Annotated in this window: 53 protein-coding genes and 2 pseudogenes (1 of these 55 running past the window's edge); 48 read left to right on the top strand and 7 right to left on the bottom strand. The window is 27.0% G+C overall.

Annotated elements, in window-relative coordinates; all coding sequences use genetic code 11:
• The 4 genes from ACYUEX_RS13220 to ACYUEX_RS13235 form a co-directional block, all read left to right on the top strand.
• A partial coding sequence (locus ACYUEX_RS13220; protein ID WP_460288608.1) for a class II fructose-bisphosphate aldolase occupies positions 1 to 200 on the top strand: 200 nt, incomplete at its 5' end.
• Positions 201 to 220: 20 nt separating this feature from the next.
• Positions 221 to 1,141, top strand: a complete 921-nt coding sequence (pfkB, locus tag ACYUEX_RS13225) for a 1-phosphofructokinase (protein WP_460288609.1) — start codon at positions 221 to 223, stop codon at positions 1,139 to 1,141.
• Positions 1,142 to 2,551, top strand: a complete 1,410-nt coding sequence (locus ACYUEX_RS13230; protein ID WP_460288610.1) for a PTS fructose transporter subunit IIC — start codon at positions 1,142 to 1,144, stop codon at positions 2,549 to 2,551.
• A gap of 28 nt (positions 2,552 to 2,579) precedes the next feature.
• Positions 2,580 to 3,020, top strand: coding sequence for a PTS sugar transporter subunit IIA (locus ACYUEX_RS13235; RefSeq protein ID WP_460288611.1), 441 nt, complete (start codon positions 2,580 to 2,582; stop codon positions 3,018 to 3,020).
• 105 nt (positions 3,021 to 3,125) lie between these two features.
• Here the strand turns inward: ACYUEX_RS13235 and aspD are convergent, their stop codons facing one another.
• Complete coding sequence (gene aspD, locus ACYUEX_RS13240; RefSeq protein WP_460288612.1) at positions 3,126 to 4,754, bottom strand: aspartate 4-decarboxylase; 1,629 nt, start codon at positions 4,752 to 4,754, stop codon at positions 3,126 to 3,128.
• 377 nt (positions 4,755 to 5,131) lie between these two features.
• Here aspD and ACYUEX_RS13245 point away from each other — a divergent pair, with 377 nt between their 5' ends.
• From ACYUEX_RS13245 to ACYUEX_RS13265, 5 genes are all read left to right on the top strand, one after another.
• Positions 5,132 to 6,151 carry a homocysteine S-methyltransferase family protein gene (locus ACYUEX_RS13245; protein WP_460288613.1) on the top strand — a complete coding sequence of 340 codons (1,020 nt, stop codon included), beginning with the start codon at positions 5,132 to 5,134 and terminating at the stop codon, positions 6,149 to 6,151.
• A gap of 194 nt (positions 6,152 to 6,345) precedes the next feature.
• Positions 6,346 to 7,545: an acetate/propionate family kinase gene (locus ACYUEX_RS13250; protein WP_460288614.1), complete on the top strand. Its 1,200-nt coding sequence runs from the start codon at positions 6,346 to 6,348 to the stop codon at positions 7,543 to 7,545.
• A gap of 411 nt (positions 7,546 to 7,956) precedes the next feature.
• A complete protein-coding gene (locus ACYUEX_RS13255; RefSeq protein WP_411167693.1) occupies positions 7,957 to 8,148 on the top strand; it encodes a YuzB family protein in 192 nt (63 codons plus the stop codon).
• An 85-nt stretch (positions 8,149 to 8,233) separates the two neighbouring features.
• On the top strand, positions 8,234 to 9,115 hold the full coding sequence (locus ACYUEX_RS13260) for a DMT family transporter (protein WP_411170691.1): 882 nt from the start codon (positions 8,234 to 8,236) through the stop codon (positions 9,113 to 9,115).
• 91 nt (positions 9,116 to 9,206) lie between these two features.
• Positions 9,207 to 9,620, top strand: a complete 414-nt coding sequence (locus tag ACYUEX_RS13265) for a PTS sugar transporter subunit IIA domain-containing protein (protein WP_460288615.1) — start codon at positions 9,207 to 9,209, stop codon at positions 9,618 to 9,620.
• A 29-nt stretch (positions 9,621 to 9,649) separates the two neighbouring features.
• Here ACYUEX_RS13265 and ACYUEX_RS13270 read toward each other — a convergent pair whose 3' ends face one another.
• Together ACYUEX_RS13270 and ACYUEX_RS13275 are read right to left on the bottom strand one after the other, a co-directional pair.
• Positions 9,650 to 10,087, bottom strand: coding sequence for a GatB/YqeY domain-containing protein (locus ACYUEX_RS13270; RefSeq protein WP_460288616.1), 438 nt, complete (start codon positions 10,085 to 10,087; stop codon positions 9,650 to 9,652).
• Between the two features lie 109 nt (positions 10,088 to 10,196).
• Entirely contained in the window at positions 10,197 to 11,060 is an 864-nt protein-coding gene (locus ACYUEX_RS13275) for a S66 family peptidase (RefSeq protein WP_460288617.1), read from the bottom strand.
• Positions 11,061 to 11,237: 177 nt separating this feature from the next.
• On the opposite strand from ACYUEX_RS13275, the gene ACYUEX_RS13280 reads away from it, so the two are divergent.
• The 8 genes from ACYUEX_RS13280 (at position 11,238) to ACYUEX_RS13315 (ending at position 19,157) form a co-directional block, all read left to right on the top strand.
• Entirely contained in the window at positions 11,238 to 11,645 is a 408-nt protein-coding gene (locus ACYUEX_RS13280) for a hypothetical protein (RefSeq protein WP_460288618.1), read from the top strand.
• A 76-nt stretch (positions 11,646 to 11,721) separates the two neighbouring features.
• The gene (locus ACYUEX_RS13285; RefSeq protein ID WP_411167688.1) at positions 11,722 to 12,102 is read left to right on the top strand and encodes a desulfoferrodoxin; all 381 of its coding nucleotides are present in this window, start codon (positions 11,722 to 11,724) and stop codon (positions 12,100 to 12,102) included.
• Between the two features lie 256 nt (positions 12,103 to 12,358).
• Positions 12,359 to 13,519 carry an MFS transporter gene (locus ACYUEX_RS13290; RefSeq protein WP_460288619.1) on the top strand — a complete coding sequence of 387 codons (1,161 nt, stop codon included), beginning with the start codon at positions 12,359 to 12,361 and terminating at the stop codon, positions 13,517 to 13,519.
• 17 nt (positions 13,520 to 13,536) lie between these two features.
• Complete coding sequence (locus tag ACYUEX_RS13295; RefSeq protein WP_460288620.1) at positions 13,537 to 14,226, top strand: M48 family metallopeptidase; 690 nt, start codon at positions 13,537 to 13,539, stop codon at positions 14,224 to 14,226.
• Between the two features lie 543 nt (positions 14,227 to 14,769).
• On the top strand, positions 14,770 to 15,315 hold the full coding sequence (locus ACYUEX_RS13300) for a hypothetical protein (RefSeq protein ID WP_460288621.1): 546 nt from the start codon (positions 14,770 to 14,772) through the stop codon (positions 15,313 to 15,315).
• Positions 15,316 to 15,338: 23 nt separating this feature from the next.
• Entirely contained in the window at positions 15,339 to 17,066 is a 1,728-nt protein-coding gene (locus ACYUEX_RS13305; RefSeq protein ID WP_460288622.1) for an ABC transporter ATP-binding protein, read from the top strand.
• A 1-nt stretch (position 17,067) separates the two neighbouring features.
• Entirely contained in the window at positions 17,068 to 18,834 is a 1,767-nt protein-coding gene (locus tag ACYUEX_RS13310) for an ABC transporter ATP-binding protein (protein WP_460288623.1), read from the top strand.
• A gap of 95 nt (positions 18,835 to 18,929) precedes the next feature.
• Entirely contained in the window at positions 18,930 to 19,157 is a 228-nt protein-coding gene (locus ACYUEX_RS13315; RefSeq protein ID WP_411167682.1) for a TIGR04540 family protein, read from the top strand.
• Positions 19,158 to 19,208: 51 nt separating this feature from the next.
• Here ACYUEX_RS13315 and ACYUEX_RS13320 read toward each other — a convergent pair whose 3' ends face one another.
• Complete coding sequence (locus tag ACYUEX_RS13320) at positions 19,209 to 19,427, bottom strand: hypothetical protein (protein WP_460288624.1); 219 nt, start codon at positions 19,425 to 19,427, stop codon at positions 19,209 to 19,211.
• A gap of 174 nt (positions 19,428 to 19,601) precedes the next feature.
• On the opposite strand from ACYUEX_RS13320, the gene ACYUEX_RS13325 reads away from it, so the two are divergent.
• On the top strand, positions 19,602 to 20,219 hold the full coding sequence (locus ACYUEX_RS13325) for an NUDIX hydrolase (protein WP_460288625.1): 618 nt from the start codon (positions 19,602 to 19,604) through the stop codon (positions 20,217 to 20,219).
• 22 nt (positions 20,220 to 20,241) lie between these two features.
• Here ACYUEX_RS13325 and ACYUEX_RS13330 read toward each other — a convergent pair whose 3' ends face one another.
• On the bottom strand, positions 20,242 to 21,528 hold the full coding sequence (locus ACYUEX_RS13330) for an NCS2 family permease (protein ID WP_460288626.1): 1,287 nt from the start codon (positions 21,526 to 21,528) through the stop codon (positions 20,242 to 20,244).
• A 279-nt stretch (positions 21,529 to 21,807) separates the two neighbouring features.
• Here ACYUEX_RS13330 and ACYUEX_RS13335 point away from each other — a divergent pair, with 279 nt between their 5' ends.
• Complete coding sequence (locus ACYUEX_RS13335; RefSeq protein ID WP_411167679.1) at positions 21,808 to 22,074, top strand: metal-sensing transcriptional repressor; 267 nt, start codon at positions 21,808 to 21,810, stop codon at positions 22,072 to 22,074.
• 25 nt (positions 22,075 to 22,099) lie between these two features.
• The gene (locus ACYUEX_RS13340) at positions 22,100 to 22,309 is read left to right on the top strand and encodes a heavy-metal-associated domain-containing protein (protein WP_411167678.1); all 210 of its coding nucleotides are present in this window, start codon (positions 22,100 to 22,102) and stop codon (positions 22,307 to 22,309) included.
• Between the two features lie 52 nt (positions 22,310 to 22,361).
• On the opposite strand, the gene ACYUEX_RS13345 is transcribed toward ACYUEX_RS13340, so the two are convergent.
• A complete protein-coding gene (locus tag ACYUEX_RS13345; RefSeq protein WP_411167677.1) occupies positions 22,362 to 22,814 on the bottom strand; it encodes a MarR family winged helix-turn-helix transcriptional regulator in 453 nt (150 codons plus the stop codon).
• Positions 22,815 to 22,971: 157 nt separating this feature from the next.
• On the opposite strand from ACYUEX_RS13345, the gene ACYUEX_RS13350 reads away from it, so the two are divergent.
• The 28 genes and pseudogenes from ACYUEX_RS13350 to ACYUEX_RS13485 all read left to right on the top strand — a co-directional run bounded on the left by ACYUEX_RS13350 (position 22,972) and on the right by ACYUEX_RS13485 (position 57,447).
• Complete coding sequence (locus ACYUEX_RS13350; protein WP_460288627.1) at positions 22,972 to 25,209, top strand: ABC transporter ATP-binding protein; 2,238 nt, start codon at positions 22,972 to 22,974, stop codon at positions 25,207 to 25,209.
• Positions 25,206 to 27,062 (top strand): ABC transporter ATP-binding protein, encoded by a 1,857-nt coding sequence (locus ACYUEX_RS13355; protein ID WP_460288628.1) that lies wholly within the window; start codon positions 25,206 to 25,208, stop codon positions 27,060 to 27,062. Before ACYUEX_RS13350 ends, ACYUEX_RS13355 begins: the two co-directional genes overlap by 4 nt.
• 207 nt (positions 27,063 to 27,269) lie before the next feature.
• The gene (locus ACYUEX_RS13360; protein WP_460288629.1) at positions 27,270 to 27,599 is read left to right on the top strand and encodes a PadR family transcriptional regulator; all 330 of its coding nucleotides are present in this window, start codon (positions 27,270 to 27,272) and stop codon (positions 27,597 to 27,599) included.
• Positions 27,586 to 28,899, top strand: a complete 1,314-nt coding sequence (locus tag ACYUEX_RS13365) for a DUF2812 domain-containing protein (RefSeq protein ID WP_460288630.1) — start codon at positions 27,586 to 27,588, stop codon at positions 28,897 to 28,899. The genes ACYUEX_RS13360 and ACYUEX_RS13365 overlap by 14 nt, the downstream gene beginning before the upstream one ends.
• Positions 28,900 to 29,084: 185 nt before the next feature.
• A complete protein-coding gene (locus tag ACYUEX_RS13370) occupies positions 29,085 to 30,248 on the top strand; it encodes a galactokinase (protein WP_460288631.1) in 1,164 nt (387 codons plus the stop codon).
• 13 nt (positions 30,249 to 30,261) lie between these two features.
• A complete protein-coding gene (gene galE, locus ACYUEX_RS13375) occupies positions 30,262 to 31,248 on the top strand; it encodes a UDP-glucose 4-epimerase GalE (RefSeq protein ID WP_460288632.1) in 987 nt (328 codons plus the stop codon).
• Positions 31,249 to 31,256: 8 nt separating this feature from the next.
• Entirely contained in the window at positions 31,257 to 32,774 is a 1,518-nt protein-coding gene (galT, locus tag ACYUEX_RS13380) for a UDP-glucose--hexose-1-phosphate uridylyltransferase (protein WP_460288633.1), read from the top strand.
• Positions 32,775 to 32,850: 76 nt separating this feature from the next.
• Complete coding sequence (locus tag ACYUEX_RS13385) at positions 32,851 to 33,864, top strand: LacI family DNA-binding transcriptional regulator (protein WP_460288634.1); 1,014 nt, start codon at positions 32,851 to 32,853, stop codon at positions 33,862 to 33,864.
• Between the two features lie 66 nt (positions 33,865 to 33,930).
• Positions 33,931 to 36,849, top strand: a complete 2,919-nt coding sequence (locus ACYUEX_RS13390) for an acyl-CoA dehydratase activase-related protein (protein ID WP_460288635.1) — start codon at positions 33,931 to 33,933, stop codon at positions 36,847 to 36,849.
• 6 nt (positions 36,850 to 36,855) lie between these two features.
• Entirely contained in the window at positions 36,856 to 38,097 is a 1,242-nt protein-coding gene (locus ACYUEX_RS13395; RefSeq protein ID WP_460288636.1) for a 2-hydroxyglutaryl-CoA dehydratase, read from the top strand.
• A gap of 183 nt (positions 38,098 to 38,280) precedes the next feature.
• Positions 38,281 to 39,210, top strand: a complete 930-nt coding sequence (locus ACYUEX_RS13400; RefSeq protein WP_460288637.1) for a diacylglycerol/lipid kinase family protein — start codon at positions 38,281 to 38,283, stop codon at positions 39,208 to 39,210.
• 20 nt (positions 39,211 to 39,230) lie between these two features.
• Positions 39,231 to 39,737 (top strand): annotated as a pseudogene (locus ACYUEX_RS13405) (ABC transporter ATP-binding protein); the annotation flags it as partial.
• Between the two features lie 161 nt (positions 39,738 to 39,898).
• Positions 39,899 to 40,687, top strand: coding sequence for a class I SAM-dependent methyltransferase (locus ACYUEX_RS13410; RefSeq protein ID WP_411167665.1), 789 nt, complete (start codon positions 39,899 to 39,901; stop codon positions 40,685 to 40,687).
• Positions 40,688 to 40,883: 196 nt separating this feature from the next.
• Positions 40,884 to 41,360, top strand: coding sequence for a hypothetical protein (locus tag ACYUEX_RS13415; RefSeq protein WP_460288638.1), 477 nt, complete (start codon positions 40,884 to 40,886; stop codon positions 41,358 to 41,360).
• A gap of 65 nt (positions 41,361 to 41,425) precedes the next feature.
• Positions 41,426 to 44,680: a DEAD/DEAH box helicase gene (locus ACYUEX_RS13420; protein ID WP_460288639.1), complete on the top strand. Its 3,255-nt coding sequence runs from the start codon at positions 41,426 to 41,428 to the stop codon at positions 44,678 to 44,680.
• A gap of 280 nt (positions 44,681 to 44,960) precedes the next feature.
• Positions 44,961 to 45,158, top strand: a complete 198-nt coding sequence (locus tag ACYUEX_RS13425) for a small, acid-soluble spore protein, alpha/beta type (RefSeq protein ID WP_411167662.1) — start codon at positions 44,961 to 44,963, stop codon at positions 45,156 to 45,158.
• A 363-nt stretch (positions 45,159 to 45,521) separates the two neighbouring features.
• Positions 45,522 to 45,698, top strand: coding sequence for a hypothetical protein (locus ACYUEX_RS13430; RefSeq protein ID WP_411167661.1), 177 nt, complete (start codon positions 45,522 to 45,524; stop codon positions 45,696 to 45,698).
• A gap of 93 nt (positions 45,699 to 45,791) precedes the next feature.
• Complete coding sequence (locus ACYUEX_RS13435; RefSeq protein WP_460288640.1) at positions 45,792 to 45,971, top strand: hypothetical protein; 180 nt, start codon at positions 45,792 to 45,794, stop codon at positions 45,969 to 45,971.
• The gene (locus ACYUEX_RS13440; protein ID WP_460288641.1) at positions 45,941 to 46,477 is read left to right on the top strand and encodes a hypothetical protein; all 537 of its coding nucleotides are present in this window, start codon (positions 45,941 to 45,943) and stop codon (positions 46,475 to 46,477) included. The genes ACYUEX_RS13435 and ACYUEX_RS13440 overlap by 31 nt, the downstream gene beginning before the upstream one ends.
• Positions 46,478 to 46,515: 38 nt before the next feature.
• Positions 46,516 to 46,707 (top strand): hypothetical protein, encoded by a 192-nt coding sequence (locus tag ACYUEX_RS13445; protein ID WP_460288642.1) that lies wholly within the window; start codon positions 46,516 to 46,518, stop codon positions 46,705 to 46,707.
• 262 nt (positions 46,708 to 46,969) lie between these two features.
• Positions 46,970 to 47,850 (top strand): annotated as a pseudogene (locus ACYUEX_RS13450) (GMC family oxidoreductase N-terminal domain-containing protein); the annotation flags it as partial.
• 180 nt (positions 47,851 to 48,030) lie between these two features.
• A complete protein-coding gene (locus ACYUEX_RS13455; RefSeq protein WP_460288782.1) occupies positions 48,031 to 48,567 on the top strand; it encodes a GMC family oxidoreductase in 537 nt (178 codons plus the stop codon).
• A 159-nt stretch (positions 48,568 to 48,726) separates the two neighbouring features.
• Positions 48,727 to 49,884, top strand: coding sequence for a flagellin lysine-N-methylase (gene fliB, locus ACYUEX_RS13460; protein WP_460288643.1), 1,158 nt, complete (start codon positions 48,727 to 48,729; stop codon positions 49,882 to 49,884).
• A gap of 121 nt (positions 49,885 to 50,005) precedes the next feature.
• The gene (mutS, locus tag ACYUEX_RS13465) at positions 50,006 to 52,780 is read left to right on the top strand and encodes a DNA mismatch repair protein MutS (RefSeq protein WP_460288644.1); all 2,775 of its coding nucleotides are present in this window, start codon (positions 50,006 to 50,008) and stop codon (positions 52,778 to 52,780) included.
• Positions 52,781 to 52,793: 13 nt separating this feature from the next.
• Entirely contained in the window at positions 52,794 to 54,809 is a 2,016-nt protein-coding gene (gene mutL / locus ACYUEX_RS13470; RefSeq protein WP_460288645.1) for a DNA mismatch repair endonuclease MutL, read from the top strand.
• A gap of 11 nt (positions 54,810 to 54,820) precedes the next feature.
• On the top strand, positions 54,821 to 55,747 hold the full coding sequence (gene miaA, locus ACYUEX_RS13475; protein ID WP_460288646.1) for a tRNA (adenosine(37)-N6)-dimethylallyltransferase MiaA: 927 nt from the start codon (positions 54,821 to 54,823) through the stop codon (positions 55,745 to 55,747).
• A 44-nt stretch (positions 55,748 to 55,791) separates the two neighbouring features.
• Entirely contained in the window at positions 55,792 to 56,025 is a 234-nt protein-coding gene (hfq, locus tag ACYUEX_RS13480) for an RNA chaperone Hfq (RefSeq protein ID WP_411167654.1), read from the top strand.
• Between the two features lie 144 nt (positions 56,026 to 56,169).
• A complete protein-coding gene (locus tag ACYUEX_RS13485) occupies positions 56,170 to 57,447 on the top strand; it encodes a methionine gamma-lyase family protein (protein WP_460288647.1) in 1,278 nt (425 codons plus the stop codon).
• Between the two features lie 70 nt (positions 57,448 to 57,517).
• On the opposite strand, the gene ACYUEX_RS13490 is transcribed toward ACYUEX_RS13485, so the two are convergent.
• Positions 57,518 to 57,671: the final stretch of a DUF3267 domain-containing protein gene (locus tag ACYUEX_RS13490; RefSeq protein WP_460288648.1), read on the bottom strand. Its footprint extends 608 nt past the window's final position; 154 of the gene's 762 nt are visible here — the last part of the coding sequence; the start codon falls outside the window, past its right edge — the gene reads right to left on this strand; the stop codon is at positions 57,518 to 57,520.

Here is a 57,671-nt window from a genome sequence, read left to right on the forward strand (position 1 = left end):
AAAAGGCTATTTCACTTGGAATATGCAAAGTTAATGTAGCAACAGATTTAAAAATACCATTTTCTGATGCAGTAAAGAAATACTTTATTGAAAATCCAGATGCTAATGATCCAAGAAAATATATGGCTCCTGGTAAAGAAGCTATGAAAAAAATAGTTGCTCACAAAATAATGGTTTGTGGAAGTAATGGACGAGCTTAATAGGAAAGGGGGAGAGTTTAATGATATATACACTAACAACTAATCCAGCAATAGATATGAATTTTACAGCAGAAAGTTACGAATCATTTAAGGTTAATAGAACAACTAACTTAAATTACTCTCCAAATGGTAAAGGAGTAAATGTATCTCTTGTATTAAATCATTATGGAGTAGAAAGTAAAGCTTTAGGATTCTTTGGGGGATTTACAGGTAAGTTCATAGTAGATGAACTTGAGAAATTAGATATACAAGTAGGATCATTTTGGATTGATGAAGCAACTAGAATTAATGTTTTTATAGATACAGTAGATAGTAAAGAATTTAAATATGTTAATAAAGGGCCCTTTGTACCAAGAGAGACTCAAGAGAATCTATTAAGCTATTTAGAAAAATCTGAGGATTGTAGTTATTTGATTATAAGCGGAAGCTTGCCTTTGAGTATAAATGAAGATTATTATGATGAGTTGTTACAGATATGTAGCAAAAGAAAAATTGATGTGATTTTAGATATAAGTTCAAAAAAATTAAAAGATTTACTAAAATATAATCCTTTATTAATTAAGCCAAATGATGAGGAAGTTAAAGATATATTTGGATTAGATATAAATAATGAAAAAGATGCTTTAGATGTATTAAAGTATTTAAAAAATGAAGGAGCTCAAAATATTCTTTTAACTTTAGGAGAAAAGGGAATGTATTTTTATAATGGTGAGAAAGCATATTATTGTACAGCACCTAAAATAAAACTTTTAAGCTCTGCTTGTGCAGGTGACTCATCATTAGCAGCATTTCTAAGTGAGTGGCTAAAAGGTAATAACATCGAATATGCATTAAAGAAATCTTCAGCAACAGGAGCAAATGTTGCTGAATCAAGTGGACTTGGGACTTTAAGCAAAGTTAATGAATATATAAATTTATTAGAGGTTAGGGAGGTAATTTAAATGAAAAAAATTATTGCTGTTACAGGATGTCCAACTGGTATTGCTCATACTTTTATGGCAGAGGAATCATTAAAAAAAGCAGCTAGAGAAATGGGTGTTGAAATTAAAGTTGAAACTAATGGTGCCATTGGTGTTGAAAATGAGTTAACCAAAAAAGATATAAAAGAAGCTGATGGTGTAATAATAGCTTCAGATAAAGATGCTAGAGTTGATAGATTTGTAGGGAAACCAATTATAGAAACTTCAGTGCAAGATGGAATACGTAAACCAAAAGAGCTTATTCAGGCTATATTAGATGGAAAGGCTCCTATAAAAAAGTCAATGATAGATGAAAATAAAAATAGTAATCAAAAAATAGAAAAGAAAGATGAAGTTATAGGGAAAGAATCATTTGGTAGAAGTATATATAAGCACTTAATGAATGGCGTTTCTCATATGTTACCATTTGTTGTTGCTGGTGGAGTATTAATTGCAATCTCTTTTTTATGGGGGATATATTCAGCAGATCCAGCTTCAGATCAATATAATAAAATTGCAGCAATGCTTAAAGGAATAGGTGGAACAGCATTTTCCATGATAGTTCCAATATTTACTGCCTTTATAGCATCATCAATAGCAGGTAGACCAGGTATGGTTGCAGGTTTTGTAGGTGGATTGATAGCAGCTTCAACAGGAGCTGGATTCTTAGGGGGAATAATTGCTGGTTTCTTTGCAGGATACTTAATGCTTGGATTAATTAAATTGTTAAAGGGACTTCCAAGACAATTCGAAGGTTTAAAATCAATTTTCTTATTACCTATACTTGGAATACTTGCAACAGGTATTCTAATGACTTTACTTGGTGAACCAGTAGCATATTTAAATAACTCAGTTATGAGTTGGCTTGCATCATTAGAATCTGCGAATCCAATACTCTTAGGACTAGTTATTGGTTGTATGGCAGCGTTTGATTTTGGTGGACCTGTAAATAAAGCAGCATATATTACTGGAACAATGCTTTTAGCACAAGGAAATTATTACTTTATGGCTGGTGTTTCAGCAGCGTGTATAACTCCTCCATTAGTAATAGCATTAGCGACAACAATATTTAAAAAACAATTTAATGAAGAAGATAGAGCAGCAGGTTTAGTTAACTATATCTTAGGGTTCACACATATAACAGAAGGAGCAATACCTTTTGCAGCTAAGGATCCATTGAGAGTTATTCCTATATTAATGGCAGGATCATCTGTATCAGCTATATTAACTTATTTAATGAAAGTTCAAGTTCCTGCACCACATGGTGGATTCTTAATACTTCCAATAGTAGAAAAACCATTTGTTTGGGTAGGATGTATATTAATTGGTTCATTAGTTGGAGCTATATTATATGGATTATATAAAACAAACTTAAATAAAAAATTATCATAAACAAAAAGCTTTAAAGGAGATTTTTACTATGGAATTAAAAGATTTAATTAAAGAAAGTACAATAAAACTAGAACTTGTTTCTACAGATAAAAATTCAGTTTTAGATGAAATGATTGAACTATTAGAAGATGATAAAGTAGTTACTGATAAGAATAAGTTTAAAGAAGATATATTGGCAAGGGAAGAATTAAGTAATACAGGAATTGGTTTTGAAATAGCTATTCCTCACGCAAAATCAAAAGCAGTAAAAGAACCAAGAATAGCAATTGGATTAGCTAAAAATGGGATAGATTATGGTTCAATAGATGGACAAGATATAAAAATGATTTTTATGATTGCAGTTAATGAAGAACAAAGTGATTTACATTTAAGGGCTTTAGCAAATCTCTCAAGAAAGTTAATGCATACGGAATTTAGAGAAGGTATATTAAATTGTAAATCTAAAAAAGAAATAATTGATATGTTATAGAGTGAAAAGGGGCTATTTTAAATAGTCCCTTTTCATAATAAATTATATAAAGATAATTTATTATAGATATGTTTTATTTAGGTTACTTTATTTATTTAATCTTTTTTAGATAGTACTTGCTTCCCATTTAAATACAAATTCATCAAGTATCTTACGAATTGTTTTGCCTATAATAGAATAGTCTTCATCTCTTAAATTTGCTAATGAAATTCTTATAGACCATTCTGGTCCGTCAAATCCAGCTCCGCTTAATAGTACTATTGATGATTCTTGTGCTAATCTATAGAGTATTTCAACAGGCTTATAATTATCTTCAAGATATTTTGCAAATTTTTTACCGTAATTAGAATTTGCCCATTCTAATAAATCAAATTCTGTGTAGTATGATGCATCATAGATGTCTTTTCTTAAATCTAAACCAAGGCCATCAAATAATAATTTTTGACGCCTATGACAAATTTCTATAGTTTGATTTTTATATTTATTTTTATCATCTAACAAGGAAAAAGCACAAAAAAATGCCATTTGAACTTGTTGAGGTGTAGAAAGTCCAGCTGTATGATTTAAAGCAACTTGCCTACTATCAGCAACAATTCTATCTATAAAAAGAATATTTTCTGGATTTAATTGCATGGCACTATATCTTCTATTTAAGATCTCCTTGTTATCTTTAGATAGATTATTAAGAAGTTTATCAAATACATTTTCTTCATGAATTGCTATTGTACCTAACCTCCACCCAGTAACTCCAAAATATTTAGAAAATGAATAGACCCCTATAGTATTATAAGGTAAATCTGCCATTAGTGATCTAAATTGAGGAAGAAAGGTTCCATAAACATCATCAGATATTATCATTAGCTCCTTATTATATTCTGTTACAATAGAAACTAAATTTTTTCTACATTCATCACTTAAAGAAACAGAAGGTGGATTACTTGGATTAACTATAAATAATGCTTTTATAGAAGTATCCTTAAGTTTTTCAAGCTCTGATAAAGGATATTGCCAAGTATGTGTTCCATTAGCTGTTATCTCAGAGGCTTTTATTGGAATTATTTCTAAATCATATCTAGGTAAATGAGGTATTTCTAAATATGGAGTAAAAATAGGCACCATTATAGCTATTTTATCTTTAGGATTTAATAGCATATTTGAATTTAAAGTGTCAAATATATAGCACATTGCAGCAGTAGCACCCTCTACCGCAAAGATATTAAATCTACCTGATGGAGGTTTATTGTAGCACATTTCCTGAACTAAGTAGTCATGGACTATTTGTTCTATATGAAATAGCATTCTATCTGGAAATGGGTAGTTATCTCCAATAATGGCATCTGTTAATTCATATAAATAATTATCAGCATCAAACTTTTTTTCTTTTATACCATATTCAATTATACTTTGTAGTAATTCAATTCCAGGTAAGCTTTTATTTTTAATTGCGAATTTATTGAATCTATCATAAATTCCCTGTTTTTTAGGTGTCCCTGCTAAATCATTAGAGCTAAAAACTCTTTTTGTTTCTTCGACGGCAAAAAGTCCAAAGGTAAAAAATGCTTCTCTAGGAGTAGAAGCAGTCCAATTTGGATTCCCCCTACCAGCATCTAAAAGTGCACGAGTTGTTTTTTTATTTTCACCCTTAGCTAACTCTATTAATTTATTTTTAAACTCAAATGGACTTATTTTACCATAGATTTTTTCAATTTCTTTACGTTGTAAATTTTTGTCCATATATTTTCTCCTTAATAAAAAATTTTATTTTAGTTTTTGTAGATAAGATAAATATTATTCCTTAAATATAATAATTTAGTGAAAAATATTTACAATAAATAATAAAAAATATATATAGGTTCTATTAAAGTTTCTACATTTAATATAGTATTTCAATTTTTGTAAGTTATATAGTTATAAGATGATTTTAAAGAACCTATATATGTAAAATTTAAAAATATATATGATTCTAATTCGCTATTAAACTTGCATTTTGACTTTTAACTATTGATTTTAATTTAAACATAGATAATGTAGAATATTAATTAGAACATATATATAATAGCTTAAACTTTATTTTAAGTAAGAAAAATAGCAGAGTAAAAGGGGAGTATATAATGAATCTGAATTTTGAAATAGTTAAGGATTTAGAAAAAAGAATATTAGTTATTGATGGGGCAATGGGAACTAATATTCAAAAATTTATGTTAAAAGAAGAAGATTATAGAGGAGAACTTTTAAAGAACTTTAAATTTAATCAAAGGGGTAATAATGATTTATTAAGTATAACTAATCCTAAGATTATTGATTCAATACATAGAAAATTTTTAGATGTTGGTGCAGATATAATTGAAACTAATACACTAAATTCCAATAAAATATCACAAAAGGACTTTGGTCTTCAACACTTAGTTTATGATCTGAATTATAAGAGTGCTAAACTAGCAAAAAAAGCTTGTGATGATTACCTAAAAAAGGACGGTAAGAAAAGATATGTTGCAGGTGCAGTAGGACCAACAAATAAGATAGTTTCTTTATCTTTAGATATTGAAAATTCTAAGTGTGGTAATATTTCTTTTAATGAATTGAAAGATGCTTATAAAGAACAAATAGCCGCTTTAATGGATGGAGGAGTAGATTTAATTTTAATAGAAACTATTTTTTCCTCATTAAATGCTAAAGCTGCCATTATGGCCTCCAATGAAGTTTTTAGATTTAAAAATAGAAATCTTCCTATAATGATATCAGGAACAATATCAAATGAATCTGGAAAACTCTTCTCTGGAGAAAATTTTTCAGACTTTGCTAAGTCTATAAAAGATGAAAATGTAATTTCAGTGGGATTAAATTGTTCATTTGGATCAAAAAATTTAAATCCATTTATAAAGGAATTATCAGAAATACAAGATTTCTTTGTATCTGTATATCCAAATGCAGGATTACCAGACAAATTAGGACTTTATGAGGAATCTCCAGAGATAACATTAAAATATATTGAAGAAATGCTAAAGGAGTGCTACTTGAATATTGTAGGTGGTTGCTGTGGTACTACTTATGAACATATAAGATTAATTTCAAATGTATCTAAAAAATACAAGCCAAGAATTATAAGAAAATTTTCAAGTTCAAATATATAATAAATTAAAACGATTAAATTTAAAAATAAGAGGGATAAAAATTTCAGTAAAATAGAGCAAAGTGCTAAATACATAACCTTGTTTAGTTTTATTATAAATTTTTATAGAAAAAAGGATAATCAATGAATTTGAATATATAGATTTTTAGTGTATTATATAATTAATGAAACAAATGAATGTGAGGGAGATTATTTATGAAAACTTTAGTAATCAATTGTGGAAGTTCATCTTTAAAGTATCAATTAATTGATATGAGTACAGAAGAATCATTAGTTCAAGGACTTGTAGAGAGAATTGGAATTGATGGCTCTATATTAACTCAAAAAGTAGAAGGAAAAGATAAATACATAATTAAAGAATCAATGCCAAATCATAAAGCAGCTATTAAATTAGTTTTAGAAGCTTTAGTAAATAAAGAACATGGTGTTATTGAATCTATGGATGAGATATCTTCTGTTGGACATAGAGTTGTTCATGGTGGAGAAAAATATTCAGAATCTGTAGTTATAGATGATAAAGTTTTAGATTCAATTAGAGACTGCATATCTCTTGCACCACTTCATAATCCACCAAATATAGTTGGGATTGAAGCTTGTAGAGAGCTTATGCCAAATACTCCTATGGTAGCAGTATTTGATACGGCTTTCCATCAAACTATGCCGAAGGAAGCATATATTTGTCCATTACCATATGAACTTTATGAAAAATACGGAATAAGAAAGTATGGTTTCCATGGTACATCCCATAAATACGTTTCTGAAAAAGTTGCAGAGGTTATGGGGAAAGACATAAAGGATTTAAAAATAATAACATGTCATTTAGGAAATGGTTGTTCTTTAGCAGCTGTAAAGGGAGGAAAATCAATAGATACGTCTATGGGATTCACACCTTTAGCTGGAGTTATGATGGGAACTAGATCAGGAAACATAGATCCATCCGTAATCAGTTTTCTTGTTGAAAATCAAGGATATAATATTAAGGAGATAGGTGACTTATTAAATAAAAAGTCAGGTGTTTTAGGAATATCAGGAGTATCATCAGATTTTAGAGATGTTATCTCAGCAGCTGAAAATGGTAATGAAAGAGCAAAACTTGCTTTAGATATATTCCATTATAAAGTGAGAGCACAAATTGCTTCTTACGCTGGAATAATGGGTGGGGTTGATGTTATAGTATTTACAGCTGGTATAGGTGAAAATTCATCATTAACAAGAAAAGAATGTTTAAGAGGATTAGAATTCCTAGGATTTACTATAAATGATGAAAAAAATTCAATTAGAGGTGAAATTCAAGAAATTTCAAATGAAGAATCAAAAGTTAAGGTTTATGAAATTCCTACAAATGAAGAATTAATGATTGCAAGAGATACTTTTAAATTAGTAAATAATAAATAATATAAAAAATAGTCTATATGTAGCAAAAGCATATAGACTATTTTTATACTTATATTAGCTATAAATATGCTTTATATAGAAGAAATATTAATTGTACTTAGATTTTTCTTTTAAAAACAATTTATACTTTAGAAAAATTTATTGTATATTGAGACTAGGAAAATGACTTTGGATTAGATGTATATACTAATAGACTACAGGATACAATTACATATAAAATTCATATAAGTTCTTATTAAAAACGATTGATGAAAATTTAATTTTATAAAACCATAAAAATTCATATATTATTTAGAAATTTGAAGATTTTAAAAGATAAATAAATCTTATTTAAATAATTAGAAGTTGTAAATAATAATCATTATTTGTATAATTACATTATAAGAAATTTAAATATAAAGGAGAAAAGTTATGATATCAGTTTGTCCAACATGTTCAGGAATAGAAATAGAAAAGTTAGAAGAAAAGTTTGGAAAAGATAATATAGAAGTAAGTTGTATTGGAGAATGTGGAGGTAGAGATGGGTTAATCATTGCTTATGCAAATGGAAAATATATCGAAGCTGAAACAGAAGAAGAGTTTATAAAACAAATAGAAGAATAGAATGCTTAACACCTTAGGGTAATATAACTCTAGGGTGTTAAATTTTTATAATTAAAATAGTATATAATGTATTAATAAAGGAGTGATAATAGTGAATAACTTAAGTAACAGGAATAAGGGGATAATATTTTTAATATTCTCAGCCTTTGGATTTGCAGCAATGTCTGCCTTTGTAAAGCTATCAGGAGATTTACCATCCTTTCAGAAGACTTTCTTTAGAAATATAGTATCCTGTGTTATAGCATTAGTGTTTATTATAAAAAATAAAGAAAGTTTTTTTGGAAAGAAAGAAAGTCAAAAGTTATTAATATTAAGATCTGTATTAGGAACTATCGGTATAGTTTTAAACTTTTATTCAATAGATAAGCTTGTTTTATCAGATGCAAATATGTTGAATAAGTTAAGTCCTTTTTTTATAATAATATTTTCAGCTTTATTTTTAAAAGAAAAAATTAACTTAAAGCAAATTTTGGCTATAATTATAGCTTTTATAGGAGCTCTTTTTATAATAAAGCCAAGCTTCAATTTAGATATGATTCCATCAATTATGGGATTTTTAGGAGCAATTTTTGCAGCTGGTGCATATACTTGTCTTAGAGTTTTGGGGGGAAAGGAAAAACATTATACAGTAGTATTCTATTTTTCATTATTTTCATCAATAGTAATTCTTCCATTTATGATGGCTGTATATACTCCTATGACTATAGAGCAACTAGCTTATTTAATAATGGCAGGGGTTTTTGCAAGTATAGGACAATTTGGAATAACTATTGCATATAAATATGCTCCAGCAAGGGAGATATCAATATTTGATTATTCAAATATAATATTCTCAGCTATAATAAGCTTTTTTGTTTTTGGAACATTACCAGATTATTTAAGCTTTATTGGTTATTTCATAATTTTTTTAGCCTCTTACTATATTTTTAGTTATAATAAAAGATTAGACAAGCTTGAGAGAAAATAATTTGCAAAAAGTTAAATTATTTTAATTATATTATATATATAAACATAGAATAGTATTATATATTATAATTAAGAGGGTTGGTGATTAATAATTGATAGGTTTTATTATTGTTGGTCATGGAAAATTTGCAACAGGGCTATATAGTGCTTGTAAGCTTTTTGATAAAACTTATTCAAATGTTAAAGCAGTTGATTTCCTTGATGGTGATACTTTGTATGAATTAGATAATAAAATTAAAGTAGCATTAAATGATTTAGAAGTATATGAGGATATAATAGTGTTTTGTGATTTGTTTGCAGGAAGTCCATTTAAGATGGCTTTAATGAATTCTATATATGATTATAATAGATTCACTGTTTTATCTGGTGTAAACTTACCAATAGTTTTAGAGGGGATTATGATAGGACAGAACTCCACTTGTGATCCAATAAAACTTATTAAAACACTAAAAAATGAATTCCCAAGTACATTGGTTCATACAGTAGATGAAAAGAAGGTAAAATAACCCCTCCCATTAGTTGAGAGGGGTTTTATTTAGCCTAATATTTTCTTTACCATAGGATTTATTTTTGATCTATCGAACTTTCCATTAACTTTTGGCATAATTTCTTTCATTATTTTTCCCATATCTGAAACTCCATAGTTGCCATTTGTAATTATATCTTTAAGCATAGACTCAACTTCTTCTTCACTTAATTGTGCTGGAAGATATGGTGTTAATAAATTAATTGCGAAATTTCCTTCAGCAATTTTATCATTGTCATTTAATTGAATAGCGTATTGAAGAGCTTCTTTAAGTTGTTTAATTTGTTTTTCTATGATTCTTACAACATCTTCATCAGAAATATCTTTTCTTTCATTAACTTCAAAAGCTTTGATTTCTGAATTTACTAATCTTAAAACACTAACTGTTTGCTTATCTCTAGCTTTCATTGCAGCTATTTCGTTCTTTTTTAATTCTTCTTTTAACATATTTACTCACCTCACTGGTAATACTTACAATAAACCATATAGTTTATTCCTGTTAAAATTATATACTTTAAGGAATATTATTGCAAGGAATCTAACTAAGAGTAGTTTATTAATCTAAATTTATATATCTGCCAATAGGTAAACATTTTGAATTTGCTCCATGACCAATATCACTGGTTTTAGCTATTGGAATATTAGTATCTTTAAGTTTTTTAATTATAATATCCTCAACTCTAATAGAGTTTTGAGATTTTTCTAATTCTGTAAAGCTACCTAATAAAATACCATTAAGGTTATTAAATGCACCAATTTGTTGATATTGCGTTATAAATGTAGAAATTTTATTAATATCTCCACTTAGAGCTTCAAGAAAAAGTATCTTATTATTAAAATCTGGCATATATTCTGTTCCAGCCAATTTTAAGAAACATCTGATATTACCACCAATAACTACTCCATTCATAGAATTTCCTTGAATCCATTTATAATTAAAGTCATATAAATTATTTTCTCCATCTATGATACTATTTTTAAAATTAGAAATTTGGTTTATGCTATCTTCTCTTATAAGATTTCTAAGTTGGTAGTTGTAATTTATAGTTTTAGACTTTTTATATAGTGAATTTAAAATCACTGTTAAGTCACTATACCCAAAAAAAGGTTTGTTAGCTTCAGATATATTATCGTAGTCTAAGTAATCTAAAATTTCATTACACAAGTCTCCACCAGATAAATCAAAAATAGCTTTTATATCTTTATTTAGATAAAAGTTCATAAGCTCTTTTGCTCTAATCTCAGCATCATAAGAAATACCTTTATCATTTTTATATAGTACATTGGAACATATAACATTTATTCCAATGGAAGATAAAATATTAATTAAATTTTCTATATTAATTTTCATATTCTTATCTAGTCCATTTGAACAAGAAATTAACCCTAGTGTGTCATTAACATTCAATATATTTTCCATAAAAATCCTCCATAAATATTTATTAATTTAATTTTAAGTATAAGAAAGAAGAAGAAAAAAATCAAATAAACTAAAAATTTAGCTTGTTAAAGTTTTATATTATGTATATTTAATAAAGAATATTAACATTATAGGATGAATATTTTTATAGTATAGAAGTTTATAAGTGGAGGATATATGAAGTATAGACTTTATGTAAATGGGAGATGTAAAAATTCAAGAAACTTTCAAAGTGATATTGGTATTGGTGGAGTAATTTTAAGTGATGAAGGGAAAGAAATATCATTTTCAAGAAACATAGGGATTGGAACTTGCTGTGAAGCTCAAATTTATGCTATATTTTATGGAATCGATGAAATATTAAAGCAAAATAATGTAACTAGTATAACAGTTTATTTATCTAATTTGATGGTTGTTGATTATTTAAACGGTAATAAATTATATCTAAACCCAAGTACAGAAATTTTAGTAAACAAATTAATTAACTTTATAGAAACGTTAGAGATTTGCATATATTTTAAGTATTTTGAAGTAAATGAGTATAATTATGTTAGAACATTGGCTGAAGATGCAATAAATTTATAGAGAGCCTTTGTAAATAATACCAATGTATAGTAAGATATAATTGTAATGTAGTAAATAAATAAAAGGGAGTGATTTTATGGTTAAGAAATTACAAGTTTATAAATGTGAAATATGTGGCTCTATGGTTGAAGTTTTAAATGAAGCAAAAGGAACTTTAGTATGTTGTGGTAAACCAATGACACTTTTAAATGAAAATACTGTAGATGCAGCTGTAGAAAAACATATTCCAGTAGCAGAAGAAAAAGATGGACAACTTTTGGTAAAAGTTGGAGAAGTTGAACATCCTATGATAAATGAGCACTTCATTCAATGGATAGAAGTTATAACTAAGGATGGAGAAGTTGTAAGAAAAGATTTAAATCCAAATGAAAAACCAGAGGCTAAATTTACAATAAATGGAGAAGTGGATAGAATTAGAGAATATTGTAATTTACATGGATTATGGAGTACTAAATAATATAAAAATAAAATGCTATCTTAGAAATCTAGGATAGCATTATTTTTTATTCTTTAGGAAATTATAAAAAGTTTACCCAGTGAATAACTTTTTATAATTCCTTCCTTCAGCTTTGAAGTTCACCTATGTAATTTTGCGATGACTTGGAGCGAAGTGACGGAATAAGCGAAACTTACATAGGTGAACTTTTTTATTTACTTTATTATATACAGGTGATAGAATTACACATGGTAATAAAAAAATGGAGGTAATACAGATGAAAAAGTATTATAGTATCACTACTTTTTTGACTTTTGGTATTTTTAGTATATTGACTACATTCTATTTTCCTTATTTAAACCAACAAATTGGTTTGAATTTATCAGAAGTTGGACGAGTAGTATCTATAGGAGCGTTATTTACATTAATTGCGCAACCTATATTATCAAATAAATTTTCAAAGGCAAAAAATAAAAATAGATTTATATTAATTTACTTAGCCATTGTATTTATAGCTATAGTAGGATTAATGTTTATAAATAAGGATTTGTCTATAATATTTGCTCCAATATATGGTTCAGTTTTAGGCTCTGTAGCTGGAATATTTGAAATATATATAGAGGAGTTATCAATAAAAAATGGATATGAATTTTCAGATATAAGAAAATGGGGATCTATTGGATATGCATGCATAGTATTTATAGCAGGAGGAATTATTACTACCTTTGGTTATAGAATATTACATTTGCTTGCACTAGCTATGATTATTGCTATGATGCTTACTATTGTATTTAAACTTAATGATAATGTAGAAATTAAAGAAGTTGCGAACAATACAAAAATAACAGATTTATTTAAGAATAGAAATATTATTTTGCTTGTAATAGTAGTTTTCTTAGGTATGGGTAGCTACATGGGGCTAGATTTTGCTTATTCATCATATTTAGTTGATATAGTTGGAGATGTAGATAAAGCAAATAAAATTTATAGTACATCAATAAGCTTTAGAGTAGTAATTGAGTTTTTCTCATTTATGCTAGTTGCTAAGTATATAAGTAACGCAAATAGTAAAAAATGTCTTACTATAGCATTATCAATAGCAGCAATTAAGGTACTAATGTTTTCAAGTGGCAGCGTAGTACTTATAGTCCTTGGAGATCAGCTTCATGGAATAATGTATGGATTATATTTAAGCTTTTTATTTAAATATTTAAGAGAAATATTAGATGAAAGTTTAGTTGCAACTTCCTTTGCAGTTCTTTCTGTTTTAAGCACAGGAGGCTCTAACTTTATATATCCGTCTATATATAGTTTAGTCCAAGGGAAATTTGGATATAGTGGAATGTATATAGTTGGATTTATATTATTAGTTTTATCTGTAATAATATTTTTTACTTTCCTACCTAATTCAAAAAGTAAGATTAAATTGAATGCATAAACTATTTTGAGGTATTTATGAAAAGAAAAGTAAATATTAATAATTTAGAAATTGAATATAATTTAATATTTAAAAATAAGAAAAATATTTCAATAAAAATAGATGGTGAAGGAGAGATACACGTATTTTCACCAAAGGGCATTAGCCATGAATATATTAATAAAGTTATTATAGAAAAAAGTAATTGGATATTAAAAACCCTAAAAAAAATAAATAAAACTAATCTAATAAAAGAAAATAAGAGATTATTTTTAGGTGAATACTATAATTTGGTTATAAAAGAATCAAAGCTTAATAATATCTATATAGATAATAAAAATTTAGTAATAAATAGTTTATGCTTAGAGGATGAATATATAAAAAATGAAATAATGAATTGGTATAGAAAATTAGCAACAGATATTATTGGTAATAGAGTAATGGAAATTTCTAATAAAATTTTGTTAAAACCATCTAAAATTATTATTAAAAATCAAAAAAGTTTATGGGGGAGTTGTAACTCTAAAAAAGAAATTAGGTTAAATTGGAGATTAGTGTTAATGCCTTATTTCGTAATTGATTATATTATAATCCACGAGTTATGTCATATTATACATATGAATCACTCAAAAGATTTCTGGGACTTAGTTAAACAGTATTGTCCTAATTACAAAGAAAGCAAAAATTGGCTAAAAGAAAATGGAGCTATGCTAATGAATTTAGTATAGCTCTATTTATATTATTTAAAATTATAAATAGTTATTTTATAACATTTATAACATTATTTTTATAAAATTAGTATTTCATATTTTTTAATATAATTATATAATGGTAATTAATCATCTAAATCTGTGTCATAACAAAAGGATAAAATCAGTTATTTAAAGTTTATTTTTATCTTTCTTTATTTTAATATATAATTTCCTTAAAAATTAGTATTTAAAATTTATTAATTCATTTATCATAAGATTCACTTTGAAAATTATCATTTCAATAATTATCAAAATATTTCTTATATTTATTTAAAGTCTTAATAATTTTCTTTTTAAAATTCAATTGTTTATTAAATTTTATAGATAAAAAAGTTATTATGTATTTAAAATAATATTTAATATATAGTGATTTTTGGAAAATAGTTTAAAGTTTATCTTAGAAATATAGATTTTGAATTTGTTTTAGTAATTTAAATTATAATTTTTATATACTTTATAAGTTTTTTATAATGAAGATTTGGAATACTAATTTTATCAATAAAACTTAGGAGAAAACATATGAAAAAAGTTATTATTTTATTACTACCAGCAATTTTAATTCTTTATGCTTGTACAAATACAAGTAAAACAGATATTAATGAAGAAGAAACTAAGAAACAAGAACAAAGTGATTCAAATGAAAGAAGGATAGAGAATAAAGATGATACTATTATTTTTAGAGCCACATCTAAAGAAAGAGATGTAGATATAAAGTCTCTTATAAAAAAGGTAGAGAAGGATCTTAATTCTAAAGGATTTTCATCAAAAGTAATTAATAGAGATGGAAACTCATTATATATAATGACTACTGGCTTGGAAGTAAAAGATATAAGAGTTCATAAACTTAATATAGAAAATAAAAATAAATTTAATATTCATGAATATATAACTAAATATAGAAATGAAAATTATGAAGCTTTATCTAAATCATTAGAAAATGAAGAATATTTAATTATTCCAATTAATATAAAAAAGGATTTTGAGGAAGAAGCAATATCATGGATTACTAGTGATGGAACTATTAAAGTATATGAAATAACTGAAATCGAAACTTATGAAGAATAAATATTTTAATTAGGAGGGGTGTTATGAAGAGAATTATAAAATATTTATTAAAAGAAAAAAAAGCCTTAGCTATTGGTACAATTTCTATGATATTAATTATATCTATAGATCAAATAACACCTATGTTGCAAAAAATAATAGTTGATAATGGAATAATAAATAAAAATTATTCTATTATTTTACCAATATTATTTGGATTTTTAATATTAACATTGATAAAGGCAATATTAGGTTATTTAAAAGAATATTTATACGATTATATAGGTGTAAAAGTTCATTTTGATTTGAGAACAGAATTGTTTTCGCATATACAAAGCTTTGAATTTAATTACTTTGATAATACTAATACAGGAGAATTAATGTCTAGAATAGGCGAAGATATTGAGAATATATGGCAAACTATTGGATTTGGACTTAGGCTTTTTGTTGAAAATATATTATACTTTATATTTAGTACAATAATATTATTTTATTTAAACTGGAAACTAACATTGATTTGTTTAATTATATTAGCACCTATAGGAATTATAGCTTATAATTTAGAGAAAAAATTAAATAAAGGATACGAAGAAATTAGTGATAAAACGGCAGAAATAAATACAATGGCACAAGAAAATATAGCTGGAGTTAGATTAGTTAAAGCATTTAGTAGAGAAAAGCATGAAATAAAGAGATTTTTATCCTTAAATAAGGATTATTATGATCTTAATATGAAGCAAGCGAAAACAATTTCTAAAAACTTTCCTTTCGTGGAGTTTTTGACAAATATAAGTCTAGTTGTAATGATAATATTAGGGGGATATTTTGTATTAATAAATGAAATATCATTAGGAACTCTTATTGCATTTTCAGGATATATATGGAATCTTATTTGGCCTATGAGAATGATAGGATGGCTTATGGATATACTATCAAAAAATAAAGCATCTGCCTTTAAAATATTCAATATACTAGATAGGAATACTAAAATAGATACTGAAATAGGTGAAAAAGTTCAAGATATAAAAGGTGATATTGAATTTAAAAATGTATCTTTTAAATATAATGATGATCTAGTATTAAAAGATATAAACTTAAGTATAAAGTCAGGAAGTACAGTTGCTATTATGGGAGCTACAGGATCAGGAAAGTCTACTCTATTATCTCTTATAGGAAGGTATTATGATGCAACTAATGGAGAAATAAAGATAGATGGAATAAATGTAAAAGATATTAACTTAGGTGCTCTTAGAAATAACATGGCAGTTGTACAACAAGATACATTCTTATTTTCAGATACAATTAAAAATAATTTAACATTTGGAAATAGTAGTGCATCAATTGATGAAATAAGGGATGGAGCAAAAAAAGCTTGTGCTTTAAATTTTATTGAAGATTTAGAAAGTAATTTTAAAACTGAGGTTGGCGAAAGAGGAGTTGGACTTTCAGGAGGGCAAAAACAGAGACTATCAATTGCAAGAGCAATAATTAGACAAGCTCCAATATTAATATTAGATGACTCAACTTCGGCATTAGATATGGATACCGAGCATGAGTTATTAAAGAACCTTAATTATATTAAGAAAAATAAAACAACTTTATTAGTTGCTCATAGGATATCAGCTGTTAAAAATGCAGATTTAATAATATTTATGAAAGATGGTTGCATAATAGAAAAGGGAAATCATAATGAGCTTTTAAAGAAAAAAGGACACTATTATAAAGTATATCAAGAGCAATTTAAAGATTTCAATAATTTGGAGGTTATTTAAAATGCCTAAAGATAATGAAATGATTAGAAGCAAAAAAGAAGTTATTTTCAGGCTATTTTCATATTTAAAAAGGTATAAGCGAGAAACTATAATCTCGATAATACTTATGGGCTTGATTACTATTTCAAATAATTTAAATCCTTATTTAATGAAAATAGCTATAGATGATAACATAAAAAATAAAGATATAAAAGGATTAGTTCTAATTGGAATATTTTTAATTATAATAAATATATTCACTCTTATTTTTTCTAAAATAAAATGGAAAATAGTTAGTTATGTGACCAATAATATATTAGTTAATATAAGGATGGAATTATATACTCATATTCAAAAGTTACCATTTACCTTTTTTGATAGTAGACCTGTTGGAAAAATATTAGCTAGAGTAATGGGAGATGTTAATTCATTAAAAAATTTATTTGATCAAAGCATACAATCAGTTATACCAGAATTGATTAATTTGTTATCAGTAATTATTTTCATGTTAATGTTAGATGTAAAGCTTGCAATAGCATGTATTTTATTGCTTCCTATTTTAGGTCTAGGAATGTTTTTCATAGAAATAAACTCAAGAAAAAGATGGAGTGAATATAGAAGTAAAAGATCTATATTAAATGGTTTTACACATGAAGATATCTCTGGAATTAAAGTAGTTCAATCATATGCCAAAGAAAATTCTACGGATTTAAAATTTAAAGATTTAGTTTGGGATCACTTAGAAAGTTTTTTAAAGGCTGTAAAGATAAATGATTTTATTTGGCCATTAGTAGAACTTTCATGGGGAGCAGGAACTATTGTAGTTTTTTTTGTAGGTTATAGGTTAATAAAAACCGGTAGTATAGAAGTAGGAACATTAATTGCCTTTACAATGTATATAGGTATGTTTTGGAGGCCTATAATGAATTTATCTAACTTTTATAATACATTAATAACAAATTTATCGGCAGGAGATAGAATTTTTGAAATTTTAGATATAGAACCATTTATAAAGGATGATTTAAATAAACCTGATATTGGATCTATTAATGGTGAAGTAAAATTCAGAAATGTATCTTTTGGATATGAAGATAGCTTAGTTTTAAAAAATATATCTTTTAATGTTAAGAAAGGGGAAAAGATAGCACTAGTAGGTGAAACTGGCGCAGGTAAAACAACAATAGTGTCATTATTAAGCAGATTTTATAATCCCAATGATGGAGAAATATTAATAGATGATAAAAATGTAATGGATTATAATTTACACTCATTGAGAAGTCAAATGGGAATTATGCTTCAAGATACCTTCTTGTTTTCTACTACAATAAAAGAAAATATTAGATATGGAAAGTTAGACGCTACAGATGAGGAAATAATTGAGGCAGCAAAAGCTGTGAATGCTCATGAATTTATATTATCTTTAGAAAATGGATATGATACAGAAGTAAATGAAAGAGGTTCAAGGCTTTCATTAGGCCAAAGGCAACTTATATCTTTTGCTAGAGCATTATTAGCAAATCCAAGGATATTAATATTAGATGAAGCTACATCTAATATAGATACTCAAACTGAAATAATAGTTCAAAAAGGTATAGAGAAACTTTTAGATAATAGAACATCTTTTGTTATAGCTCATAGACTTTCTACAATTAGAGATTGTGATAGGATAATTGTAATAGAAAATGGTGAAATTCAAGAAGTTGGTTCTCACGATGATTTAATTAAAATTAAAGGAATATATTATAATTTATTTAAAGCACAATATAGTTTTTTAAATGAAGGTGCATAAAACAAGGTATATTTTTAAAATAATACTAGAAAAATATCAATATAGTATTTATAATAGATTTATAAAACTTTTAGAAAAGTAATAAGGAGAAAAACATGAGAGCTGTATATAGAAACCCAAAGGAGTTAGCAACTTGCTTAAAAGATTTAGTTGATAATTATTTAGAAGATTTATTAACTTATGATGATTTAGAAAGTAAAGTAAAAAAAATAGTTTCTGCAAATGGAGATAGAGTTTATAAGGAAGGTAAAATTTCATTGAAAATCTATCCTTACCTTGGTGATGAAAGAGTTGAAATAATTGATAAAATAATTAAAAGCTAAAACAAATAAAAGCCTCCATAGTTAACTATGGAGGCTTAATTTTAAATATAATTATATATTAAGAATATTGAGTTTCTTTTCTTCGTATTGAATTTTATCAAGCGAATGCTTTAGCGTTAAAAATTCCATTTCAACTTTATCAATTTTTTTAGATATAATTTCTCTATATTTTTCTGAAGTAGAGTTTTGATTTTGATCTAATAATAGGCTTAGCTCTTCAGAAAGCTCAAACATTCTTAGCGCTGCTTCATAGCAACTATTTATTTTCATTGAATCACCTCAAAACAATAATAACAATATTATACAATAAATGTAAGAAATAGTCAAATGTTATAAATGTTTTAATATTATATATTTAAAAAATTTAATATTATTAAGGATAATATATTAAAATATATTTAAATGCTTATAGTATAAATGTGTTAAATTATGAGGAGTATGCTTATGATAAATAAAATTATTAAAGACTTTAAAGAATATAGACCTTATATAAATGGTTGGAAGGAGATGAAAAGGGCGTCTGTTGTTATTTTGCTTGCAGAAATAAATAATAAATTAAATATAGTTTTTGAGGTAAGAGCTAAACACATGAGAAGTCAACCAGGAGATATAGCATTTCCTGGAGGAAAAATAGATGATAATGAAAATGAAAAGGAAGCAGCTATAAGAGAAGTATGTGAAGAGCTAGGGTTAAATAAAGAAGATTTTGAGATAGTATCTCCACTTAACTTATTAATAACACATTATGATCTATTAATACATCCATTTTTAGGATATATAAAAAATTTTGAAAATATTGAAATTAATAAAGATGAAGTAGACCATATATTTCTAGTTCCACTAGAGTACTTAATAAATACAGAACCTCGTGAAGAGATTAATAAAATATTAGTTGATAGAACCAGTGATTTTCCATTCCACTTAATTAATGGTGGCGAAAGATATAAATTTAAAGAAGGTAAATATAAATCTTTATTCTATGTATATAATGATTATGTTATTTGGGGAATTACCGCTAGAATTCTTGAAGACTTTTTATATTGTCTAAAAAATAAAGGCTAGAAAAATTTTTCTAGCCTTTTATTTAAATACTATGAAGTATAAAATACACTATAAATATAAATGAAATTATGTACATAGTAATTGAAAGTTGATCTTTCTTTTTAGTTATAAATTTCATTATTGTATATGAAATAAAACCAAATGCTATACCGTCTACTATGCTAAAAGTTAATGGAATTAATACTATAATTAAAAATGCAGGTATAGCCTCTGAAATATCATTAAAATCAATATGAACTATTCCTTTAATCATTAAGCTTCCTATGATTATTAAAATTGGTGCAATTACTTCATTAGGAATTAAGCTAATAAATGGAATAAATAATAATGAAATTAAAAGAAGTAGTCCTGATATAAATGATGTTAATCCAGTTTTTCCGCCAGCAGCAATTCCAGCAGAGCCTTCGACTGTAGAAACTGAGGGACTAGTTCCAAGCAAACCACAAGCTATTGTAGAAATAGCTATAGCATTTAAAGCTTTATTTTGTTTTTCAGGAGATTTCAGCAATCCATTAATTTGCCCATGTAGTAATCCTATATTTTCAAAAACTAATACTAATGTTAAAGAAAATGTAGCAATCCAAAATGGAATAGTGAAAAAGGCGCTTAAATCTATATTAAAGAAAATCCCTTTATATTCACTAAAATTAGGAAGAGTAAACCTTAATCCAGTTGTATCAATAAAATTCAATGCTATAGCTGCTATTGTTCCTATAACTATACTTATTAAAAAACCTCCAGGAATATCTTTTGCAAATAGTATTACTGTTATTAAAAACATAACTATAAAAAATATTACTCTAGGATCTGAAAGAGATCCTATTTTAACCATAGTAGAAGGATCAGAAATTATTAGGCCTCCTTTTTGCAAACCTAAAAATGTAATAAATAAACCTATTCCTATGGTTATTGCTTCCTTTAAGGAGTTTGGTATAGATGTATCTAATATTTTGGCTAGTGGAGTAACAGCGACAATTAAAAATAATACTCCTGCAACAACTACACTTGCTAATGCTTGATTAAATGAGAGTCCCATACTTAAAACTATTGTATAAGTAAATAATGCATTAATTCCCATACCAGGCATAATTACAAGAGGAGCATTGCTCATTAAAGATACTAATAAACATCCAATAAATGAAGCAAGTACTGTTGCTATTATGAGTGGCTCTTGTGATATTCCTCCAGCGCTTAAAATACTAGCATTAACTACAATAATATATACTGCAGCAAAAAAAGAAGTTAACCCAGCAACTAGCTCGGTTTTAAAATTTGTTTTGTGTTCCTTAAGTTTAAATAGTTTGTTCATCCTTTCGTTAAAAACCTCTTCTCTTTATCCCTCGCCCGCCCACATCCATCGATGCCTAGATAATTATACCATTTAATTTTTAATATTAAAGAGTTTAAGCAAATTAAAGTCAAATTTTATACATAAAAAGACAAAATTTTACCTTTAAATATACTTTTATAAAATTACAGTAAATTTATTCATTAAAGCATATTATATAAAATCAAACATGTTGACAAATATCTTTTTAATATTATAATTAAATTATAGTACACCCCTAGAGGGTGGGGGAGGTATAACATGAACGATGAAAGAAAAAAATCATTACAATCTTTAAAAACTGCTAAGGGACAAATTGAAGGAATTATTAAAATGATTGAAGAGGATAGGTATTGTATTGATATTTCTAACCAGATTTTTGCAGCACAATCATTATTAAAAAAGGCTAATTTAATAATATTAGAAAACCATTTGTCTCACTGTGTTAAAGATGCATGTATAAATGGTCAAGGTGATGAAAAAATTGATGAGATAATGAAAATTTTAGATAAGATTATAACAAGATAAAATATATTATTAGGAGGACAATGATATGAAAAAGAAAATAAATATTGAAGGAATGAGCTGTGGTCATTGTGTCGCTCACGTAAAAGAAGCTTTACAGGAATTAAAAGGAGTTTCTTCAGTTGAGGTAAGCTTAGAAGAAAAAAATGCTACAATAGAAACAACATTAGATAATAATACATTAATTTCAGCTATAGATGAGGCTGGATATGATGCTATCTCTATAGAAGAAATATAGTATTAATATAAAAAGATAAATGTTTACATAGAAACATTTATCTTTTTATATTTTATTTTAATTTAGATATTATCTCATTCATATCTTTAATTGATAGATTTAAATTTTCTAAATCGTCTACATCCAATGAGGATATTTTATTATATAAGTTTGCCTTAATATTTTTTTCTCTTTCCTTTATAAAATCATATGCTTTATCTGTTAGTTTTACTTTTATTTTTCTTCTGTCATCAGGATCAGTATACCTGCAAACGAAATCTTCAACGATAAGTTTATCAATTATAGGTGTCATATTCGGCTTTGAAATACACAAATGTTCTGCTATTTCAGAAACAGATGAGGATTCTTTTCTAGAAAGAAAATAAATAACTTTAGCATGGGAAGGGGGGATATGAAGCCCTTTAACCATTTGATTTGCATTAAAAAGTTTATTATGTATGTGCATTAATAAACCAAATAAATTATTTGATACCTCCTCAATATTATTATTAGTATTATTACTCATGGATATCCTCCTTTATTATTACTTATTATAAGTATAAACTATTTTTTTTAGTTATACAATAATAAAAGTTATTGACATATAATAGTTATGAAAATATAATTAATATATATTCATAATTAACCATACATACAATGAAATTTGAAAGGAGAAAAATTAAATGATAAAACTGACAAAATACTTAAAACCATTTATCGGTTCTATCCTTGTTGTGATAGCTTTATTATTCATTCAAGCTGTTTGTGAATTATCACTTCCAGATTATATGTCTAATATAGTAAATGTAGGTATTCAACAAGGTGGGGTAGATAATGCAGCCCCTAATATAATACGTAAAAGTGAATTAGATAAGCTTTCTATCTTTATAAATGGGGATGACCTTAAATATATAGAAGAAAACTACACATTAATAGATAAAGATAATCTTTCAAATGACGAGCTTAGTAAATATTTAAAAAAATATCCAATATTAGATGAGGAGCCTTTATATGAGCTTAATACAAAAGATAAAGACTCAATATCTAGATTAAATAGTATATTAGCAAAGCCTGAACTTATAGTTTATGGAATTGAAACGGGATCTTCTGATACAAATATGATGGGTAATATGTCAAATAATATGAATATTCCTGCAGGTACAGATCCATTTTTAATTTTAAAAAATACTCCAAAAGAACAGTTAAACAGTCTTTTAGGTCAAATAAATGAAAAATTTGATGAAATGCCTGATAGTATGATAGAACAAGCAGCAGTTTCATATGTAAAAAGTGAATACCAACAAATAGGAATTGATACAGATAAGCTTCAATCAAATTTTATTATTTTTGCGGGTCTTAAAATGTTAGGTATCGCACTTATTAGTATGGCAGCTGCAGTTATTGTTGGACTTATATCAGCTAGAATTGCAGCTGGTTTAGGTAAGACATTAAGAGGAGATGTATTTAGAAAAGTAAGTGAATTCTCAAATGCTGAATTTGATAAATTTTCTACTGCGTCCTTAATTACCCGTAGTACAAACGATATTCAACAAATACAAATGCTTATGGTAATGTTATTTAGAATAGTCTTTTATGCACCAATATTAGGTATAGGTGGAGTTTTAAAAGTAATAAAAACTGATACATCAATGACTTGGATTATAGCTGTAGCTGTAGTGTTAATTTCATTACTTGTAAGTATTTTATTTGGATTGGCTATTCCAAAATTTAAGTCAGTTCAAAAGCTTATTGATAAACTTAATTTAGTTACAAGAGAAAGTTTAACTGGTATGTTAGTTATTAGAGCTTTTAGCACTCAAAAGCATGAAGAAGTTAAATTTGATAATGCGAATAAAGATTTGACTAAAACAAATTTATTTGTAAATAGAATAATGTCTTCAATGATGCCTGCTATGATGCTTATAATGAATGTAATAACATTATTAATCGTATGGGTTGGGTCTCATCAAGTAGATATTGGTACAATGCAAGTTGGAGATATGATGGCATTTATGCAATATGCTATGCAAATTATAATGGCATTCTTAATGATATCTATGATTTCTATAATGTTGCCACGTGCTTCAGTATCAGCTCAACGTATTAGTGAAGTATTATATACTGATATAAGTATAGAAGATAAAAAACAAACAAAGAAATTTATAGAATCAAAAAAAGGTTATGTAGAATATAAAAATGTAAGCTTTAAATATCCAGGTGCAGAAGATTATGTTTTAAATAATATTAGTTTTACAGCAAAACCAGGTGAAACAACCGCAATAATAGGAAGTACTGGTAGTGGTAAATCTACGTTAATTAATTTGATTCCTAGATTTTATGATATTTCAAAAGGTCAATTACTTGTTGATGGAATAGATATAAGAGAATCAAATCAAAAAGATTTAAGGGAAAAAATAGGATATGTTCCTCAAAAGGGAGTACTTTTCTCTGGAACCATAGAAAGTAATTTAAAATATGGTTATCCAAATGCTACAGAAGATAATTTAGTAAAATCTTCTGAAATAGCACAAGCTTTAGAGTTTATAGAAACAAAACCAGATAGATTTAATACAGAAATCTCTCAAGGTGGTACAAATGTTTCAGGTGGACAAAAACAAAGGTTATCTATAGCAAGAGCTTTAGTTAAAAAACCAGAAATATATATTTTTGATGATAGTTTTTCTGCTTTAGATTTTAAAACAGACGCTGCTCTTAGAAAATCACTAAAGAAAAATATTAATGACGCAACTATGATTATTGTTGCTCAAAGAATAAGTACTATTAAGGATGCAAATCAAATTATAGTACTAGATGAAGGAAGCGTTGTAGGAATTGGAACTCATAAAGAACTTTTAGATAATTGTGATGTTTATAAACAAATAGCCTTATCACAGCTTTCAAAGGAGGAACTTATGTCATGAGCAATAATGTAAAAGATAGAAGATCTGGTGGCTTTGGTGGCCCAATGGGTGGAATGCACGCAGGAGGGAAGGCTAAGGATTTTAAAGGAACTATTAAAAAATTAATGAAATATTTAAAACCTTATAGTCTTTCAATTATTATAGTTTTAATATTTGCAATTGGTAGTGCAGCTTTTTCAATTATAGGTCCTAAGGTATTAGGTAAGGCTACTACTAAATTGTTTGAAGGATTAGTAAGCAAAGTATCTGGTGAAGCAGGTGCAGCAATTGATTTTTCGTATATAGGAAATATTATTGCGATACTGCTAGTATTATATATAATTAGTGCAGTATTTGCATTTATACAAGGATTTATAATGTCTGGAGTGGCTCAAAAGGTTTCATATAACCTTAGAAAGGAGATTTCAGAAAAAATAAATCGTATGCCATTAAAATACTTCGATAAAATGACTCATGGAGAAGTTTTATCAAGAGTAACTAATGATGTTGATACAGTAAGTAATACTTTAAATCAAAGTATGTCTCAAATTTTAACATCTATAACAACAATAATAGGTGTTTTAATAATGATGTTATCAATAAGTATAACTATGACACTAGCATCACTATTAATAATCCCTTTATCAGGAATATTAATTACATTAGTAGTAAAAAAATCTCAAAAATACTTTAAAGAACAACAATCATTTTTAGGTCATGTAAATGGTCATGTTGAAGAAGTTTATAGTGGTCATAATATAATGAAAGCTTTTAATGGTGAAGAAAAAGCTGTAGAAGAATTTGATAAGTTAAATAGTACTTTGTATAATTCTGCATGGAAATCTCAATTTCTATCAGGTATGATGATGCCTATAATGACCTTTATAGGAAATATAGGATATGTTATAGTATCTATTTTAGGTGGATGGCTTGCTATTAGAAAAGCTATAGAAGTTGGAGATATTCTTTCTTTCGTTCAATATACTAGATCCTTTACTCAACCTATAGCACAAACAGCTCAAATTGCTAATGTATTGCAATCTACAGCAGCATCAGCAGAAAGAGTTTTTGAATTCTTAGAGGAAGAAGAACAAGTATTAGATGTTGAAAATCCTTTAAGTATTGATGATATTAAAGGTGAAGTTGCATTTAAAAATGTTCACTTTGGATATAATGAAGATAAAACAATAATTAATGATTTTTCTAGTAAAATAAAACCTGGCCAAAGGGTTGCTATTGTGGGACCTACTGGTGCAGGTAAAACAACAATCGTTAAACTATTAATGAGATTTTATGAGTTAAATAGTGGAGAAATTTTATTAGATAATCATAATATAAATGATTTTAAAAGAAATGATTTAAGGAAAGTTTTCGGAATGGTATTACAAGATACTTGGTTATTTAACGGAAGTATAATGGAAAATATTCGTTATGGTAATTTAAATTCTAGTGATGAAGAAGTAATAGAAGCAGCAAAAGCAGCTCATGTTCATCACTTTGTAAAAACTTTACCAGATGGATATAATATGGAATTAAATGAAGATGCAAGTAATGTATCTCAAGGTCAAAAGCAGCTATTAACAATTGCTCGTGCAATATTAGCTGATCCTAAAATATTAATATTAGATGAAGCTACAAGTTCTGTTGATACAAGAACTGAAGTACTTATACAAAAAGCTATGGACAACTTAATGAAAGATAGAACTAGCTTTATAATTGCTCATAGATTATCAACTATAAGAGATGCTGATTTAATATTAGTAATGAAAGATGGAGATATTGTAGAGCAAGGTAGCCACACAGAATTACTTGGAAAGAAAGGATTCTATGCAAGTTTATACAACAGTCAATTTGAAAATAATGAAGTATCTTAGATAGTTCACAGTTCACAATCTACAGCTGTGAAATAGTTGATAGGTTATAGTTATTTATTAAACTATTATAAAAGCTCTAATTGGGTTTTTATAATAGTTTTTTTATTTATTAGTAATTTAAAATAATATGGAATATATTGACAATAGCGATGCTCGATATTAGAATTAGAGTATAAATAACGATAAACGATATTGGAGGAAAAATAGTTGCCTAGAGAACAGTTTCAAAATTTGACAGAGCCTATGTATTATATTTTAATGTCCTTAATAGAGGAGAGATGCGGAGTAGATATTATGACTGCTGTAGATGAGATTTCAAAAGGAAGAGTAAAAGTAGGTCCAGGAACTTTATATGCATTGCTTGGAAAATTTCAAAAGGAGAATATGATAAAGGAAACTGAGGTAGAGGGTAGGCGAAGAAGTTATATAATTACTGAAAAGGGTATGAATAGTTTAAAAGAAGAATATGAGAGAATAATGATTATTCTTAGAGATGGAGAGAAAATTTTAGGAGGAATGGTTAATGATAATAGGTAATACTAAATGGGTATATTTAAGCTTTATGCCCTATGAATTTAGGGCAATAGAAGAATATCTAGACAAAGAAGCACTTAGAGGATGGAAGCTTGAAAAGATAAAGGGTAATTTTTTAAAGCTTAAGAAGACTGAACCTAAAAGTTTAAAATATACAGTAGATGTATTAGATGAAATAGCTTTTATAGATGGCGAGAATACTGAAAAGTCTATGGAGTACAGAGAGTTTTGCAATATGGCTGGGTGGGAGTTTATCTGTGAAAAAGATAAGTTTCAAATATACTGTAGTGAAGACCCTAATGAAAGCATACCTATACACACAGACGAAGGAGAGAGGTTTGAAATAGTTAAAAAAGCTACTACTAAGTATGAATTTTCAGTATTGATAATAAATTTATTTCTTTTATATATTGCATATACCTGTATCACTAATGGAAGCTTTTTAGCTGATAATTTAATCTTATTATATTTAGGTTGCATAAGTGTAAGAGTTGTCCTTGAGGTGATTCAGTTTATAGATTTCATGAGGTGGAACATTAAAGCTCAAAAGAGCTTGGAAAAAGGAGAAGAAGTTTCTTATAATGGACGGAAAAATGTAGCTATAAAGAGTTTCCTACAAAAAGTAATAGAAATTACATTAGTAGCCTTAATTATTCTTATGGGTATAGATATGGGGAGATCTTTTGTTACAATAATGGTACTTTACTTAATAGTAGGAGTTATACCCTACATTATCAAATATTTCATAAATAAAACTGATGGAAATAATATAAAGAGGAGAAATTTATATGGTTCTAGTGTATTTTATTTATTACTAGTAGAAATTGTAGTAATAATTCTTTTATTTGAAAGTGGAATTATGAATTATGATTATAAATCAAAAGATGTAATAAGTAATAAAGTAAATACAATAACTATTGAGGATTTAGGATATGAAATTAAAAATGAAGAAAATACTTATATAAAAGAAGATAATGGGTTATTTGCAGATAATATTAATTATCATGTAGAATCAAATGCAGGATATATGAGTTATCAACTTTTTACAAGTAAGTATAAGTGGGCAATAGATTATAAGCTTAAAAATGAATTTAAGAGGTTAAGAAAGCTTGATATAAAATATGAGGAAATAGAATCAAGTTTGTCTGAAGAAGGTATAAAAATGTATTCTAATAAGTATGGAAATGAAATAGTTATTGTTTCTGATAAAGTATATTTAGATATTTCATGTTGGGATAAAGAACTAAGAAACAGTGAAATTTTAAATAAGGTCTTAGAGAAAATATTTGAAGTTAAGAAATAAATTTTTTCAATAAAAATGCAAGTAATAATTTTTGAGGTAAAGTTTGTATTTAGCTTTAATAATATTATATAAAAACTTTAGTAAAATAGTTAGTAAAAAATAGTAAAAAATATTGAAAAAGTTTTACTGGTATGATAGTATTAAATTATAAATAAAACAAATTTATAATGATTGGGAGTGTTATTATGAAAAATGAAATTAACGCTACTTTTAAAAAAGTATTTGGAGAAAAGGAAAATTGCAGAACATTTTTTTCACCTGGTAGAGTAAACTTAATTGGTGAGCATACTGATTATAATGGAGGAAATGTATTTCCTTGTGCTTTAAGTTTTGGAACTTATGGAGTTATAAGTTTAAGAAGTGATAAAAAAGTAAGAATGTATTCAAGCAACTTTGAAAATATAGGCATAATAGAATTTGATTTAGAAAATATAAAATATGAAAAATCACATGATTGGGTTAATTATCCTAAAGGTGTAATCGATGTAATGATTAAACATGGATATAATATAAATAAAGGATTCGATGTTGCTATTTATGGAAATATACCAAATGGTGCTGGACTTTCCTCTTCTGCATCATTAGAACTCTTAACTGCAGTGATGATGGACAGCTTATTTAATTTTAATATTGATAGAGTTGACTTAGTAAAATTTTCTCAAGAAGCGGAAAATAAGTTTGTTGGAGTTAACTGTGGTATAATGGATCAGTTTGCAATTGGCATGGGAAAGGAAAATAATGCTATACTTTTAGATTGTAACACTTTAAAATATAATTATTGTCCTATAGAATTAAAGGATGAAGTTATAGTTATATCAAATACAAATAAAAGAAGAGGTTTAGCAGATTCTAAGTATAATGAACGTAGAAGTGAATGCGAAAAGGCTTTAGAGGAATTAAAAACAAAATTAAATATAAACTCTTTAGGAGAATTATCAATAAATGAATTTGAAGAAAATAAGAGTTTAATTAAAGATGATATTAGAATAAAAAGGGCTAAACATGCTGTCTATGAAAATCAAAGGACTTTAATGGCTAAAGATGCCTTAGTTAAAAATGATTTAGTTACATTTGGTAAGCTTATGAATGAATCTCATATTTCTTTAAGAGATGATTATGAAGTAACAGGAATAGAGTTAGACACATTAGTTGAACTTGCATGGAATCATGAAGCTACAATTGGAGCAAGAATGACAGGTGCAGGCTTTGGTGGATGCACAGTTGCACTAGTAAAAAAAGATAAAGTTGATGACTTTATTAAAAATGTAGGACAAGGATATAAAGAAAAAATAGGATACGAAGCTAGTTTCTATATAGCAAATATAGGAGATGGCACTAGAGAAATTTAGGAGGAAGATATAAATGATATTAGTTTGTGGTGGAGCAGGTTATATTGGGAGTCATACTGTTTATCAATTAATTGAAAGGGGTGAAGAGGTTATAATTGTAGATAACTTAGAAACTGGACATATAGAAGCAGTTAACCCTAAAGCAAAATTTTATAAGGTTGATATAAGAAACGAAGAAGAGCTTGATAAAGTATTTAAAGAAAATAATATAAGTGAAGTAATTCATTTTGCTGCAAATTCTTTAGTGGGAGAAAGTATGACAAATCCACTAAAATACTATAATAACAATGTTCATGGAACAGAAGTTCTTTTAAAAGTGATGATTTCAAATAATGTTAAGAAAATAGTATTTTCTTCTACAGCAGCAACTTATGGAGAAGCTACTAAAATGCCTATAGTTGAAACAGATAGAACTGAACCAACTAATGCATATGGAGAAACTAAACTAGCCATGGAGAAGATGATGAAATGGGCAGATATAGCTCATGGAGTTAAGTATGTGTCTCTTAGATACTTCAATGTAGCTGGAGCTCATATAAGTGGAAGTATAGGGGAAGATCATAGCCCTGAAACTCATTTAATTCCTTTAATCCTACAAGTTCCTTTAGGTAAAAGAGAATTTATATCAATTTTTGGAGAGGATTATGATACAGAAGATGGCACTTGTATTAGAGACTATATTCATGTAATAGATTTAGCAAATGCTCATATTCTTGCTGTTGAATATCTTAGAAAAGAAAATGATAGTGATATATTTAATTTAGGAAATGGTAGTGGATTTTCAGTTAAAGAAATGATTGAAGCTGCAAGAAAAGTTACTGGACATGAAATACCAGCAAAAATTTGCGAAAGAAGATCTGGAGACCCAGCAAGATTAATTGCATCAGCTGAAAAGGCAAGAAATACTTTAAATTGGAAACCAGATTATACTAATGTTGAAGATATAATTGCTTCAGCTTGGAATTGGCATAAAAATAATCCAACAGGTTTTAATAAGTAGGTGAATATATGATAATTTATGGGGAAATAAAAAGGCTTATTCAATATGGGTTAAAACATGAGCTTTTTACTAAAGATGATGAAATATTTATAAGAAACAATTTATTAGATGTTTTAAATCTTGATGAATATGAAGATTGCAAAATAGAGGATGAGAACTTAAATACTCCAACAGATATATTAAATAATATATTAGATTATTCTTTTGAAAATGGAATTTTAGAATCTAATTCCCCTATATATAGAGATTTATTAGATACTAAAATTATGGGGTTATTAATTCCAAGGCCATCAGAGGTTATAAGGGAATTTAATAATCGTTATTCTAAATCAAAAGAAAGTGCTACAGATTATTTTTATAATATAAGCAAATCATGTGATTATGTAAGAACAGATAGAATATCGCAAAATGTTATTTGGAAATCCCCTACAGAATATGGAGAATTAGATATAACAATAAATTTATCAAAGCCTGAAAAGGATCCTAAGGCTATAGCTGCAGCAAAGAATTTGCCACCATCAAAATATCCTAAGTGTTTATTATGTAAAGAAAATGAGGGATATAGAGGTAGGTTAAATCATCCTGCAAGGCAAAATTTAAGGACAATCCCTATTAGTTTAAAATCAGAGCATTGGTATTTACAGTATTCACCATATGCCTATTATAATGAACACTGCATTATCTTCTCTGGAGATCATGTTCCAATGAAAATTACTAAAGATACCTTTGATAGAATACTAGAATTTGTAGAAAAGTTCCCTCATTATTTTGCAGGTTCTAATGCAGACTTGCCTATTGTTGGAGGATCTATTCTTACACATGATCACTATCAAGGTGGTAACTATGAATTTGCAATGGATAAAGCAAAGGATGTTTATAAATTTAAACTAGATAATTATGAAGATATCGAATTATCTATTATAAAATGGCCTTTAACTGTATTAAGATTAAAGGGAATGGATAGATTAAAACTAAGTGAACTATCAGATAAAATTTTATCTCATTGGAGATCTTATACTGATAAAGTTGTAGAAGTTTACTCTCATTCTAATGAAATTTCTCATAATACAATAACACCAATAGCCAGAAGAAATGGTGAATTATACGTATTAGATTTAGTTCTTAGAAATAATAGAACTAATGAAGAATACCCAGATGGAATTTTTCATCCGCATAAAGAACTTCATAATATTAAAAAGGAAAATATAGGGCTAATAGAAGTTCTTGGTTTAGCTGTTCTTCCTGCCAGACTAAAAGATGAATTGGAGATTATAAAATCCTATTTACTTGGTGAAAAAAATGATATATATAGTGATGAATCTATGAAGATTCATTTAAATTGGTATGAAGAAATAAAAAGGAAAAGCCCTTTAATATCTAAAGAAAATATTGATACAGTTATAGAAAAGGAAGTTGGAGAAGTATTTTCTAAGGTATTAGAACATTGTGGTGTATTTAAATGGAATGAAAAAGGTAAAGAAGCTATGGGAAGATATATAAATAGCTTAAAGATAACAATTAATTAAACTATACAAGGTGAGGCATTATTAAGTATGTCTCATCTTTAGTTATTATTTATATAAATAATTGAGGTGATTATAAATGGCAACTATAAAGGATATAGCAAGTGAAGCTTCAGTGTCTATATCAACAGTTTCTAGAATTTTAAACTTTGATAAAACTCTAAATGTTTCAGAGGAAACAAGAAAAAGAGTTTTAAGTATAGCTGAAGAAATGAACTATGTAACTATAAAAGAAAGAAAAAATAAATTGAAAAAATATACTGTGGGAATAATTTGTTCTTTTACAGAAACTAAAGAATTAAATGATCCATACTTTTTATCAATTAGAATGGCTATAGAAAAAAAATGTGTTGAAGAAAATATTGACTTTAAATCACTATATCTTACAAAGATATTAACCGATGATAATTCTAACTATAAAGAACTTGATGGGATAATTGCCATAGGAATATTTGAAAATAATGAAATTCAAAGACTTAAAGAAATATCTCCTAATATAGTTTTTATAGATTCATCTCCAGAAGAATGGGAATTTGATTCTATTGTTGTGGATTTAAAATATGGAGCTAGAAAAGCATTGGAATATTTACATAGCCTAGGTCATAAAGATATAGGCTACATAGGAGCAAAGGTAGTTCCTCATAATAATACTGAAAGTATAGAGCTTATTAATTATAGAGAAGCGACCTATAAAGATTTTATGTTGGAAATAGATAATTTTAAGGAAGAATGGATATTTAAAGGCGATTTTACGCCCGAAGATGGCTATAATCTTATGAATAAAGCATTAAAGTTAACTAAAGTTCCATCTGCTTTCTTTATAGCTAGTGATCCAATGGCTATAGGAGCATACAAGGCTATTCAAGAAAATGGATATAAGATTCCAGAGGATATAAGTATAGTTGGATTTGACGATATAGCTACAGCTCAATATTTATCTCCATCTTTAACTACAGTTAAGGTCTTTACTGACTTTATGGGAGAAACTGCATTAGACACTTTAATGGAAAGAATAAAGAATGATAGAGTATTAAGTAAAAAAATTGTTTTACCTGTAAAATTAATCATAAGAGATAGCTGCACCTTAGCATAATTTAATTACCCTATAAGTAATATATTACTTATAGGGATTATTTTTTATATGGGAGAGGTAGTTAAAATGATATATAAACTTGGAATAGATGCAGGTTCCACTACAGTAAAATTAGTTATATTAGATGAATATGATAAAGTTATATACAAGGCTTATAAAAGACATCTTACTAAAGTAAGAGAAACAATTTTAGAAGAAATCCAGCAGGCAAAGAATATACTAAAAAATAATTATTTTAAAGTTTCTATAACTGGATCATCAGGCTATGGAGTTGCTAAAGAATCAAATATTTCATTTGTTCAAGAAGTTTTTGCCACCACTATAGGGGTTAAGAAAATATTTAATAATATTGATGTAGTTATTGAACTTGGTGGTGAAGATGCTAAAATAATATACTTAACTAATGGATTAGAGGAAAGAATGAATTCAAGTTGTGCTGGTGGAACTGGTGCATTTATAGATCAAATGGCAAGTCTAATGGGAATAACAGTAGAGGAATTAGATAAAATTAGTTTAGAATATAAAAACATGTATCCCATAGCATCTAGATGTGGAGTTTTTGCAAAATCTGATATACAACCATTACTAAATCAAGGTGCAAATAAGTCTGATATTGCTGCTAGTATTTATGAAGCAGTTGTAAATCAAACTATTGGTGGTTTAGCTCAAGGTAGAGAAATAAAAGGTAACATACTATTTTTAGGTGGTCCTCTTTATTTTTATAAGGGGCTTAGAGAAAGATTTATTAAAGATTTAAATTTGTCTAGCAAAACTGCTATTGTGCCAGAAGATGCTGAAGTTTTTGTAGCAAAGGGAGCTGCGTTATTTGCTATAAATGAAGAAAAAACATATACATACAACAAACTAATTTCAATATTATTATCTTCAAATAATACAAACTTAGAAATAAGAAAAGAAATTCCTCCCTTATTTAAAAATAAGACAGACTATAATAAATTTATTGAAAGACATAATAGAGCAAAAGTACTTCATAATGATATAAATAATTTTACTGGTAATGTTTATTTAGGAATAGATGCTGGTAGTACAACTACAAAACTAGTTCTTATTGATGAATGTGATAACATACTATATAAATACTATGGACATAATGAAGGGAATCCTATAGAGGTTATAAAAAAACAATTAGACTATATCTATTCTAATTTGGGAAATAAAATAAAAGTTAAAGGAAGTTCTGTAACTGGGTATGGAGAAGAATTAATAAAAAAAGGGTTTTCCATAGATTTTGGAATAGTGGAAACACTGGCTCACTATATAGCAGCAAGTAGATTTAACCCTAATGTTGATTTTATACTTGATATTGGTGGACAAGATATAAAATGTTTTGAAATAGAGAATAAGGCTATAAAGAGTATAATCTTAAATGAAGCGTGTTCTTCTGGGTGTGGTTCTTTTATAGAAAGTTTTGCAAAAGCTATGGGATATGATGTTGAAAGTTTCTCAAAGCTTGGATTATTTGCAAAACATCCAGCCGATTTGGGATCCAGATGTACTGTTTTTATGAACTCATCAGTGAAACAAGCCCAAAGAGATGGTGCTACAATTGAAGATGTTTCTGCTGGTTTATCTATAAGTGTTGTAAAAAATGCACTATATAAAGTTATTCGAACTAAAAATATAGGTAAAAATGTTATAGTTCAAGGTGGAACTTTATGCAATAATGCCATTTTGAGAAGCTTAGAACTTGAATTAAATCAAAATGTAATAAGATCAAATATATCTGGATTAATGGGAGCATATGGGGCTGCCTTATATGCTAAAAGTAAGAATCCAACTACATCTAAAATTATAAATAAAGATGACCTTATAAATTTTAAGCACGAATCTAAAGGGGTTAAGTGTAGACTATGTACTAATAAATGTAATCTAACTATAAATACATTTTCAGGTGGTAAAAAATATATATCAGGTAATAGGTGTTCAAAACCAACAGGAAAATATACTGATAATACTATTCCTAATATGTATGAATATAAAAATAGTAAATTAATTAGTTATGCTAATAATGAGGGAGAAAAAGGTACTATTGGTATTCCAATGGTTTTAAATATGTATGAAAATTTACCTTTCTTCGTTAAATTTTTCAATGAATTAGGAATTAAAGTTGTTTTATCAGAAACTTCATCAAAGAAACTATATTTGAGAGGACAACACACAATTCCATCTGACACTGTATGCTATCCTGCTAAATTAAGCCATGGTCATATAGAGAGCCTTATAAATAAGAATATTAAAAATATATTTTATCCATGTATGACATATAACTTTAATGAAGAAATATCTGACAATTTCTTCAATTGTCCAGTTGTAGCTTATTATCCTGAAGTTATAAAAAATAATATATCAAAACTAAAAGATTCTAATTTTATAAGTCCTTATTTAGATTTAAATTCTGATAAAAGTACAATAGAAAATTTATATAATTCTTTAAAGAATCATTGTAGTTGGATAAGCAAAAAGCATATAAAGATAGCTTATTATAAAGCTATTGAAGAATATAAAAAATATAAACAAGAAATTTTAAATAAAGGTCAATTAGCTATTGATTACGCTAGAGAAAATAATTTGCTAATGGTTGTTCTAGCCGGAAGGCCTTATCATGTTGATAAAGAAATAAATCACGGAATAGATAAAATGATAAATTCTCTAAATATAGTAATTCTAACAGAAGACTCTATACCTATAAATAAAGATAATTATAATATAAAAATGTTAAATCAATGGACATATCAAGCTAGATTATTTAATGCAGCAAACTTTGTGTTAGAAAATGATGGTATGCAATTAGTTCAACTAGTTTCTTTTGGATGTGGGACTGATGCCATAATTGCTGATGAAACCAAAAGAATCTTAGAGAATAATGGAAAGCTATATACCCAATTAAAAATAGATGAGACTAATAATTTAGGTGCAGCAAAAATTAGAATAAGAAGTATGGTTGAAGCAGTTAAAAGTAGGTGATTATATATGAATTATGATTATAAAGTATTTACAAAAGAAATGAAAAAAAATTATAAAATATTAATACCTAATATGCTACCAATTCATTTTAGAATATTAGATAAGATTTTAAAGGATTATGGATTTGACATTGAATTTTTAGAGGATGATGTTCATGAGATAATAGAAGATGGACTAAAATATTCTAATAATGATATCTGTTATCCAGCAATGATAGTAATAGGGCAATTTATTTCTACACTGAAAAGTGGTAAATATGATATAGATAAGACAGCACTTCTCATGACACAAACAGGTGGTGGATGCAGAGCATCAAATTATATACACCTTATACGAGATGCATTAGAAAATAGTGGTTTTTCAGAAGTACCTGCCATAGGTTTAAGTTTAACAGGAATAGAAAAGCATCCAGGATTAAAATTAAAGCCATCAATTATAATAAAAGCCTTTTATGCAATTATTTATGGGGATTTAGTAATGTACCTATATAATAAAGTTAAACCATATGAAATTAACCAAGGTGAAGTAGATAAAGTTTTAGATAATTTAATTGAGAGTTTAAATAATAAATTTTCTAGTAAAAGATATCTTAGAGTAAATGAAATATCTAAAATGATTGTACAAGCATTTGATAATATAAAAATTATTGATGAGAAGAAGATAAAGGTTGGAATAGTAGGGGAAATATATATGAAATATTCTAGAATGGGTAATAATCACCTTGAGGAATTTTTAATAAAAGAAGATGTAGAAGTGGTTCAATCAGGGCTTATGGACTTTATGAATTATTGTATTCTAAATTCTATAATAGACCACAAATTATATAAAAGGGGATATTTAAAATCTAAACTTGCTAAAATAGCCTATAAATTTATTTTGAAAATACAAAGAAAAGTTAACTTAAATATAAAAAAATACTCTAAATTTAAAGAGCCTACAGATTTTGATGAAGTTAGAAAAATGGTAGATGGCTATATAGGCCATGGAGTAAAAATGGGGGAAGGTTGGCTTTTAGTTGCTAATATGCTTGATCTTATCCATACTGGAACTAATAACATTATATGCGCTCAACCCTTTGGGTGTTTACCAAACCATATAGTCGGAAGGGGAGCTATTAGAAAAATACTAGATAAAAATCACAATGCTAATATAGTTGTTATAGATTATGATCCTTCTCAGTCAGAAATAAATCAGGAAAATAGAATTAAATTGATGCTTTCAAATGCTAAATTAAATGTCTATTTATAATTAAATACTCTAAAAAAATAAGCTATATATATATAATTTATTTCTAAATATGATATAAAAAAAGATGATAAATATAAGCTTATATAGTATACTTATTTTAAATAAAGGCTGTGTTAGATGAAAATATCTAACAGAGCCTAAATAATTTAAAAATTACCATCAGGGGATAGAGAGGGTAAAATAATGACAACAACTAAACATTTTTTTGTGATAAATCCTGAAGCAGGGAAAGTTAATATTTCTGAAAAAATAAGTAAGGATATAAATGAAATATTTAAGAATTCAACAGATCAATATAAAATTTATATAACAAAAGGGAAAAATGATGCTACTAATTTTACAAAAAAGATATGTGAAAGTGAAGACGGAAATTTAAGGTTCTATGCTTGTGGAGGAGATGGAACTTTAAATGAGGTTATAAATGGAGTAATTGGCTATGAGAATGCAAGTGTATCAGTTATTCCTTATGGAACTGGAAATGATTTTGTTAGAAACTTTGAGTCAACTATAAATTTTTATGATATAAAAAAACAAATAAACTCTAATATAGAAGAGGTAGATTTACTTAATGTAAATGGATTATACTCAGTGAACCTATGTAATATAGGTTTTGATGCAAAAGTTGCTGAAAATATGGTGAAATTCAAAAAATTTCCTTTTATAAATGGACAAGGTGCTTATACTCTTTCTGTATTTTATTCATTAATTCACAAGATGCATAACACTCTAGATATATTAATAGATGATAAAGAGTTGATTCATGGTGATTTTTTATTATGTGTAATAGCTAACGGTTCATCTTATGGAGGAGGATATGTTGGGGCTCCTTTAGCTGAGATAAATGATGGGCTAGTTGACTTATGTATAATAAAAAAAGTGTCTCGCCTAAAGTTAGTAAAATTAATAAATCTATATAAGGAAGGTAAACATCTAGATAGTAAGGAATTGGAGGGATATGTTATTTATAAAAAGTGTAAGAAAATCAACATAAAATCCAATGAAAATTTTACTGCCTGCGTAGATGGAGAAATATTTATTGATAATAATTTAGATATTTCTTTAGAAAATAAAGCAATTAAGTTTTTAATACCACACAAACATATAGAAGAATAAATAAAAAGAGAGGGCTAATTTTGAGTAGCTTTATAGAATTTAAAGATGTGAAAAAAACATATAAAATGGGTGAAGTAAATATAGATGCTTTAAGAGGAGTTTCTTTTCAAATTGAGAAAGGTGAATTTGTAATAGTAGCAGGTGCCAGTGGTGCAGGTAAAAGTACAATTTTAAACATATTAGGTGGAATGGATACTTCAAGTAGTGGAGAAATATATGTAGATGGAAATTTAGTTAGCAAATACTCTGATAAAGATCTTATAACCTATAGACGTCACGATATAGGCTTTGTATTTCAATTCTATAATTTAGTGCAAAACCTTACAGTCTTAGAAAATGTTGAACTTGCTACTCAAATATGTAAAAAACCTTTAGATCCATATGAAATTTTAAATGCTGTTGGATTAGAAGAAAGAAAAGATAATTTTCCAGCTCAGCTCTCAGGGGGAGAGCAGCAACGTGTAGCAATTGCAAGAGCACTAGCTAAGAATCCTAAATTACTTTTATGTGATGAACCAACAGGAGCATCATTAAAATCAATTGATTAATAAAAATAGGATAGAAAACTAAGGTTTCTATCCTATTTTTAATGTGTAGCCTTCACTTTTTTATTAGAATACCTAATAGAACAAATTTTATAGTTAAGTATATAATATAAGATGTATATAAATCCTTAGGAGAAATATTTATGTCATACAATGAGTTTTATGAAAAATTTGGTTTTAAAAGGGAAATTGAAAGGCTAGAAAAACAAGCATATTTAGGATATGAAAAAGAAATAAGAATGATTAAATTAATGGGGATTGATGGTAATAGCGAAATTTTAGAAGTTGGTAGTGGACCAGGTTTTTTCACTAAAATTTTGTTAGATAACTTTAATGAATGTGAAATAACATCATTAGATAATGATGATAAGTTTCTTGAGTTTGCATATAACAATTTAAAGACTAAATATGGTGATAGAGTCACCTTCGTTAAAGATGATATCACTAAAACATCTATACCCGATAATTATTATGACTGTATAATTGCTCGTTTTGTCTTTCAGCATTTAAGCGATCCACTTTCTGCAGCAAAAGAGATATTTAGAATACTTAAGCCTGGAGGGAAGGTAATTATAATAGATGTTGATAGTGAACTTTGGGGGTTAACCTATCCTAAAAACAATTTAATTAAATTTTTAAATGACAGTTTATCTAAAGTACAATCAAACTTAAAAGGTAATAGAGAAATCGGAAGAGTCTTAATAACACTATTAAAATCAATTGGATTTATTAATTTAGATATTGAAGCAGTAGTTAATCATAGTGATATTTTAGGTAAGGATAATTTTAGATACAAAATAAGTAGTGATATGATAAAAGATCCTAGATTGTCAAAGTTGATAACTGAATATAATAATTTCTTTGATTTAAAGTATTCATCAATAATGCTTCTAAAATTATTCTTTTATGCTGAAAAACCATTATATAACTAATATAAAATTAGGCTTTGTTAGAAGCAAATGTTGATACGAAAGTGACTTCATTACTAATTAGCTAGTTTAAGAATTTCTATTATTTCTTTCGTAAATATTAATGGCAATGTTCCCAGTATATACTCCTTTTATATTACACTTTTATCATAGTATAATTACTTAAAGATAAATTTGTATTCTTAGGAGGAGAAATGCTTTGAACTACGCTGAAAATTTAGCAGTATTAGGCTGTGGAGATATAGGTAATTACATTGCAAGATTTGAAGACAACAAAATATACTCTAGCTTTTACTTAAAAGAAAATATTAATAATTTAAAATATATACTAGATAAATCAAAAGTAGAAATGAAAGCATCTCAGATGAGTGTTGGTGGACAATCTTCTATTCTATTACTTTTTAGATTTGCTGAAAGTAATAAATTTATTTATGGACGAATATATAATTTAGAAATCGATTTTCACAGAGAGCATATGGAAATGCTTATGTTTCAAGAGGAATTGCCAATTTGCTTTGTTGATTCTAACAATATCATTATCTCTACTACATTAGTCAAAAATGACTTCAAAAATGATATTAAAAAATATATTATAAAGAGGAAATTTAAATATAAACCTTCCTATGACTTTAAAGATGATGGATGTAAAATAGAAGATTTATGGATGTATATATAGAGAAGTGGAAAAAACCACTTCTTTTTGTTATAATAAAGAGATAATTAATTTTCAAGGTGACGAATATGATAAAACAAATTTTAGTAGAAAAATTTAATAAAGATACTTGTGGCAAAAATGATTTAGGCGGAAAAAGGATATTAGAAAATGAATTAATATCTGATTTAAAGGTAAAATGTGATGATGATTTAATTTATATAGATTCTAAAATTATATCTGAAAATTATTTTAGTGAATATAATTCTAAAATAGAAGTGGATATAAAAAGTAAAGATATATTATCTACTTTTTGTAGCTGTGATGATTATGAAAGAAATGAGCTTCGTAAACATAATTATTGTTGTAAGCATTTGTTTGCAACTTTTTATAAATTCTTAAATGAATTAGATGAATATAATGAAATTAAATCTAAATTAAATAATGATTTTATCCATAAATCTATTTTCAAAAATAAAAAAGACAATATATTAGATTTATTATTAGAAGATGAAAATAAAACAGAAATTAAAATTGAAGTTTATATAAATAAACAAGGTTTTAAAAATAGATTAGCAGCTGAATTTAAAATAGGATTAAAGGGATTATCATCTAATAAGCTATATGTTGTAAAAGATATAAATCAGCTTTTAATAGCTTATTATAATAAAATTCCAGTTAAGTATGGAAAGGATTTTACTTTAGACTTAAAATATCAAAGACTTGGCCTAAAAGAAAAGAAAATACTAGATTTTATAGAAAAAATAAAAGATATGGAATCAGCATCCTCAAATTTTATAAGAAGACAGGATAAATATATAGATGGTAAAACACTTATAATTCCAGATTTTCTTACTAGAGAATTCTTTAATATAATATCAAAGAATAGAGTTTACTTAAATGAGGGCTTTTTTTATAGACCTGTAGAAACTGAAATTATTTTTGATAAACCAAATATAAAAATTTCTTTAAAAGCATTAGAAAATGAATATATTTTAAGCTTAGATGATGGAATTTCTGAAAAGATTGATAAAAAGGGTACAGTATTTTTATATGGAAGTAGTATTTATGTACCTAATTTTGAGTACTGTTATGATATTTCCACTTATTTAAATATTTTTAATAATACTAAAGCTATAGCTATTGATAAAGATGATGAAATTAGAGTTCTATCCAAGCTTTTGCCTAAATTATATACTCTATCAGATGATATAACTATTAATAAAGCTATAAAAAATAAAATTGTAAAAGAAAAGGTTGAGTTTAAATTTTATTTTGACAAAATTAATAAAGATACAACATTAACATTAAAAGTTAAATATGGAGAGCACGAATTTAACATTTTTCATGAATACACAAATAAAATTATATATAGAGATTTAAATAAAGAAAATGAAATATTATCTTGCTTAAGGGCACTTGGTTTTGAATCATCTGGGGATAGATTTTATTTATTACTTGGAGATGAATATTTATTTAAATTCTTTAAATATGATATAGAGAAATTACAAGATATTGGTGAAGTTTTTTATTCAGAGAATTTTAAAATTATAAAACATATAAATAATAAAAATATAGTAGGTCAAATAAAAAGTGGTAAGCTAGATTATTTTGAGTTAAAGTTTAAAATTGATAATATACCAGAAACTGAAGTTAAGGATATTATACTAGCTCTTAGAGATAATCTTAAATACTATAAGCTTAAAAGTGGAGAGTTTTTAGATCTTGAAGAAATTGAACTTAAGAACTTTTTAAAGCTTTTAGATGTACTATCTTTAGAAAATGATATAGATGGAGATACCGTATTATTTAGTAAGAGTAAGAGTCTTTATATAGATAACTTTATTAAAGATAATTCTATTAGATATATTAAGGGTAAAAAAGAATTATCACAAATTCAGAAAAAGATAAAAGACATTAACAAGTTAACTTTTAAAGAACCATTAAATTTAATGGCGGATCTTAGGCCTTATCAAAAGGAAGGGTATAATTGGCTTAAAACTATGGATTACTTAGGATTTGGAGGTATTTTAGGTGATGAAATGGGACTTGGTAAAACAATTCAAGCTATTTCATTTATATTATCTAATTTACCAGCTAAGACACTTATAGTTGCACCAACATCATTAATATATAATTGGAGCAGTGAGATTGAAAAATTTGCCCCAACTATAAAATATGCCATTATAAATGGATCTAAAGATGAGAGAATTAATATATTAGGAAATATTGAAAATTATGATGTATTAATTACTACCTATAATCTAATAAAAAGAGATATAGAAGAATATGAAAAAATACAATTTGATTATTGCTTTATAGATGAAGCTCAATATATTAAAAACTGTTCTTCTCAAAATGCAGTAGCTATGAAAAAAATTAAAGCTATTAGAAAGTTTGCATTAACAGGTACTCCTGTAGAAAATTCATTAATGGAGCTATGGTCAATTTTTGATTTTATAATGCCAGGATACTTATTTGATGAAAAGCGATTTAGTGTAAGATATCATAAAAAGCTAAATGAATCTGAAGAAGTATTAAAAGAATTAAATATGCTTACAAAACCTTTTATATTGAGAAGATATAAAAAAGATGTAATAAAAGAACTTCCTCTAAAAATAGAGAAAAAACTTTTAGTATCTATGTCAGAGGAGCAAGAAAAGATATATTCTATTTATGCTAATCATGCTAAAAGCTTAATTGAAAAGAAAGTTAAGGATGATGACTTGAAAACCAGCAAAATAGAAATTCTATCCTATATAACTAAGTTAAGACAAATATGTCTTGATCCATCTGTTTTAATTAATGATTATCTTGGTACTAGTGGTAAAATAGATGCACTTATTGAAATTTTAAATCAAGGAATAGAAGAGGGGCATAAAATATTAGTCTTTTCACAATTTACATCAGTCTTAAAAAATATTGCTACTAGGTTTAATTCTGAAAACATATTGTATAGCTATTTAGATGGATCTATACCAGCAGAAAAGAGATTAGAATTAGTAAATGAATTTAATGAAGGTAATAATTCTGTATTCTTAATAAGTTTAAAGGCAGGAGGAACTGGTTTAAACTTAACATCAGCAGATATAGTGATACACTTTGATCCTTGGTGGAATCCTGCTGTAGAGGATCAAGCCACAGATAGAGCACATAGATTTGGGCAAACTAATATTGTTGAGGTAATTAAGCTAATATCTAAAAATTCAATAGAAGAAAAAATAGTAGATCTTCAAGATGAAAAAAGAAAACTAATAGAAAGAATAATTGATAATGAAAATGATATAACGAGTATTAATACTTTAAGCGAGGAAGATATATTAAATCTTTTTTCAATTAACTAGTAGCTATTTTTATACAAATACTTATTATATAAGAATTATGAAAATATCGCATTATTTCAAGATGAATATGCGATATTTTTTATTTTATAACTTTAAAGTCTTAAGAGATACTAATGAAATGTAACCTTCTAAAGTAAGCTTTTTATTAATAATATAACATATAATTATCCATTATAAGTTTTCACTTCTAGTTTTACTAATATTTCTATAGGTTATTATGCATTAACTATGGTTAACATATTATTGTAAAAGAAAACAATATATAAAGGAGGTGGAATACATGGCAAACTATAATAGAAGTTTAGTACCAGAAGCAAAAAATGGTTTAAGCAGATTAAAAAATGAAGTTGCATCTGAAGTTGGATTAAACAATTATGAAAACACAGATAAAGGAAACCTTACTTCAAAGCAAAACGGAAGTGTTGGCGGAGAAATGGTTAAAAGAATGGTAGAACAATACGAAAACCAAATCAAATAATTATAAATGATAATTATTAAAAATTAGAGATAATAAACTTATATAATAAAGAAATAAAAAAGATAAAGCTTTCTAATAAAAGTTTTACTAGTACTATAAAATAAAAAGCATTTACATTAGTAAGTGCTTTTTATTTTATAAATATTATCGAAAATTTAAGAAAATTAAATATATATGCCGAATTTAACAAACAATTAACAATGAATTAACAATCATTTAATAAAAACTCTCTATATTAATTCTTATTAAGATAAATATTTTAAATCATTTTAATAGTAAATAATAATTTATAATAACCAGCAGGAAATAATATTAAGTTTTGGGGGATAATGATGAAAAAATATTAAGTTTTGGGGGATAATGATGAAAATAGTAAAAAAGATTACTGTTGTCTCTGAGGCAACAGGAGGCAAAATAATTGATAAATATATATGTAATAAATGTAGTAAGGTAGTAAAAAGAGTACCTAGGGTTGAGACAGAAAGAGAACTTAAGTACTCTAGATTAATTTATTGTATTTGTAATGAATGTAGTAAATAATTTAGTTTATGATAAAGATTTAATTATTTATAAGTAGTATTGCAGTGACTGCTTATTAACTAAATTTCATAATTATAAGTAAGGGGAGAGGTTATGGATTTATATCACTATACAGATGTTCATGGGTTAGAAAATATATTAAAAAGCAGAAAAATAAGATTTACTTCTTTAAAATATGTAGATTGTAAAAGCGAAAATTTATCTAGCAACTTATTTGATTATGGATCTAATATTTTTGTTTCATGTTTTACAATAAAAATGAAGAAAGTGTAGAGCTTTGGAATACAAACAGCGAATATGGACAAGGAGTACGATTAAAATTTCAAAAAGATTTAATTAATGGATTTACAAAGAAATATAAAAGAGAAGATATAAAATATATAGTTCATGGAGATGGAAAAATATATAAAGTTGAGCATACAAATGATCAAGAAAAAATATATCCTAAAATTTTTCAAAAGAATAATATAGGTAAGGGAGTATTTCTCCAAAATATAGGAAAATATAAAAACTTATCTTATAAGCTTGAAGAAGAGTGGAGATATAAATTAATAGTTTGTAGTTACTTAGAAAGAAATAATGGTAACTACTGTATGCTAGAAAAAGTACCTATTGATCACTATGATGTAGATATAAACAAAGAAGCTTTATATAATATGGAGGTAACCATAGGATACAATGTAAACATAAAGGAGAAAGATAGAATCTGTAAATTGATTAATGAATATAATAATGAAAATTTTGCTCAAATAATTTGTAAAGAAAGTGTATTAAAATAATTAGATTATTTTTCAGCAAAGAGTCAACAGTTTTTTGGATGTCTAATTCTGTAATATCACTTAATTCCTTATTATCTAATGAATTAAATGTTCTAGGCACTAGATTATATGTTTTACAATTACTAGACATAAAGTTCTTAGGGGTTGTACTAATTGGAATATTAATGAGTAGAGGATCGAATTTTATACATGATTTATTAGTAAAAATAACAAATATAAAAGCAAAGTAGCATTTGGGAGTAATTGTCCTAGGTGCTACTTTTTTTATAAGAGTTTTTATTTATACTATTAATGATGACTATTATAACTTGCTTTAGAATAAGTTGTTAGTTTTTTTGTGAACTAATCATGGAATCCTTACTAATGTTAGTTATTTTGTTTTTCATAAACATATGACACGTTACATAAAAAAATAATATAATATATTATCCTTGAATTATAGTAATAAGGTGAGTAACAAAAGAATAATAGAGGCACAAAGGAGATAATCAAATGAAAAATCAAATTTATGACTATATAATTGTAGGGGCTGGTACAGCAGGTGCTACTATTGCAAAAACCCTTACGGATAACAGAGAAAATTCAGTATTGGTTTTAGAAGCAGGAGAAAATAATGATAATGATGAACCAATTCGTAACTCTACCTTTGCACCTGTACTACAAAGTCTCTTTTTCCCACAATACTTTTGGCAGGGTCAAGGAGTACCTCAAGACGAGCTCAATAATAGAACATTCCCTTGGACCACAGGAAGGTTATTAGGAGGTGCTTCTTCAGTTAACCGTCAACTATGGGTAAGACCTACAACTGCAGTAATAAAAAATGGCAAGCGCTACTTGGTCCACTTTGGTCTCCAGAAGAGGTAATTGAAAGATTCAAAGAATTAGAAAAATACAATGGACGTACAAATAATCCTGAGGCTCGTGGCTTCAGAGGGCCTGTAGATGTTAGACAAGCTCCTGTTAATCCGACTAGAATGGCTCAAAAACTTGCTTTGGCTATTGAAAGAGCAACAGACTTTGAAGAAATACTAGATTACAACAATCCGGATACACCAATAGGGCCGTATACGCGTAATCAATACACTCAAGAACCGGATGGCACTCGTGAAAGCTCTTCAACTGCATTCCTTTCAAGAAAAATAGTAGATAAAGAAGGCTGCGGAGTAAATGGAAGAAATTTAATGTTGCTGACTAAATCTACTGCTGTTAATATAATTTTTTGTGATAATATTGCTATTGGCGTTGATTTTCTAAGAGAGGGTCTCTACTTTAGCGCATTTGCAAGAAAGAAAGTTATAGTATGCGCAGGTGCTATTAAAAGTCCTAAGCTGTTAATGCTATCAGGAATCGGTCCAGCAAATGAACTTAGAGCAAAAGGAATTTCTGTTATATTCGATAATCAAAATGTTGGTAAAAACCTTGCTAATCACCCCATAATAGCTGCTATATTTTCTACTAATCCGAATGATAAACCAGTACCACCTGATGATCCAAATGCTCATTTGATAGCAGGAGCTTTCTTACCAAATCCAGCGCCAGGATCAAATCCAAAGTTGAGAGCGGTACAGATAGAACCATTTTTCTCCAACAATACTTTAATTGTAGGAATATCTCCTATACAACCTAAGAGCCGTGGCTTTGAAATGATACAGGCAAATGATTCACTTAAAATTGAACTTGGAGATGAAGAATTCTTAGAGAATGAGGATGACATGAAATTATTAAAAGATACTTTTAAAGTGTATGTTAAAAACATTGCAGCTAATCTTAGAGCTATTGATCCTAGGTATCAACTTCTTTCACCAACACTTGATGTAATTAATGATGATACAAAACTTAAAAACTTTATCAGACAAAATCTAAGTTTGACGTTCCATGAGGAGAGTACGCTTAGAATGGCACGTTCTGCTTCGGATGGTGTTGTAAATTTCAAAGGAGAAGTTTTTGGTGTTAAGAATTTGGTTGTTGCTGATAATTCAATAATCCCATTTGTTGCAGATGGTAACACTTCTGCACCAGCATATCTTATAGGACTAACAATTGCCCAACAATTATTGAAAGAGGATAACACAAATCAAAATAAATGCTAATAATATAGAATAGGAATCCGCCAAGAATTTAGGTGGATTTCCCTTTTTCTTTATATAAATTAAATAAAAAGTAAACAGAAGCTTGAAGAGATCAATAATGAGTATTAAAATTAATTTGTTATAAAAATATAAATACATACATATGATGTGAGGTTGAAAATGAAAATACGAAAACCAGGTTACTTTGATGAATTTAAATGTATAGCTTCTGAATGTGAAGATACTTGTTGTGCTGGATGGGGAATAGTTATAGATGAAGAAACTCATAAGCGTTATTTATCTGTAGAAGGTAAATTTGGAGATGAATTAAGAAGTAAAATACTTAATGAAGATGGAGAAAATATTTTTGCTTTACAAGGAGATAGATGTTCATTTTTAAACGAAAATAATTTCTGTGATATATATAATGAACTAGGAGCAGATAGTCTTTGCTATACATGTAGACAATATCCACGTTACCTAGAGGAATTTGGTAACTTACGTGAAATTGGAATATCTTTATCCTGTCCTGAAGCTGCAAGAATAATACTAAGAACAACTAAAAAAGTTGAATTTGAATTAACAGAAAATGCTGAAGAAGTTAATAGCTACAATGATATAAATCCAATGGTTTATATTAATCTTATGCAGTGTAGAAAAATAGTTTTTGATATTTTACAAAATAGAAATTTAGATTTAAAAATTAGAGGCTCCTTAGTACTTATTTTTGTAAATGAAATTCAAGAGAAGATAGATTTAAATGATATACAATCAATTAAAACTGTTAAGGATAAATATTTAGATAACGACTTTATTAATGAAACTATCAATAAACTTGAAAAATTTAAAGAAAAGAGAAATGAAAAATATCTTAATATAAATGAAGTTATTAAAGTCTTTAGAGATTTAAAACATATAAAACCTAATGATATTTTAGGCTTAGAAGATGCATTAAGATACTTTTGGCAAAATGAAGATGATAAAGCTATTTATTTAGATATTCATAAAAGCTTTAATGAATATTATAAGGGTAAAAGCTATCACTTTGAACAAATCTTAGTTTATTTTGTATTTAGATACTTTATGAAGGCTGTTTTTGACTATGATGCTTTAGCTAAAATTAAAATCGCATTAGTAAGTTATATAATGATTAAAGAATTATGTGTAGTAAGGTATTTAGAAAATAAAGATTTTACAGAAACAGATATGGTGGATATAGCACATACTTATTCTAAGGATGTAGAGCATTTAGAAGAAAATATTGAAACATTAGAAGAGTTATTTGAAACAAATGATGTGTTTAGTATTAAAGAATTATTAGCTATTTTAATGAATTAATAAGGTTATTTTGCTTTTTAACTTATGACTTTTTATTGTTGTAACTTTATAGTATAATAGTCATAAAACCTTATATTTACAGGTTTGTACTTAAATTTATGTTTGTGAGGTATAAAAAAATATGTTAACTCCAATGATGAGACAATATTTTGAGATAAAAGAAAATTATAAAGACTGTATTTTATTTTTTAGATTAGGTGACTTTTATGAAATGTTCTTTGAAGATGCTAAAATAGCTTCTAGAGAACTAGAATTGGTTTTAACTGGAAGAGACTGTGGCCTTGAAGAGAGAGCACCTATGTGCGGAATACCATTTCATGCAGCTTCATCTTATATAGCAAGACTTGTTAATAAGGGATATAAAGTAGCTATTGGTGAGCAAGTTGAAGATGTTTCAGTTGCTAAAGGAATAGTTAAAAGAGATGTTATAAAGGTTATAACTCCTGGTACATATATAGAAAACACTGAAGACAGTGAGTATAAAAATACTTATTTAATGTGCATAGTTGAAGATGCTGGATATTACGGGTTAGCCTCTTCTGATATATCTACTGGAGAATTTAAGGTAACTAGTTTTACAGCAATAAAAGCAAGTTTATTAGATGAAATAACTAAAATTGCTCCAAAAGAAATAATTGTAGATATAAACATAAGTGAGGAATTATTATCAGAAATAACCTCTATATCTTCTGCATTAATTACTAAGAGAGATCTAAGTAAAAGTATTTGTTCTGAAAAAGAACTTCTAGAGCAGTTTTCAGAAGTATGTGTAGCTAACTTAAATGATTTATCTAAAACTGTTTCTAAAGCTTTATTAAAATATATTTATGATACTCAAAAGATGACATTAACTAATATAAATTTATTAGAGTATTATGACATAATTAACTATATGACTATAGATGGTAACTCAAGAAGAAATTTAGAGCTTACTGAAAACTTAAAGGAAAAATCTAAAAAAGGTAGCTTAATTTGGGTATTAGATAAAACTTCTACTTCTATGGGAGGAAGAGCCATAAGAAAGTGGATTGAAGAGCCTCTTATAATAAAATCTGAAATAGAAAAAAGATTAGAAGGTGTAGAAGAGCTTTATAATAATGCATATTTTAATGAAGATTTAAGAGCTCTACTTAAAGAGATTTATGATGTAGAAAGAATTGTAGGTAAAATTTCTAATAAAAATGCCAATGCTAAAGATTTAGTTTCTCTTAGATGTTCTCTTGAAAAACTACCAGGAATAAAGAAACATTTATCTTCAGCTAATTCATGTATTTTAAAGGAATGGTATAAAGAATTAGATGAGTTAACTGATATTAAGGAACTTTTATCTAAATCTATTTTAGATGATCCATCTATTGCCTTAAAAGAAGGTAACATAATTAGAGATGGATATAATGAAGAAGTAGATAGTTTAAGAACGGCTAAGCTTCATGGTAAGGAATGGATATCTGCATTAGAAAATAGGGAAAGAGACTTTACAGGAATAAGATCACTAAAGGTAGGTTATAATAAAGTATTTGGTTATTATATAGAAATATCAAGAGCAAATTATAGCTCAATTCCTGAAGGTAGATATATAAGAAAGCAAACTTTAGCTAACGCTGAAAGATTTATAACTCAAGAATTAAAAGAAATGGAAGATAAAATCTTAGGAGCTGAAGAAAAATTAGTATCTTTAGAATATGATTTATTTATATCTGTAAGAGAATCTATAGAAAAGGAAATTGCAAGACTTAAAAAAAGTGCTAGAATTATTGGAAATTTAGATGCCTTATCTACTTTATCTATAATAGCCGTAGAAAATGATTATATTAAGCCTAATGTAAATGAAGATGGTATTATAGAAATAACTGAAGGTAGACACCCAGTAGTAGAAAAAGTTATTGGGAAAGGTGAATTTGTTTCTAATGACACAACCTTAAATTCAGATGATAATAGATTACTACTTATTACTGGTCCTAATATGGCAGGTAAGTCTACATATATGAGGCAAGTTGCATTAATAACTCTTATGGCTCAAATAGGTTCCTTTGTTCCAGCTAAGGCTGCTAACATTTCTATATGTGATAAGATATTTACAAGGATAGGTGCTTCAGATGACTTAGCAGGGGGAAAATCTACCTTCATGGTTGAAATGTGGGAAGTATCTAACATACTAAAAAATGCTACATCTAAAAGCTTAGTATTACTAGATGAAGTTGGAAGAGGAACTTCAACTTATGATGGGCTAAGTATAGCTTGGTCAGTAATAGAATATATATCTAAAAATAATGATCTTAAATGCAAGACTCTTTTTGCAACTCATTATCACGAATTAACAAAGCTAGAAGGCGTTATTGAAGGTGTTAAAAATTATTCTGTTGCTGTTAGTGAAATTGATGATACTATAATATTCTTAAGAAAGATAGTAGAAGGTGGCGCAGACCAATCCTATGGAATAGAAGTTGCAAAGCTTGCTGGATTACCAAATGAAGTTATCAATAGAGCTAAAGAAATATTATCTTCACTAGAAAGCTCTTCAGAAAATAATTCATTAGATATTACTTCAATTAAAGAAGTTGCAACTGATAAGGATGAAGATAATAAGTCTATTAATAATACAAAGGCAGTAGAAATTTCAGAAGTTAATTGTTCTAATAATATTAAAGAAAATTCTATAGAAAAAGAATTAGAGCCTATAAATAATAATGTATTGGAAGATACTAATATAAAGAAAGAATCTAAAAATAAAAAGAATTTTAATGATGAAATAAATGATTATCAAATAGATTTTACTATGATAGAAAAAGATAATTTAATTAATTCAATTGCTGATATAGATGTTATGGCTTTAACTCCTATGGATGCAATGAATACATTATACAAGTTAACACTTGAAGCTAAGAGGGTAAAGTAATTGAGGTGAATATATGAAAAGAATAAATCTATTAGATGAACATACCTCTAATAAAATAGCAGCTGGAGAAGTGGTTGAACGCCCTTCTTCAGTTGTTAAAGAATTAGTAGAAAACTCAATAGATGCAGATGCTAAAAATATCACCGTCGAAATAGAAGAAGGTGGTATTTCTTTAATAAGAATTATAGATGATGGTAATGGAATACATAAGGATGATATTAAAAAGGCTTTTATGCCTCATGCAACCTCTAAGATTCAAAATGTAGAGGATATATATTCTATTATGACATTAGGCTTTAGAGGGGAAGCATTGGCCTCTGTAGCATCTATATCAAAAGTACTTTTAAGGAGTAAAATGGATGGAGATGATTTCGGTTCTGAAATTTCAATAGAAGGTGGTGAAATACTTTCTGTAAATGAAACAGGAACTAATAAGGGAACAATAATAGAAGTTAGAGATTTATTTTATAATGTACCCGCTAGAAGAAAGTTTTTAAAATCTACTTCAAGGGAAGGTGCATTAATAAGTGATATAATTTCAAGGATTGCATTATCAAATCCTAATATATCAATAAAATTTTATAATAACGGTAAAAAAGTACTACATACCTATGGAACAGGTAACCTTAAGGATGTTATTAGAACTGTATATGGAAAGTCTATAAGTGAGAATTTAATATACTTTGAAAGTGCAGAAGATGCAATTCATTTATATGGATATATAGGTAAAGAAGAAATAGCTAGAGGTTCTAGAAATAATCAAAGCATATTTGTAAATGGTAGATATATAAAGAATAAAACTATAGTTGCTGCTATGGAAAATGCATTTAAATCTTTTGCTACTGTAAATAAATTTCCTTTCTTTGTGTTATTCCTTGAAGTATATCCTGAGTTTGTAGATGTTAATATACATCCAACTAAGGCTGAAATTAAATTTAAAGAGGATAGAGGAATATTTAAAAAGGTATTTGATGCAGTTCATAAAGCTTTTAGAAGTGAAGTCTTTAATGATTTTTATATTCCTGAAGAAGAAAAAGAGCAAAAGGATGAGGTACCTACTGAAGTAGTAGAAAAAATTTCATTCAATATAAATTTAAATGATACTTATTCAGGCAACTTACCTTTATCGCAATATGATGATATTAATAATAAGAGTAAGGAAAATGAATTAAGCAGTAATATACAAGGAATTTCTTATGATGATTTAAGAAGAGAAGAAGAGCTTTATAATAATCTTAAAAATCTAAAAGAGCTTGGTAAATTAGATATTAAGATGCCTAATAATTTAAATAATGAAGATAATAGTAATAGCAATAAATATAATCCTATAGACTATGATTCAAATAATGTAGTACGTGAAGATAAAAGAGAATTTGCAAATAATGAAATAAATGAAGAAGTATCAATTATTAAGGAAAACATAAATAATTCAGAAATTAGAAATGCAAAATTCCCTAATTTAAAGATAATAGGACAGTTTAATAAAACATATATATTAGCAGAATATGATGAAGTTTTATATATGATAGATCAGCATGCTGCTCATGAAAAGATTCTTTTTGAAAAGTACTTAAAGAGCATAGAAGAGGGTGATATAGTAGTACAACAACTTCTAGTACCAACCTTAATAGATCTAACTAATGATGACTTTTGTTATTATGAAGAAAACTCTAATATATTTACTATGGCAGGATTTAATGTAGAAAGCTTTGGTGGAAATACAATAGCAATTAAAGAAGTACCATACTTCTTAGGTAAACTAGATCCAAGAAATTTATTTATAAATATCTTAGATAATATAAAATCATTAGGTAGTGGAAAGACAACAGAAGTAAAATACAATAGAATTGCAACACTTGCATGTAAAGCTGCTGTTAAAGCTAATGATTACTTAAATCACGTAGAGATGGAAAAACTTATAAATGATTTAAGATATATAGATGACCCATTCCATTGTCCTCATGGTAGACCTGTAATAATAAAGTTTACAAACTACGAATTGGATAAAAAATTTAGGAGAATTGTATAAAAGGAGTAACAATGAAAGACAGAGTTTTAGTTATAGCAGGTCCAACAGCAGTTGGAAAAACAGATCTATCTATAAAGTTAGCAAAAGAATTAAATGGGGAAATAGTTTCTACTGATTCAATGCAAATATATAAGTATATGGATATTGGCTCTGCTAAAATTACTAAAGAAGAAATGTGTGATGTTAAGCATCATATGATAGATGTAGTAGATCCTAGTATACCATTTTCCGTTGCTGATTATAAAGAAATGGCACAAAAGTGTATAGATGATATTTTATCTAGAGGAAAGCTTCCAATATTAGCTGGTGGTACAGGGTTATATATAAATGCTTTAACTTGTAATATGAATTTTACAGAAGCAGAAAATGATTTAGAGTACAGAAATGAATTAGAAAAGCTTGCAGAAAGCTATGGAAATGAATATATCCATAATATGCTTAAAGAAATAGATCCTATAAGTTACAAAGAAATTCATTATAATAACAAAAAAAGAGTAATTAGAGCTTTAGAAGTATATAAATTAACTAAGAAACCTTTTAGTTCCTTTAATGCAGGCGAAGAGTTTTATAACGGACCTTATGATGTAAATTATTATGTACTTAATATGGATAGAGAAAAACTTTATAATAGAATAAACCTAAGAGTAGACATAATGATGGAAAGAGGTCTACTTGATGAGTGTATAAAATTAAAGGAAATGGGGTATAATTCATCTGTACAGTCAATGCAAGGAATAGGATATAAAGAGATATTTTATTATTTAGAACATAAAATATCATTAAATGAGGCTGTTGAAATGATTAAACAAGGATCAAGAAATTATGCTAAGAGACAATTAACTTGGTTTAGAAGAGATCCTAGGTCAATATTCTTAGATAAGGATATTATTACTGAAGATGATATATTTAAAAAAATAGTTAATGATTTATTACTATAAAATATATAATTTTATTATATAAAAATCATATGGAGGTGATTTAATTGACTAAGCAACCTAACAACTTACAAGATATATTTTTAAATGGAGCAAGAAAAAATAAAATTTCCGTTATTATATATTTAACTAATGGATTTCAATTGAAAGGGTATGTAAAAGGCTTTGATAGTTTCACGGTTGTACTAGATTCAGATGGAAAACAAATGTTAGTATATAAACATGCTATAACAACTATTACCCCTCTAAAACCAATACTATTTAATAATGAAGAAGAGTAGGCAAATAATGCCTACTTTTTATTATTCTGCTTTGAAAATAAATTAAAATATGATAATATTTAATTTATCTGATATATATAGTTTATACATAATTACTTAGAAGGGAGAGTTTACATATTATTAATAAATATGTAATGATACATTATGTTAAGAGAAACAGAAGAATTAATGATGAAAAATTATAATTTTAAACAAAAGACTTTTGAATTGTATAAAGAGGCTTTAAAAGACGTTGAAGAGGTTTTTGGATCTTATGATGAAATAAGAGAATACAATCAATTAAAGGTGTTAAAGGCTTTCCAAGATGAAAGGATTAGTGATTCACACTTTACAAATTCATCTGGTTATGGCTATGACGATATAGGAAGAGATTCCTTAGATAAAGTTTATGCAAGAGTATTTAATACTGAAAGTGCATTAGTTAGACCTCACTTTGTTAATGGTACACATGCCATAGGCTGTGCTTTAATGGGAAACCTAAGAACTGGAGATACAATGGTATGTATTTCAGGAGCACCTTATGATACATTACATAACATAATAGGAATAAGTGGTAAAGAAAATATAGGTTCTCTTAGAGAATATGGAGTTAACTACAAACAAGTTGATTTAAAAGATGGTAAATTTGATTTTGATAAAATAAAAGAAGTGCTATCTACTGATTCTTCAATAAAGCTTGTACATATTCAAAGAAGTACTGGTTATGGATGGAGAAATTCATTTCTAGTAAGTGAGCTTGGTGAAGTTATTAACTTTGTAAAAAGCATAAGAGAAGATATAGTAGTTTTTGTTGACAACTGTTATGGAGAGTTTATAGATACTATAGAACCTACAGATGTTGGAGCTGATTTAATTTCAGGCTCTCTTATAAAGAATATAGGTGGGGGAATAGCACCAACCGGAGGATATATAGCTGGTAAAAAGCCTTATGTTGAACAAGCTAGCTTTAGATTAACTACACCAGGAATAGGAGGAGAGTGTGGCTCAACATTTGGAGTTATGAGACAATTCTATCAAGGCTTATTCTTAGCTCCTCATATAGCCATGGAAGCTGTTAAAGGCGCTGTATTTTGTTCAAGAATAATGGAGCTTGCAGGTTTTGATGTTCTTCCTAAATATAATGAAAAAAGAAGTGATATTATTCAAGCTATTAAGTTTGGAAATAAAGAAAATCTAATCAAATTCTGTAAGGGAATACAAAAAGGTTCTCCAATAGATTCATTTGTTGAATGTGAACCTTGGGCTATGCCTGGTTATAATGATGAGGTTATAATGGCAGCAGGAGCCTTTATACAAGGATCTTCTATTGAATTATCTGCTGATGCTCCAATAAGAGAGCCTTATATTGCATACCTTCAAGGTGGACTTACTTTTGATCATGCTAAGATAGGTATTTTAATCTCTTTAAATAATATAGTATAATAGTAAGAAAGTAATATATAACTAAAAAACACCATTAGCTTTTGTATAAAATAGCTAGTGGTGTTTTTTATTATTCATCTATATGAAAAATCATTTCTTTAATATATTCTATATCTATATTTTTATCTTTATCTTTTAAAGTTTTTTTAGCTTCACTATCGTTTATATTTTCTAGTATCTGATAACAGTATTCATCTTCATACTCTGAATCATTTTCTTTATCT

Source organism: Clostridium sp. CTA-7, assembly GCF_054768095.1.

What these genes read in the sequence shown, in the direction of transcription:
- pfkB (WP_460288609.1), top strand. Translation starts at nt 221, where the DNA reads ATGATATATACACTAACAACTAATCCAGCAATAGATATGAATTTTACA.
- ACYUEX_RS13230 (WP_460288610.1), top strand. Translation starts at nt 1,142, where the DNA reads ATGAAAAAAATTATTGCTGTTACAGGATGTCCAACTGGTATTGCTCAT.
- ACYUEX_RS13235 (WP_460288611.1), top strand. Translation starts at nt 2,580, where the DNA reads ATGGAATTAAAAGATTTAATTAAAGAAAGTACAATAAAACTAGAACTT.
- aspD (WP_460288612.1), bottom strand. Translation starts at nt 4,754, where the DNA reads ATGGACAAAAATTTACAACGTAAAGAAATTGAAAAAATCTATGGTAAA.
- ACYUEX_RS13245 (WP_460288613.1), top strand. Translation starts at nt 5,132, where the DNA reads ATGAATCTGAATTTTGAAATAGTTAAGGATTTAGAAAAAAGAATATTA.
- ACYUEX_RS13250 (WP_460288614.1), top strand. Translation starts at nt 6,346, where the DNA reads ATGAAAACTTTAGTAATCAATTGTGGAAGTTCATCTTTAAAGTATCAA.
- ACYUEX_RS13255 (WP_411167693.1), top strand. Translation starts at nt 7,957, where the DNA reads ATGATATCAGTTTGTCCAACATGTTCAGGAATAGAAATAGAAAAGTTA.
- ACYUEX_RS13270 (WP_460288616.1), bottom strand. Translation starts at nt 10,087, where the DNA reads ATGTTAAAAGAAGAATTAAAAAAGAACGAAATAGCTGCAATGAAAGCT.
- ACYUEX_RS13275 (WP_460288617.1), bottom strand. Translation starts at nt 11,060, where the DNA reads ATGGAAAATATATTGAATGTTAATGACACACTAGGGTTAATTTCTTGT.
- ACYUEX_RS13280 (WP_460288618.1), top strand. Translation starts at nt 11,238, where the DNA reads ATGAAGTATAGACTTTATGTAAATGGGAGATGTAAAAATTCAAGAAAC.
- ACYUEX_RS13285 (WP_411167688.1), top strand. Translation starts at nt 11,722, where the DNA reads ATGGTTAAGAAATTACAAGTTTATAAATGTGAAATATGTGGCTCTATG.
- ACYUEX_RS13290 (WP_460288619.1), top strand. Translation starts at nt 12,359, where the DNA reads ATGAAAAAGTATTATAGTATCACTACTTTTTTGACTTTTGGTATTTTT.
- ACYUEX_RS13295 (WP_460288620.1), top strand. Translation starts at nt 13,537, where the DNA reads ATGAAAAGAAAAGTAAATATTAATAATTTAGAAATTGAATATAATTTA.
- ACYUEX_RS13300 (WP_460288621.1), top strand. Translation starts at nt 14,770, where the DNA reads ATGAAAAAAGTTATTATTTTATTACTACCAGCAATTTTAATTCTTTAT.
- ACYUEX_RS13305 (WP_460288622.1), top strand. Translation starts at nt 15,339, where the DNA reads ATGAAGAGAATTATAAAATATTTATTAAAAGAAAAAAAAGCCTTAGCT.
- ACYUEX_RS13310 (WP_460288623.1), top strand. Translation starts at nt 17,068, where the DNA reads ATGCCTAAAGATAATGAAATGATTAGAAGCAAAAAAGAAGTTATTTTC.
- ACYUEX_RS13315 (WP_411167682.1), top strand. Translation starts at nt 18,930, where the DNA reads ATGAGAGCTGTATATAGAAACCCAAAGGAGTTAGCAACTTGCTTAAAA.
- ACYUEX_RS13320 (WP_460288624.1), bottom strand. Translation starts at nt 19,427, where the DNA reads ATGAAAATAAATAGTTGCTATGAAGCAGCGCTAAGAATGTTTGAGCTT.
- ACYUEX_RS13325 (WP_460288625.1), top strand. Translation starts at nt 19,602, where the DNA reads ATGATAAATAAAATTATTAAAGACTTTAAAGAATATAGACCTTATATA.
- ACYUEX_RS13330 (WP_460288626.1), bottom strand. Translation starts at nt 21,528, where the DNA reads ATGAACAAACTATTTAAACTTAAGGAACACAAAACAAATTTTAAAACC.
- ACYUEX_RS13335 (WP_411167679.1), top strand. Translation starts at nt 21,808, where the DNA reads ATGAACGATGAAAGAAAAAAATCATTACAATCTTTAAAAACTGCTAAG.
- ACYUEX_RS13340 (WP_411167678.1), top strand. Translation starts at nt 22,100, where the DNA reads ATGAAAAAGAAAATAAATATTGAAGGAATGAGCTGTGGTCATTGTGTC.
- ACYUEX_RS13345 (WP_411167677.1), bottom strand. Translation starts at nt 22,814, where the DNA reads ATGAGTAATAATACTAATAATAATATTGAGGAGGTATCAAATAATTTA.
- ACYUEX_RS13350 (WP_460288627.1), top strand. Translation starts at nt 22,972, where the DNA reads ATGATAAAACTGACAAAATACTTAAAACCATTTATCGGTTCTATCCTT.
- ACYUEX_RS13355 (WP_460288628.1), top strand. Translation starts at nt 25,206, where the DNA reads ATGAGCAATAATGTAAAAGATAGAAGATCTGGTGGCTTTGGTGGCCCA.
- ACYUEX_RS13365 (WP_460288630.1), top strand. Translation starts at nt 27,586, where the DNA reads ATGATAATAGGTAATACTAAATGGGTATATTTAAGCTTTATGCCCTAT.
- ACYUEX_RS13370 (WP_460288631.1), top strand. Translation starts at nt 29,085, where the DNA reads ATGAAAAATGAAATTAACGCTACTTTTAAAAAAGTATTTGGAGAAAAG.
- galE (WP_460288632.1), top strand. Translation starts at nt 30,262, where the DNA reads ATGATATTAGTTTGTGGTGGAGCAGGTTATATTGGGAGTCATACTGTT.
- galT (WP_460288633.1), top strand. Translation starts at nt 31,257, where the DNA reads ATGATAATTTATGGGGAAATAAAAAGGCTTATTCAATATGGGTTAAAA.
- ACYUEX_RS13385 (WP_460288634.1), top strand. Translation starts at nt 32,851, where the DNA reads ATGGCAACTATAAAGGATATAGCAAGTGAAGCTTCAGTGTCTATATCA.
- ACYUEX_RS13390 (WP_460288635.1), top strand. Translation starts at nt 33,931, where the DNA reads ATGATATATAAACTTGGAATAGATGCAGGTTCCACTACAGTAAAATTA.
- ACYUEX_RS13395 (WP_460288636.1), top strand. Translation starts at nt 36,856, where the DNA reads ATGAATTATGATTATAAAGTATTTACAAAAGAAATGAAAAAAAATTAT.
- ACYUEX_RS13400 (WP_460288637.1), top strand. Translation starts at nt 38,281, where the DNA reads ATGACAACAACTAAACATTTTTTTGTGATAAATCCTGAAGCAGGGAAA.
- ACYUEX_RS13410 (WP_411167665.1), top strand. Translation starts at nt 39,899, where the DNA reads ATGTCATACAATGAGTTTTATGAAAAATTTGGTTTTAAAAGGGAAATT.
- ACYUEX_RS13420 (WP_460288639.1), top strand. Translation starts at nt 41,426, where the DNA reads ATGATAAAACAAATTTTAGTAGAAAAATTTAATAAAGATACTTGTGGC.
- ACYUEX_RS13425 (WP_411167662.1), top strand. Translation starts at nt 44,961, where the DNA reads ATGGCAAACTATAATAGAAGTTTAGTACCAGAAGCAAAAAATGGTTTA.
- ACYUEX_RS13430 (WP_411167661.1), top strand. Translation starts at nt 45,522, where the DNA reads ATGAAAATAGTAAAAAAGATTACTGTTGTCTCTGAGGCAACAGGAGGC.
- ACYUEX_RS13435 (WP_460288640.1), top strand. Translation starts at nt 45,792, where the DNA reads ATGGATTTATATCACTATACAGATGTTCATGGGTTAGAAAATATATTA.
- ACYUEX_RS13440 (WP_460288641.1), top strand. Translation starts at nt 45,941, where the DNA reads ATGTTTTACAATAAAAATGAAGAAAGTGTAGAGCTTTGGAATACAAAC.
- ACYUEX_RS13445 (WP_460288642.1), top strand. Translation starts at nt 46,516, where the DNA reads ATGTCTAATTCTGTAATATCACTTAATTCCTTATTATCTAATGAATTA.
- fliB (WP_460288643.1), top strand. Translation starts at nt 48,727, where the DNA reads ATGAAAATACGAAAACCAGGTTACTTTGATGAATTTAAATGTATAGCT.
- mutS (WP_460288644.1), top strand. Translation starts at nt 50,006, where the DNA reads ATGTTAACTCCAATGATGAGACAATATTTTGAGATAAAAGAAAATTAT.
- mutL (WP_460288645.1), top strand. Translation starts at nt 52,794, where the DNA reads ATGAAAAGAATAAATCTATTAGATGAACATACCTCTAATAAAATAGCA.
- miaA (WP_460288646.1), top strand. Translation starts at nt 54,821, where the DNA reads ATGAAAGACAGAGTTTTAGTTATAGCAGGTCCAACAGCAGTTGGAAAA.
- ACYUEX_RS13485 (WP_460288647.1), top strand. Translation starts at nt 56,170, where the DNA reads ATGTTAAGAGAAACAGAAGAATTAATGATGAAAAATTATAATTTTAAA.